50 protein-coding genes and 2 pseudogenes (2 of these 52 cut by a window edge) are annotated in these 57428 nt (G+C 68.0%); 17 read left to right on the plus strand and 35 right to left on the minus strand.

Features of this window, described 5'->3' with window-relative positions:
* The 5 genes from AB0333_RS08415 to AB0333_RS08435 all read right to left on the minus strand — a co-directional run.
* Positions 1–752, minus strand: the 5' portion of a protein-coding gene (locus tag AB0333_RS08415; protein ID WP_366218235.1) for an ABC transporter permease. Its footprint begins 688 nt before the window's first position; 752 of the gene's 1440 nt are visible here — the first part of the coding sequence; its start codon is at positions 750–752; its stop codon lies off the left edge, out of view.
* Positions 749–2284: an ABC transporter ATP-binding protein gene (locus tag AB0333_RS08420; protein WP_366218236.1), complete on the minus strand. Its 1536-nt coding sequence runs from the start codon at positions 2282–2284 to the stop codon at positions 749–751. Before AB0333_RS08420 ends, AB0333_RS08415 begins: the two co-directional genes overlap by 4 nt.
* Before the next feature lie 174 nt (positions 2285–2458).
* Positions 2459–3589, minus strand: a complete 1131-nt coding sequence (locus tag AB0333_RS08425; protein ID WP_115933059.1) for a BMP family ABC transporter substrate-binding protein — start codon at positions 3587–3589, stop codon at positions 2459–2461.
* Between the two features lie 219 nt (positions 3590–3808).
* Positions 3809–5083, minus strand: coding sequence for an amidohydrolase (locus AB0333_RS08430; RefSeq protein WP_366218237.1), 1275 nt, complete (start codon positions 5081–5083; stop codon positions 3809–3811).
* A gap of 30 nt (positions 5084–5113) precedes the next feature.
* Complete coding sequence (locus AB0333_RS08435) at positions 5114–6235, minus strand: sugar phosphate nucleotidyltransferase (protein WP_366218350.1); 1122 nt, start codon at positions 6233–6235, stop codon at positions 5114–5116.
* Positions 6236–6481: 246 nt separating this feature from the next.
* Between AB0333_RS08435 and sdhC the strand changes: the two genes are divergently transcribed.
* The 4 genes from sdhC (at position 6482) to AB0333_RS08455 (ending at position 10023) form a co-directional block, all read left to right on the plus strand.
* Entirely contained in the window at positions 6482–6889 is a 408-nt protein-coding gene (gene sdhC, locus AB0333_RS08440; RefSeq protein ID WP_366218239.1) for a succinate dehydrogenase, cytochrome b556 subunit, read from the plus strand.
* 3 nt (positions 6890–6892) lie between these two features.
* Positions 6893–7378, plus strand: a complete 486-nt coding sequence (locus AB0333_RS08445; protein WP_366218240.1) for a succinate dehydrogenase hydrophobic membrane anchor subunit — start codon at positions 6893–6895, stop codon at positions 7376–7378.
* Between the two features lie 66 nt (positions 7379–7444).
* Positions 7445–9232, plus strand: coding sequence for a succinate dehydrogenase flavoprotein subunit (sdhA, locus tag AB0333_RS08450; protein WP_366218241.1), 1788 nt, complete (start codon positions 7445–7447; stop codon positions 9230–9232).
* A complete protein-coding gene (locus AB0333_RS08455) occupies positions 9232–10023 on the plus strand; it encodes a succinate dehydrogenase iron-sulfur subunit (protein ID WP_115933053.1) in 792 nt (263 codons plus the stop codon). Before sdhA ends, AB0333_RS08455 begins: the two co-directional genes overlap by 1 nt.
* A gap of 82 nt (positions 10024–10105) precedes the next feature.
* Here the strand turns inward: AB0333_RS08455 and AB0333_RS08460 are convergent, their stop codons facing one another.
* From AB0333_RS08460 to AB0333_RS08550, 19 genes are all read right to left on the minus strand, one after another.
* Positions 10106–11182, minus strand: coding sequence for a medium chain dehydrogenase/reductase family protein (locus AB0333_RS08460; protein WP_366218242.1), 1077 nt, complete (start codon positions 11180–11182; stop codon positions 10106–10108).
* A 38-nt stretch (positions 11183–11220) separates the two neighbouring features.
* The gene (locus AB0333_RS08465) at positions 11221–12099 is read right to left on the minus strand and encodes an ABC transporter permease (RefSeq protein WP_366218243.1); all 879 of its coding nucleotides are present in this window, start codon (positions 12097–12099) and stop codon (positions 11221–11223) included.
* Complete coding sequence (locus AB0333_RS08470; protein ID WP_366218244.1) at positions 12096–12959, minus strand: ABC transporter ATP-binding protein; 864 nt, start codon at positions 12957–12959, stop codon at positions 12096–12098. The genes AB0333_RS08465 and AB0333_RS08470 overlap by 4 nt, the downstream gene beginning before the upstream one ends.
* A 14-nt stretch (positions 12960–12973) precedes the next feature.
* Entirely contained in the window at positions 12974–13915 is a 942-nt protein-coding gene (locus tag AB0333_RS08475; RefSeq protein ID WP_366218245.1) for a hypothetical protein, read from the minus strand.
* Positions 13908–14459, minus strand: a complete 552-nt coding sequence (locus AB0333_RS08480; RefSeq protein WP_366218246.1) for a flavoprotein — start codon at positions 14457–14459, stop codon at positions 13908–13910. The genes AB0333_RS08475 and AB0333_RS08480 overlap by 8 nt, the downstream gene beginning before the upstream one ends.
* 134 nt (positions 14460–14593) lie before the next feature.
* Positions 14594–15697, minus strand: a complete 1104-nt coding sequence (locus AB0333_RS08485) for a hypothetical protein (protein ID WP_366218247.1) — start codon at positions 15695–15697, stop codon at positions 14594–14596.
* The gene (locus AB0333_RS08490; RefSeq protein ID WP_366218248.1) at positions 15687–16871 is read right to left on the minus strand and encodes a hypothetical protein; all 1185 of its coding nucleotides are present in this window, start codon (positions 16869–16871) and stop codon (positions 15687–15689) included. Before AB0333_RS08490 ends, AB0333_RS08485 begins: the two co-directional genes overlap by 11 nt.
* The gene (locus tag AB0333_RS08495; RefSeq protein ID WP_366218249.1) at positions 16868–17707 is read right to left on the minus strand and encodes a T3SS effector HopA1 family protein; all 840 of its coding nucleotides are present in this window, start codon (positions 17705–17707) and stop codon (positions 16868–16870) included. The genes AB0333_RS08490 and AB0333_RS08495 overlap by 4 nt, the downstream gene beginning before the upstream one ends.
* Before the next feature lie 122 nt (positions 17708–17829).
* The gene (locus AB0333_RS08500) at positions 17830–18900 is read right to left on the minus strand and encodes a phosphotransferase (protein ID WP_366218250.1); all 1071 of its coding nucleotides are present in this window, start codon (positions 18898–18900) and stop codon (positions 17830–17832) included.
* Positions 18900–19265, minus strand: a complete 366-nt coding sequence (locus tag AB0333_RS08505; protein ID WP_366218251.1) for a hypothetical protein — start codon at positions 19263–19265, stop codon at positions 18900–18902. The genes AB0333_RS08500 and AB0333_RS08505 overlap by 1 nt, the downstream gene beginning before the upstream one ends.
* 451 nt (positions 19266–19716) lie before the next feature.
* Complete coding sequence (locus AB0333_RS08510; RefSeq protein ID WP_366218252.1) at positions 19717–19950, minus strand: hypothetical protein; 234 nt, start codon at positions 19948–19950, stop codon at positions 19717–19719.
* Positions 19951–19995: 45 nt separating this feature from the next.
* A complete protein-coding gene (locus AB0333_RS08515; RefSeq protein WP_366218253.1) occupies positions 19996–20205 on the minus strand; it encodes an LxmA leader domain family RiPP in 210 nt (69 codons plus the stop codon).
* A 100-nt stretch (positions 20206–20305) separates the two neighbouring features.
* Complete coding sequence (locus AB0333_RS08520; protein WP_366218254.1) at positions 20306–20524, minus strand: hypothetical protein; 219 nt, start codon at positions 20522–20524, stop codon at positions 20306–20308.
* Between the two features lie 417 nt (positions 20525–20941).
* The gene (locus tag AB0333_RS08525) at positions 20942–21634 is read right to left on the minus strand and encodes a hypothetical protein (protein WP_366218255.1); all 693 of its coding nucleotides are present in this window, start codon (positions 21632–21634) and stop codon (positions 20942–20944) included.
* Between the two features lie 43 nt (positions 21635–21677).
* A complete protein-coding gene (locus tag AB0333_RS08530) occupies positions 21678–22961 on the minus strand; it encodes an ABC transporter permease (protein ID WP_366218256.1) in 1284 nt (427 codons plus the stop codon).
* Positions 22958–23809 carry an ABC transporter ATP-binding protein gene (locus tag AB0333_RS08535; protein WP_366218257.1) on the minus strand — a complete coding sequence of 284 codons (852 nt, stop codon included), beginning with the start codon at positions 23807–23809 and terminating at the stop codon, positions 22958–22960. Before AB0333_RS08535 ends, AB0333_RS08530 begins: the two co-directional genes overlap by 4 nt.
* 156 nt (positions 23810–23965) lie before the next feature.
* Positions 23966–25045, minus strand: a complete 1080-nt coding sequence (gene trpS, locus AB0333_RS08540; RefSeq protein WP_366218258.1) for a tryptophan--tRNA ligase — start codon at positions 25043–25045, stop codon at positions 23966–23968.
* Positions 25046–25055: 10 nt separating this feature from the next.
* Positions 25056–25904, minus strand: a complete 849-nt coding sequence (locus tag AB0333_RS08545; protein ID WP_366218351.1) for an exodeoxyribonuclease III — start codon at positions 25902–25904, stop codon at positions 25056–25058.
* Positions 25905–26041: 137 nt separating this feature from the next.
* Entirely contained in the window at positions 26042–26677 is a 636-nt protein-coding gene (locus tag AB0333_RS08550) for a hypothetical protein (RefSeq protein ID WP_366218259.1), read from the minus strand.
* 77 nt (positions 26678–26754) lie between these two features.
* On the opposite strand from AB0333_RS08550, the gene AB0333_RS08555 reads away from it, so the two are divergent.
* The 3 genes from AB0333_RS08555 to AB0333_RS08565 are packed head-to-tail and all read left to right on the plus strand — an operon-like array spanning position 26755 to position 30391.
* Complete coding sequence (locus tag AB0333_RS08555; RefSeq protein WP_366218260.1) at positions 26755–28095, plus strand: MFS transporter; 1341 nt, start codon at positions 26755–26757, stop codon at positions 28093–28095.
* Positions 28092–29612: an MFS transporter gene (locus tag AB0333_RS08560; RefSeq protein WP_366218261.1), complete on the plus strand. Its 1521-nt coding sequence runs from the start codon at positions 28092–28094 to the stop codon at positions 29610–29612. Before AB0333_RS08555 ends, AB0333_RS08560 begins: the two co-directional genes overlap by 4 nt.
* Positions 29613–29647: 35 nt before the next feature.
* A complete protein-coding gene (locus AB0333_RS08565) occupies positions 29648–30391 on the plus strand; it encodes a hypothetical protein (RefSeq protein ID WP_366218262.1) in 744 nt (247 codons plus the stop codon).
* A gap of 32 nt (positions 30392–30423) precedes the next feature.
* Here the strand turns inward: AB0333_RS08565 and AB0333_RS08570 are convergent, their stop codons facing one another.
* Positions 30424–31311 carry a bifunctional methylenetetrahydrofolate dehydrogenase/methenyltetrahydrofolate cyclohydrolase gene (locus AB0333_RS08570; RefSeq protein WP_366218263.1) on the minus strand — a complete coding sequence of 296 codons (888 nt, stop codon included), beginning with the start codon at positions 31309–31311 and terminating at the stop codon, positions 30424–30426.
* A gap of 149 nt (positions 31312–31460) precedes the next feature.
* Positions 31461–32723: a serine hydroxymethyltransferase gene (glyA, locus tag AB0333_RS08575; RefSeq protein WP_366218352.1), complete on the minus strand. Its 1263-nt coding sequence runs from the start codon at positions 32721–32723 to the stop codon at positions 31461–31463.
* 337 nt (positions 32724–33060) lie between these two features.
* On the opposite strand from glyA, the gene AB0333_RS08580 reads away from it, so the two are divergent.
* Genes AB0333_RS08580 through AB0333_RS08590 form a run of 3 tightly spaced genes read left to right on the plus strand, consistent with a single transcriptional unit; the run spans position 33061 to position 36510 of the window.
* The gene (locus tag AB0333_RS08580) at positions 33061–34374 is read left to right on the plus strand and encodes an NAD(P)-binding domain-containing protein (protein ID WP_366218264.1); all 1314 of its coding nucleotides are present in this window, start codon (positions 33061–33063) and stop codon (positions 34372–34374) included.
* A gap of 34 nt (positions 34375–34408) precedes the next feature.
* The gene (locus tag AB0333_RS08585) at positions 34409–34960 is read left to right on the plus strand and encodes a Fur family transcriptional regulator (RefSeq protein ID WP_366218265.1); all 552 of its coding nucleotides are present in this window, start codon (positions 34409–34411) and stop codon (positions 34958–34960) included.
* A gap of 47 nt (positions 34961–35007) precedes the next feature.
* Complete coding sequence (locus AB0333_RS08590) at positions 35008–36510, plus strand: catalase (RefSeq protein ID WP_366218266.1); 1503 nt, start codon at positions 35008–35010, stop codon at positions 36508–36510.
* Positions 36511–36589: 79 nt separating this feature from the next.
* On the opposite strand, the gene AB0333_RS08595 is transcribed toward AB0333_RS08590, so the two are convergent.
* Entirely contained in the window at positions 36590–37078 is a 489-nt protein-coding gene (locus AB0333_RS08595; RefSeq protein ID WP_366218267.1) for a hypothetical protein, read from the minus strand.
* 301 nt (positions 37079–37379) lie between these two features.
* On the opposite strand from AB0333_RS08595, the gene purU reads away from it, so the two are divergent.
* On the plus strand, positions 37380–38228 hold the full coding sequence (gene purU, locus AB0333_RS08600; protein ID WP_366218353.1) for a formyltetrahydrofolate deformylase: 849 nt from the start codon (positions 37380–37382) through the stop codon (positions 38226–38228).
* Positions 38229–38265: 37 nt separating this feature from the next.
* On the plus strand, positions 38266–38787 hold the full coding sequence (locus AB0333_RS08605; RefSeq protein WP_366218268.1) for a gamma carbonic anhydrase family protein: 522 nt from the start codon (positions 38266–38268) through the stop codon (positions 38785–38787).
* 6 nt (positions 38788–38793) lie between these two features.
* Here AB0333_RS08605 and AB0333_RS08610 read toward each other — a convergent pair whose 3' ends face one another.
* The 4 genes from AB0333_RS08610 to AB0333_RS08625 all read right to left on the minus strand — a co-directional run bounded on the left by AB0333_RS08610 (position 38794) and on the right by AB0333_RS08625 (position 43516).
* Positions 38794–40170 (minus strand): ATP-binding cassette domain-containing protein, encoded by a 1377-nt coding sequence (locus AB0333_RS08610; RefSeq protein WP_366218270.1) that lies wholly within the window; start codon positions 40168–40170, stop codon positions 38794–38796.
* 105 nt (positions 40171–40275) lie between these two features.
* Positions 40276–41205, minus strand: a complete 930-nt coding sequence (locus AB0333_RS08615; RefSeq protein ID WP_366218271.1) for a carbohydrate ABC transporter permease — start codon at positions 41203–41205, stop codon at positions 40276–40278.
* Positions 41202–42209 carry a sugar ABC transporter permease gene (locus AB0333_RS08620; protein ID WP_366218272.1) on the minus strand — a complete coding sequence of 336 codons (1008 nt, stop codon included), beginning with the start codon at positions 42207–42209 and terminating at the stop codon, positions 41202–41204. Before AB0333_RS08620 ends, AB0333_RS08615 begins: the two co-directional genes overlap by 4 nt.
* Positions 42206–43516 carry an extracellular solute-binding protein gene (locus AB0333_RS08625; RefSeq protein WP_366218273.1) on the minus strand — a complete coding sequence of 437 codons (1311 nt, stop codon included), beginning with the start codon at positions 43514–43516 and terminating at the stop codon, positions 42206–42208. The genes AB0333_RS08620 and AB0333_RS08625 overlap by 4 nt, the downstream gene beginning before the upstream one ends.
* A 186-nt stretch (positions 43517–43702) precedes the next feature.
* Between AB0333_RS08625 and AB0333_RS08630 the strand changes: the two genes are divergently transcribed.
* Both AB0333_RS08630 and AB0333_RS08635 read left to right on the plus strand, forming a co-directional pair.
* On the plus strand, positions 43703–45205 hold the full coding sequence (locus AB0333_RS08630) for a glutamate--cysteine ligase (protein ID WP_366218274.1): 1503 nt from the start codon (positions 43703–43705) through the stop codon (positions 45203–45205).
* Positions 45206–45253: 48 nt separating this feature from the next.
* Positions 45254–46183: pseudogene (locus tag AB0333_RS08635) on the plus strand (DUF2332 domain-containing protein); the annotation flags it as partial.
* Positions 46184–46319: 136 nt separating this feature from the next.
* On the opposite strand, the gene hrpB reads toward AB0333_RS08635, so the two are convergent.
* Positions 46320–49043 (minus strand): ATP-dependent helicase HrpB, encoded by a 2724-nt coding sequence (gene hrpB, locus AB0333_RS08640; RefSeq protein ID WP_366218275.1) that lies wholly within the window; start codon positions 49041–49043, stop codon positions 46320–46322.
* 79 nt (positions 49044–49122) lie between these two features.
* Positions 49123–50079 (minus strand): SDR family oxidoreductase, encoded by a 957-nt coding sequence (locus tag AB0333_RS08645; protein ID WP_366218276.1) that lies wholly within the window; start codon positions 50077–50079, stop codon positions 49123–49125.
* A 122-nt stretch (positions 50080–50201) separates the two neighbouring features.
* Between AB0333_RS08645 and AB0333_RS08650 the strand changes: the two genes are divergently transcribed.
* The 3 genes and pseudogenes from AB0333_RS08650 (at position 50202) to AB0333_RS08660 (ending at position 54848) form a co-directional block, all read left to right on the plus strand.
* The gene (locus AB0333_RS08650; RefSeq protein WP_366218277.1) at positions 50202–51209 is read left to right on the plus strand and encodes a D-isomer specific 2-hydroxyacid dehydrogenase family protein; all 1008 of its coding nucleotides are present in this window, start codon (positions 50202–50204) and stop codon (positions 51207–51209) included.
* Positions 51210–51235: 26 nt separating this feature from the next.
* On the plus strand, positions 51236–53254 hold the full coding sequence (glsA, locus tag AB0333_RS08655) for a glutaminase A (protein ID WP_366218278.1): 2019 nt from the start codon (positions 51236–51238) through the stop codon (positions 53252–53254).
* Between the two features lie 81 nt (positions 53255–53335).
* Positions 53336–54848, plus strand: a pseudogene (locus tag AB0333_RS08660) (APC family permease).
* A 102-nt stretch (positions 54849–54950) separates the two neighbouring features.
* Here AB0333_RS08660 and AB0333_RS08665 read toward each other — a convergent pair.
* Together AB0333_RS08665 and purH are read right to left on the minus strand one after the other, a co-directional pair.
* The gene (locus AB0333_RS08665) at positions 54951–57182 is read right to left on the minus strand and encodes an NADP-dependent isocitrate dehydrogenase (RefSeq protein WP_366218279.1); all 2232 of its coding nucleotides are present in this window, start codon (positions 57180–57182) and stop codon (positions 54951–54953) included.
* Positions 57183–57336: 154 nt separating this feature from the next.
* Positions 57337–57428: the end of a bifunctional phosphoribosylaminoimidazolecarboxamide formyltransferase/IMP cyclohydrolase gene (gene purH, locus AB0333_RS08670; RefSeq protein WP_366218280.1), read on the minus strand. 1612 nt of this gene lie beyond the right edge of the window; the window shows 92 of its 1704 coding nt (coding positions 1613–1704); its start codon lies beyond the right edge, outside the window; the stop codon is at positions 57337–57339.

The following is a 57428-nucleotide window of genomic DNA, read 5'->3' on the forward strand; positions in this document are numbered from 1 at the left end:
AAGCTGTCACCGAACAGCAGCGGGAAGACCGCCGTCGACGGCAGGAAGTCGGAGACCGGGTTGGTAGAGCCCTCCCGCTGGAGGACGGGGGTGTACAGGAAGTACGTGACGAGATGGATGGCCACGTAGTTGAGCATGATGGTCAGGATGACCTCGTGGGCGCCGGTGAGCGCCTTGAGGAAGCCGACCACGGCGCCCCACAGGGCACCGCCGAGGATGCCCATGATCAGCACCAGCAGCAGGTGCAGGCCTGCTGGCAGCTGCAGGTGGACGCCGAACCAGGTGGCGAACATGGCCCCGAAGATCATCTGGCCCTGGCCGCCGATGTTGAACAGTCCGGAGCGGAACGAGATGGCGATGCCGAGCGAGATGATGATCAGCGGCGTGGCCACGGTCAGCGATTCCATCAGCGGGTAGATGCCCTCGCTGAAGGTGTCCCCGCGGTAGTTGAAGATCGCGCCGCGGAACAGGGCGGCGTAGGCGGCGGCCACGGCCGACCAGGCGGCGGCCAGAGTGTCCAGGGGGCGGCTGAAGAAGTATCCGGCCGCCTCGAGGACGTCCTCGTCCGTCAGGATGATCAGCACGGCGCTGATGACCAGGGACAGGATGATCGCCAGGACGGTGACGGTGCCGTTGCCGGACAGGACGTCCCGGAACGAGAACCCGTTCGGGGTACCGCCCTTCCGGTCCGAGCCGCCGGCCCGGGGGCCGGGCGTGGACGCCGGGGTGCTCTCGCTGGTCACGGCGCTCATGCCGTTGCTCCCTTCGGGGTGGTGTCCGGTGCGGTTCCCGGGGTGACGCCGGCCATCATCAGGCCCAGGTCGTCACGCGAGGTGTTCCCCGGCACGATCCCGATGATCCGGCCGTGGTACATCACGGCGATGCGGTCGGCCAGGTCGAGGACCTCGTCGAGTTCGGTGGAGACGATCATGACCGGGGTGCCTGAGTCCCGTTCGCGGATGATGCGGTCGTGCAGGAACTCGATGGAGCCGACGTCGACCCCGCGGGTGGGCTGGGAGGCGATGAAGAGCTTGAGGTCGTCCACCAGTTCCCGGGCCATGACGACCTTCTGCTGGTTGCCGCCGGACAGGGTCCCGACGGGCAGGTCCACACCCTGGGTGCGGACATCGAATTCCGCGACGCGCTGCTCCGCGAGAGACCGGATGGCGGCCGGGCTCAGCTGGAAGCGGTTGCCGATCGGCGCCCGGTCGAAGCGGTTCAGCACGAGGTTCTCGGCCACGGAGAAGGACCCCACCAGACCGTCAGTGGAGCGGTCCTCCGGCACATACCCGACGCCGGCCCGGATGACCTGCTTGGTGGTTCGGCCGAGGATCTCCTCGCCGTCCAGGCGGATGGACCCCTGGGCCTTCTGCAGACCCATGATGGCCTCGGTGAGCTCGGTCTGCCCGTTGCCCTGCACGCCGGCCACGGCCAGGATCTCTCCCTGGCGGATGCCGAAGGAGACGCGGTCCACTAGCCGGACGCCCTCCGGGCTCAAAACGGTCAGATCAGACACCGTGAAGGTCTCCTCGCCCAGCTTCGGGGCGGACTTCGTGGTGTTCAGCTCCACGGCGCGGCCGACCATGAGGGCGGCCAGTTCGGATTGGTCCGCGTCTGGGTCCGCGGTGCCGACCAACCTGCCGCGGCGCAGCACGCTGATCACGGTGGAGATCGCCTTGACCTCGCGCAGCTTGTGGGAGATGAACACCACGGCGGTGCCGTTGTCCCGCAACCGGCGGATGATGTCCAGCAGCTCGTCGGTCTCCTGGGGCGTGAGCACGGCCGTGGGCTCGTCCAGGATCAGCACGCGGGCCTCGCGCACGAGCGCCTTGATGATCTCCACGCGCTGTTGGACGCCCACGGGGAGATCCTCGATGCGGGCGTCGGGGTCCACATGGAAGCCGTACTCATCGGAGATCTCGCGGATCTTCCGGCGGGTGGACTCGAGGTCCAGGATGCCGGCGGCACGCGTGTGCTCATCGCCCAGCGCCACGTTCTCCGCCACCGTGAACACCGGGATCAGCATGAAGTGCTGGTGCACCATGCCGATGCCGGCCCTCATCGCCTCACCGGGACCGCTGAACCGCACCGGACGGCCATCCACCAGGATCTCGCCGGCGGTCGGCTCGTAGAGGCCGAACAGGACGTTCATCAGGGTGGACTTGCCCGCGCCGTTCTCCCCCAGCAGGGAGTGGACCTGGCCGGACTCCACCGTCAGGTCGATCGAGTCATTGGCCGTGAAGGCCCCGAATTTCTTGGTGATGCCGCGTAATTCGAGTTTCACCGTGCTCCAGCCATTCTGGCCCGGGACAGGCCATTGCTTCGGATCGTTGTCATTCCATCTTTGATGCTTCGTTCCCAGGAGTGGATCTCGAAGGACATCATCTCAGGGTGTTCCCGGCGGACATGACGGTGGGGCGGCCCGCAGGCCACCCCACCGCATGGGCCACCGTGGTGATCAGACCTCGGGCGAGTAGTCCGAGTTGACCTCGATGGAGCCGTCGATGATGCCGGCCTTGATCTCCTCGAGTTCGGCCTTCATCTCATCGGAGACCTCGGCGTCGAAGTCATGGAACGGGGCCAGGGCCACGCCGCCGTTCTCCAGCGTGCCCACGTAGGGCTCACCGTCGAACTCGTCCGCCAGGTCGGCCTCGATGACGTCCTGCACGGCCTGGCCCATCAGCTTCACCACGGAGGTGAGGATGATCTCGCCCTGCTCGGTGGTCTCATAGCCGTCGGAGTCCACCCAGATGACCTTGGCCTCCTTGCCGCCGGCATTCGCCTCGGTCACAGCATCGAGGGTGCCCAGGCCCACCGGCCCGGCCACGGGCATGATGATGTCCGCGCCCTCGTTGATGAAGTTGGTGGTATTGGTCTTGCCGGCGGCCTGGTTCTCGAAGTCACCGGTGAAGGAGCCGGTCTTGGCCTCGCGGTTCCAGCCCAGCACCTCGACCTCGGCGTCCTTCTGTTCGTTGTAGTACTCGACGCCGGCGGCGAAGCCGTCCATGAAGATGGTCACGGTCGGGATCTCCGCGCCGCCGTAGGTGGCGACCTTGCCGGTCTCGCTGGTGCCGGCGGCGAGGTAACCGGCCATGAAGGAGCCCTGCGCCGTGTCATAGATCAGGCGCTTGACGTTGTCCGGGAACTCGGGATCGGTAACGTCCACGCCCATGAAGTGGGTCTCGGGGTTGTCGTTGGCGATCGGCTTCATCGTGTCGCCGAGCAGGAACCCGACGCCGATGATCATGTCGCAGTTGGCCTGCAGCATCGACGTGATGTTCGGGGTGAAGTCGGACGGGGAGGTGGACTCCGCCTCGTTGGTGGAAATGCCGAACTCCTCCTCGGCGGCCATCAGGCCGTCGTGGGAGGACTGGTTGAAGGAGCGGTCATCGAAGCCGCCCTGGTCGGAGACGATGCAGCCGGTGTAGTCAGAGTTGTCGGTGCCCACGGCTGGGGCGTCGGACGCCGAGGCGGTCCCGTCGGCGGCCTCCTCGGGTGCGGCGCCACAGCCGGCCAGCAGCAGGCCGGACATGCCGAGCATGGCGACCGGCAAGAGTGCCTTACGAGACAGGGGGGATGCAATGCCCATGGTGATCCTTAGGTGCGAGGGTGTGGGGCTGGAGCGTGGGGATCCGGCCGCGAGCCGGTGATGTCGGCCCAGGTCCGGACGGGTCGAGATCGATCCGTTCCACGGATGTCCGCGCCCTTCAGACGGACAGTTACCCGGGAGTTTACCCAAAGTTGGCAAGAACCGCTTCAGAAGTGCGCTACGTTTCTGCAACGTCTGCACCACCTGCGCCGTTCAGCCCTACTGAACGCCGGACAGGGCCCGCAGTGCCGCGGCCGTGAAAATGCGCATGCCGATGCCGATGGCGCGCTCGTCCGGCGCGAAGTCGCCCATGTGCAGGTCATAGACTGGGCCGCCCGGGGTCCGCGTCCCCAAGCGCAGCATGGCCCCGGGGACCAGCTGGGTCATCCAGGCGAAGTCCTCCCCGCCCATGGACTGCGGGGTCAGCTGGATGGCCCGGGACCCGAGCTCATAGCGGGCCGCGTCCTCGATGAGGTCGGTCTCGGCCTCCGTGTTGACCACCGGCGGCACCCCGCGGATGTGTTCGAGGTGGACCTTCACCCCGAAGGGGTGGGCGATCTGCTGGACCACGTCGTCCAGCAGGTCCCCGGCCGATTCCCACACCTCGGCGTCCAGGCAGCGCATGGTGCCTGCGAGGTAACCGGACCCGGGGATGGCGTTGGGCGCCGCCCCCGCATTGATCTGGCCCCACACCACGGAGACGGCCGAGCGGACGTCGATCCGTCGGTTCAGCACCGCCGGGACCTGGACGGCGATCGTGGACAACGCGTAGACGAGGTCCTCCGTCAGGTGCGGCCGGGAGGTGTGTCCACCGCGGCCGGACAGGCTGATCTTGATGGTGTCGGCCGCCGAGGTGATGGCGCCGATGCGCGTGCCGATCGTGCCGACGTCGAACCGGGGCTCGCAGTGTGCCGCCAGGATCCGCGGGATCCCGTCCAGCGTGCCCTGCCGGATCACGGACAGGGAGCCACCGGGCAATCGCTCCTCGGCGGGCTGGAAGATGATGCGGATGCGGCCGGTCAGGCCCTGGGGACCGCCCAGGGCATCGAGCTCCGGCTGGCCGAGGTCCCCGGCCGTGCGCGTGACCACCCGATGCAGGGCGAGCGCGGTGCCGACCATGACGGAGGTGTGGACGTCATGACCGCACGCATGAGCGACGCCCGGATGGCGGGAGGCATAGTCCAGTCCGGTCTGCTCGGAGAGGGGAAGGGCATCGATGTCCGCACGCAGGCCCAGCACGATCGGCCCCTCGCCGATGTCCACGTAGGCGCCGGTGTCGTCGAGCTTGACCGGCGAGAGCCCGGCCTCGGCCAGGGTCTGCAGGATCCGTTCCGTGGTCCGGTGCTCGTCATAGGACAGTTCCGGATGCGCGTGGAGGTCCCGGCGGAACGCCACGACCGAGGGCTCGAGCCGCTGGACCAGCGGGGTCACCCGCGGTAGTCCGGGATCGTCGAGGACTGGACGGGCGCCGGTGGAACGCTGGCTGTCGTTCATCCCAGTGATGCTACCGGGGCTCTGACGGGCTCAGAGGACGTCGTCGTCGCCGTGGGCCTTGAGGGACTCGACGGCCTGCTTGACGGACTGGGCGTGCTCCGTCGTCGTGACCAACAGGGCGTCCGGGGTGTCCACGACCACGATGTCCTCGACACCGATCAGGGCGATCACCCGCGCCGTATCCGTGACCACCACGCCGGAGGCCTTGGACGAGTACACCCGCGGCGTCTCCCCGATCACGGTGATGCCCGAGGCCCGCTTAGCCGGGTTCAGCCGGGCGATCGCGGCGAAATCGCCCACATCGTCCCAGGTGAACCCACCCGGGATCACGGCAACGTCCCCCGCCGCGGCAGCGGGCTCAGCCACCGCATAATCCACCGCGGTCTTCTTCAGCCCGGGCCAGACCCGGGCCATCGTCTCCGCCTGGGCCGGCGTACCCCAGGCCTTCGCGATCTGAACGACGCCGGCATGCAGCTCCGGCTCATTGATCGCCAGGTGATGCAACATCAAGGACACCGGGGCCACGAACATGCCCGCGTTCCACAGGTACTCTCCCGAGGCGACATACTCCTGGGCCACCGCCTCGGCCGGCTTCTCCACGAACGCGGCCACGTCCTTGGCATGGGGTGCGCCCTTCACGGTCAGGGCCCCGCCCTGCCGGATGTAACCGAACCCGGTGGCCGGGTGCGTCGGCTTGATGCCGATGGTCACGATCTTGCCCGTGGCCGCGGTGGCGACCGCTTCCGCGACAGCCTCCTGGAACTCCTCCACCGGGCCGATCACCTGGTCCGCGGCGAAGGAGCCCATGATGGTCTCCGGATCCCGCTCGAACAGGATGGCCGCGGCCAGCCCGATGGCCGCCGCCGAGTCCTTCGGCTCCGGCTCCAGCACGGTGTCCTCGGAGGCCAGGTCCGGCAACTGCTCCCGCACAGCGCCCTCATGGGCCTTACCGGTCACCACCATCACCCGGTCCCCGGCCAGCGCGGCCAGGCGATCATAGGTCGCCCGGATCAGGGTCTGCCCCGAACCGGTCAGGTCATGCAGGAACTTCGGCGCGGCGGCCCGCGAGAGCGGCCACAACCGCGTCCCCACGCCACCGGCAGGAATCACTCCATAGAAGCGGTCCAGTCCCGGGGTGTCAGAGAGGTCCACGGCGGCAAGGCCATCCAATTCAGGGTCAGTCGTCACACCGGACAGCATAGGTGACCGCCGGGCCGGGGCCCGGGTCCGCCCCACCCCCGTGACCCGTGCCACACCGGGAACCAGGGCCGGTCAACAATAGGGAACATAACGTCAAGAAGTACTAGTCTGTCGTGGAGGAATGCACTCGCACCGGCGTTCCCTTTGTGCCCATCGGACGTGGCACAGGCGCCCTTGCAATCCCTGGGAGGTATAACAGTGTCTACTGCGACATCAGCGCAGGCCCCGGCGAAGTCCGGCCGTGGGACCCTCTATCGCGGCAACGAAGGTCAGTGGTCGTGGGTGATCCACCGGATCACCGGCGTGGCCATCTTCTTCTTCCTGCTGGTCCACGTGCTGGACACCTCACTGGTGAGGGTCTCGCCGGAGGCCTACAACGCGGTACTCGGCACCTACAAGAACCCGCTGATGGCCGTCGGAGAGGTCGGCCTCGTGGCCGCCATCGTCTTCCACGCCTTCAACGGCCTGCGGATCATCCTGGTCGACTTCTGGAAGGGCGGGACCAAGCACCACAAGAAGATGCTGTGGACCGTGGTGGTCCTCTCCGTCGTCACCGTTGGAGCGTTCGCCATCCGCCACCTGATGCTTGCCCTCGGAGGTCACTGAGCCATGAGCGCCACCGTTGAATCCACGATCGCAGCCCCCCGCACAGGGCGTATCGACCCGAAGTACACCCGGGACAAGACCAAGAGCGGCAACTTCGAGATGCTCGCCTGGCTGTTCATGCGCCTGTCCGGCGTGGTCCTGGTCGTCCTGATCTTCGTCCATCTCTTCTCCAACCTCATGGTCGGGGACGGCATCAATGGCCTGGACTTCGGCTTCGTCGCCGGCAAGTGGGCAGATCCGTTCTGGCAGTTCTGGGACTTGGCCCTGTTGTGGCTGGCCATGCTGCACGGCACCAACGGCGTCCGGACCATCATCAACGACTACGCCGAGCGTGACGGCGTGCGGTTCTGGCTGAAGATGGTCCTCTACGCGGCAACCACCGTCATCATCGTGCTCGGCACCCTGGTGATCTTCACCTTCGAACCGTGCCTCGTCGGCGCCGACGGAATGCTGCTGGAGTCCTCTCCCGCGTTCTGCGAGAACCTCTGACGCCCTGACGCACACCCACTGAACCACTGAATTTTCTCGAGTACTCGAGCAGAAGGAACTCAACGAATGCAGGTACACAAGTACGACGTCGTGATTGTCGGTGCCGGCGGCGCCGGCATGCGGGCGGCGATCGAATCCGGTCAGCGCGCCCGCACAGCGGTGCTGACCAAGCTTTACCCCACCCGTTCGCACACGGGTGCGGCCCAGGGCGGCATGTGTGCCGCCCTGGCCAACGTCGAAGAGGACAACTGGGAGTGGCACACCTTTGACACCGTCAAGGGCGGCGACTACCTGGTGGACCAGGACGCCGCCGAGGTCATGGCCAAGGAGGCCATCGACGCGGTGCTCGACCTGGAGAAGATGGGCCTGCCCTTCAACCGCACCCCGGAGGGCCGGATCGACCAGCGTCGCTTCGGCGGCCACACGCGCGACCACGGCAAGGCCCCGGTCCGCCGCGCCTGCTATGCGGCCGACCGCACCGGCCACATGATCCTCCAGACGCTCTACCAGAACTGCGTCAAGCACGACGTCGAGTTCTACAACGAGTTCTACGTCCTGGACGTGCTGATGGTGGACGAGCCGGGCACCCGCCCGGACGGGACGCCCTTCACGCAGAAGCGCGTGGCCGGCGTCGTGTCCTACGAACTGGCCACCGGCGAACTGCACGTCTTCCAGGCCAAGTCCGTGGTCTTCGCCACCGGCGGCGCGGGCAAGGTCTTCAAGACCACCTCCAATGCACACACCCTGACCGGTGACGGCATGGCCATCGCCTACCGCAACGGCCTGCCGCTGGAGGACATGGAGTTCATCCAGTTCCACCCGACCGGCCTGGCCGGCCTGGGCATCCTGCTTTCCGAGGCGGCGCGCGGCGAAGGCGGCATCCTCCGCAACTCGGACGGTGAGCGCTTCATGGAGCGCTACGCCCCGACCATCAAGGACCTCGCGCCGCGTGACATCGTGGCCCGGTCCATGGCCGAGGAGGTCCGCCAGGGCCGCGGCTGCGGCCCGAACAAGGACTACGTCCTGCTCGACCTGACGCACCTGGAACCGGCTCACATCGACGCCAAGCTGCCGGACATCACCGAGTTCGCGCGCACCTACCTCGGTGTGGAGCCCTACACCGAGCCGGTGCCGGTCTTCCCGACCTGCCACTACGTGATGGGCGGCATCCCGACCAACATCAAGGCCGAGGTGCTCCAGGACAACGACACCGTGGTCCCGGGCCTGTACGCCGCCGGCGAGGTCGCTTGTGTCTCTGTGCACGGCTCCAACCGCCTCGGCACCAACTCGCTGCTGGACATCAACGTCTTTGGCCGCCGTGCGGGCATCTACGCCGCGGAGTACGCCGCCACCGCGGACTTCGTCGACCTGCCGGAGAACGGCGAGGCACCGACGGTCGAGCACATCGAGAACCTCCGCTCCGCCACCGGCACCGAGCGTGTGGCCGAGCTGCGGGCCCGCCTGCAGGATGTCATGGACGCGGACATGCAGGTCTTCCGCACGGACGAGTCGATCCGCCGGGCCTTGGCCGAGATTGAGTCCCTGCGCGAACGCTACGAGAACCTCTCCGTGCAGGACAAGGGCAAGCGGTTCAACCTGGACCTCTTGGAGGGCCTGGAGCTGGGCTACCTGCTCGACATGGCCGAGGCCATGACCGTGGCTGCCCTGCACCGCAAGGAATCCCGCGGCGGCCACTACCGCGAGGACTACCCCGACCGTGACGACGAGAACTGGATGGCGCATTCCATGCTCTACCGCGACCCCGACTCCGAGATGGAGGGCGTCAAGGGCATCCGTTCCGAGACCAAGCCGGTTGTTGTCACCCGTTACCAGCCGATGGAGCGTAAGTACTGATGAGCACCACGATCAACGAACCCGCAGAAGGACCCTCGAAGGTCGATCTCGGCGCCCAGGGCGGCGGAACCGGTGAGATCCCGAGCTTCGACGTCACCCTCAAGGTCCGCCGCTTCCTGCCCGAGACGTCCGAGGACTCCTACTGGGACGAATGGACCGTCACCATGTACGGCACCGATCGTGTGCTGGACGCCCTGCACAAGGTCAAGTGGGACATCGACGGCACCCTGTCCTTCCGCCGGTCCTGCGCGCACGGCGTGTGCGGCTCCGATGCCATGCGCATCAACGGCCGCAACCGCCTGGCCTGCAAGACCCTGCTGAAGGACCTCGACCTGTCCAAGCCCATCCTGGTGGAGCCCATCAAGGGCCTGCCGGTGGAGAAGGACCTGATCGTGGACATGGACCCGTTCTTCCAGTCCTACCGCGAGATCATGCCGTTCCTGGTCAACAAGGGCCCGGAGCCCACCAAGGAGCGCCTGCAGTCCGCCGAGGAGCGCGAGCGGTTCGATGACACCACCAAGTGCATCCTCTGCGCCGCCTGCACCTCGTCCTGCCCGGTGTTCTGGACCGATGGCCAGTACTTCGGCCCGGCCGCGATCGTCAACGCCCACCGCTTCATCTTCGACTCGCGCGACGATGCCGGTGACATGCGTCTGGAGATCCTCAATGACAAGGAAGGTGTGTGGCGCTGCCGCACCACCTTCAACTGCACCGAGGCCTGCCCGCGCGGCATCCAGGTGACCAAGGCCATCGCCGAGGTCAAGCAGGCCGTGCTGGCCGGGGCCTTCTGATACAGCCGGCTGAGGGGTGAGAGCCCCTCCCCCGCCGTGCGGCGGTCCGGAATGCTCCGGGCCGCCGCACGTCGTCAAGAGGTTAAGAGGAAAATCGGAGGATGACCTTGCCAAGTTTGGAACGTTCGTTGAACGTCCGCTCCAGGAAGTCCACCACACGATCGGGTGTGAAGACCGAGTCGACAGGGACAAGGCTTCCCGGCCCAACCGCGATAGCCTCCCTCAGGTCCTCGGTGGTCCCGATGCAGTTTCCGACTATTGACACGTTCCCGGTGATGACTTGGCTGATCACCTCATGGAAGTTGGGCGCATGGACCGTGCCCTCCTGGAACAGCGGATGCTGCTCGATGAATCCACAGGTGACATAGCGTCCCCACGGTCGAATGGTGGCGATGGCCCGAGTGACGTGCATGTCGATGAAGGGATCGAAGACCACATCGAAATGCCTCGTGAAGGTCGGCAGCTCGTCCACATCGAGGTAGACCGACTCCCTCCCCGAAGGGCCCAGGCTGTGGATCTCCTCCGCCGTCCATGGTCGAGAGGAGGCCACGTACACCTCAGCCCCGCTGTCCTGCAGAGCACAGAGGATTCCTAGGCTGGTGCTCGATCGACCGCTGAGCACGAGAACCCGCGAATCGGCCGTCACCCGACCCTGGCGGACCATGGCCGTCGCCGTCTGAGCCGAGAGGGAGTAGCCGGCTGCGTCCACGTCCGACATCCAGGTGGGCACCGGCATCAGCTTTCCGGCCGGCAGGACCAGCCATCCCGCGGACGCACCATTGGTGACGATGCCCGGAGACAGCCACTCCTCCGATGCGGAGGGAAACGCTGCATCCGGCATGACCAGAACCCCCACGGCCAGGGAGTCCACGTCTCGTCCGACAGCCATCACCTCAGCGGCGAACTCGGACCCGAAATGTGCCCAAGGTGGCCCGCTGCTCTGTGTAGCCCGGTACGCCGCATCCACGATCAGTGCCTTGTCCCTGAAGTTCGCCGAGATGGCCCGCACTCGGAGTAGGACATGGTTGCGGTGCCTGAAGGACACCGGGTCGAACTCCGGAGGTTGCACGGCCCGGATTCCGAGACTGATGTCCTGGAGCCCGATCCGCATGGTCAAAGGTGCCTCCGGTCCCGTTCCCACGAATATCTCATGTGTCATGCGTACATCCGTTCCTCACTGCCACCGCTGGTCGCACGTCATCCGCTGACAGGCTCGTTCACCTGCTGCCTGACTTTGCGATCCCCCCAAGGCTCCAGCCGTCGTCCGGACTGGCGCCGCGACAGGGCACGGAGCGCTCGGGGCGAGAAGAAGACCCCGACCAAGAACCAGATGACGAGAACCGCGATACCGATCATCCACTGCTCGGGTGACGGCGTCCCGAACATCTGCAGGACAGCGTCGTCGGTCACCATGATGCCGCGGGCGATGTAGCCGAGCCAGAGAAGGGGGAAGACCGCCGCGACGACCGTCAGCCAGCTGGGCATAAACGAGGCCGGGAAGAAGATGTGCGATATCGCCACCAGGGCATACGTCGCGGCGGAGATGTACAGGACGCCGGTCAGCTTCTTCGAGAATCCCCCGGCCACGATGCCCAGTGGCGATGTGACGGCCACGGCGAGCACCGAGAAGGGAATGAGGAGCAGGAGGCCCGCATGGAGCTCGAAGACCCGGCCGCTCGTCCCTATGAACACGGTCGCGATGACGATCAGGGCACTGACCAGGCTCTTCGTGGTCAGGACGGTCAACCGCGCCAGGATGTGGGCCGCGAATCCCCCGGGAAGCGTCTTCGCTCGCAGCAGGGTCCCATCCTCCTGCTCGGCGATGATCGTGGACGACAAGGTGAGGATCCCGGTGATCGCCACCGCAACCGCCAGATAGGAGGCGATGATCCACCCGAAGAGCTCAGGACCGCCCAGCCAGTCCTCCAGGCCCAGCCACAGCAGGACTGACACCAGCACGACCGGCAGGAGCAACCCGACGAGTCCCATTGGACGGATCTCCCGGGCGAACTCGATCCGGCACTGTGTCCTGGTGAGTTTGATGATGGAAGTGATGTTCGACGACAGCGTTGTCACTTGTGGTCCTCCGCTCGTGGCCTGTCCAGTATCGCCAGGTAGACATCCTCCAAGGACGGCTCCTCCACGCGAATATTCTTGACTCCCGGCTTCTGTGCCAGTTCGACGAGCAGCGAATTGCCTCGGTCGTCGAACTCCTGCTCATGGGCTCCGTCTCCGTCGGTCCACTTGACCACGGGCCTGCTTCCCACAGCATTGCGGAGTTCATCCGTCGAAGCATCCGCCGCAATGGTTCCCTGTCGCAAGACGATCACCCGGTCACAGTTCCGCTGTGCCTCCGCCAGATCATGGGTGGCCCAGAGCAGGGTGGACTCGCCGCGCACGGAATGCATCAGGTCATGGAAGTCTCTTCTGACCTCGGGGTCGAAGCCAGTGGTGGGCTCATCAAGGATCAACACCTCCGGATTGGGCAACAGGGCAAGGCATACATCCAGCCGACGTCGCTCGCCACCCGAGAGGAACGAGATCTTCCGATCGAGAAGGTGCTCCAGGCCCAAGTCGGCGATCAGCCGCTCGACCCGATCAGGCTCCAGGTCCTTCAAATTCCTGTGCGCGGACTCGACGAGGGCGATCAGCTCCCGAGGCTTCCACGACTGGTGGTCTCTCCAGTTCTGCAGGACGACCCCCATACGTGAGGGGAAGTCGAATGAGGCATTGAACGGGTCCTCGCCCAGAACCTGCACATTCCCAGAGCTGGGCCGCCTGAGTCCCTGGACAACCTCGAGAAGTGAACTCTTGCCAGCTCCGTTCGGGCCCAGGAAGGCAATACTCTCACCCAGTTCTGCAGAGAAGCTGCAGTCGTCCAGGACCCGACGAGTGCCGAACTGAAGGGAGACATTCCTCACATCAATAGATAACATACTCAACTCCGGCATCAGGTAGAAACGTAGTCGTCGATAAGCCACAACAGCACACCCACCTGTGCTTCCCCGATGGGGAGGTTCGGGTAGGTGGACACGAAGTCGCAGTAGTGCAGAAGGACGCGCAAGAGCCGAGCCGCAGTGACCCGCCGCGCATCCGTGGTGCCTGAGAAGGCGTCGGTGTAGGCGGCATAGAAGCTGGGCCAGAGGCTCCCGACCACCTCCGCGTTCTGGCCGGTGCCCTGAAACTCGATCTCGAGTTCCGTCAGTTCACCGGCGAGCCACCCCAGATCCAGCTCCGGGATTCCACGGCCCACCTCAGGACCCGCGAGCAGGGTCTTGCCGGAAGGGGCGAGCGGAACGACGGATCCCAGCGCCAACCCGCCGTGGATCGGTCGAGGATCGGTGTCCCACGTCGCATCCGAGTAGCAGGATCGCGCCACGTCCATCCGGGCGGACCCCAGCGCCGTGAAGAGCCGCCGCACCACATCAGTGGTCTCGTCGAAGAGATATCCGCGCAGTCTGGCCATGCCCATGGTCGGCTCGTCCGGGAGCTCGGATGCGGTGCTCACCGGCGAGTCGTGGAGCTCGGCCACAGTCTGGCCGAGCTCTGTCATCACCTGGCCCAGGAACCACCTCAGTGGATCCCGTTGCGTCTCCCGGGTCCGGGGTAACGCTTGGATCAGCTGGATGAGCGTCTGCGGCCCAGTGTCCACGAACGCGAGGGTACGGGGGTAGCCCGTCTCCACGGGCACCAGGACCAACCGGCCCAGATCCCCCGCTCCCCCCGACTCCGCCCTGTGCCCGGACGGCCCGGACGACCAGGACGACCAGGAGGACGGTTGCTGCCTGTACTCCCTCGTCAGCCGATGCTCACCGTCCTGCTCGGACATCTCCTGGCACCACACCGCAGTCTCATGACGCCACAGGACCTTCGGCGCGTGACGGTCAGACATGGTCCACGCCCAGGTCCTTCATTAGGCCGACGAAGATCTGGTCGAAGGGCGTGGGAGGGTGTCCTTCGACCGTGGGGGCCAGTACTGAGCGTCCACCACGGAGGGGCGGTACGAGAATCACATTGCTCCTTTCAGAGAGCACAGACGTGTAGTGCTGCCAGACAGTGGAATCGAGGAGTCGCGGGGGGAGGGCCGCGCCGAGGACAACGGGGGCACGGGTGCCCTGAAGTGCCAGCAGCGTCGGACTGTTGCACTCGAATCCCGCGAAGCGCCCGAGGAAGTCCGCCGTCGCGGGATGGACAACGAAGGCGTCGGTTCCCTCACCCAGATTCACATGGTCAACCTGGTGAGGGGGATCCGCGTCCCACGCGTCGATGAGGACTGGCTCGTCACAGAACACCTCCAGCGCCTTCATCCCGAAGAATTGCATGGCCGTCCTGGTCACCACGACCTGGAGGGAGACTCCCGGAAAGGCCGTCCTGATCCAGGACGCCCATGCGGGGGTGTACATCGCGGCCAGTGCGCCGGTGACGAGCCACGTCACGGAGATTCTTCCGCGGGGTTCTTCCCCGTTGATGTCAGCTACGGCTCAGCCCTCCCTGTTCGCTGGTCGCCAGCCTCCCGTGGCCCGACCAGTCGTTCGTCCCTGTTCCTGACGCGTCGTTCCGGTCCCGCGACCTACCCACTGAACCACTTGGGCTCGCCGAACTGGGAGACGACGATCGTGCGTTGCCGCCGGCTGTCCAGAAGACACTCGATCTCTCGGCCGATGTCCTCGCCGTCCACGCGACCCAGTTCCTCTCTCGTGGCGTCGCCGATACCCCAGGGATCGAACCCGTTCACACGGGCCAAGGTGGACTGGACCGCCGCGGCCGGATCGCTCAAGACGGAGTCGGTCCCCCGCAGCATGATCCTGGCAACTGAGCGCATGCGTCCCGCCAGCTGATGCTGCCCGGCGTCACGGACCAGGAAGTCGTGCGCCGCAGAGAGCAGCTCCTGTTCGAACCCAGGGCCTGTGTCCAGGTCCATGAGCCACCACTGGACGCCCTCGGACTCCGCCAACCTGGAGAACGGCGAATAGCTCACCCGAAGGTCCTCGGCGAAGTGCTTCACGATGACGGAGTCGGGCGTACCACCGAGCAGGGCGTTCGACATCGACCGAGCCAGCGCATGGTGGCGATCCCGGGGAGGATCCAACGGTGATGCCACCCGGAGTATGGTACCGGAGTGACCGGGTACGTTCACCCACTTCCGCACTGCAGCCGCCGCCTCAGGGGGATGGACGGTGTCACTGCCCCGTCCATCCGCTGCACCGTCGCTGCCATGGACTGCCGTTATCCCCGTGGGACTGAACAGCTCCGTTACGCTCCGGAGCAGGTCCTCGTCTGAGTCACCTCCCGTACCGATAACTGCATGTCCGTACGCCGAGGCGAAGTCCACGGACTGCGCATCGGCGGCTCTGGATTCCAGTGCAAGAGTCGTCAGCAGGCTCTCGAGGTCCACGCCGACCTCCGGCAGGGAGGCCACCTCCAGCACACCACCATGAAGTACGCCATCAAGGTCGGCTCGGGCCTGCTCCACCCGTTCGGGCTGGTCAAGCCTCCACTCAATCTGGATTCCCCGTGGTGTCGGGTTCACCACCGTCGAGCCGTCAGCGGTGCGGACCCGTTGGGCGGCCCACTCACTGATGCGCCGACGGTTGATGTAGTTGACAAGTGGAGTCTCGAGGAAGACCCCGAGGTGCGTTCCGGTCCCGCTCGTGTTGATCTGCTCAAGATTCATAGGCTCGTTTCTCCATGACGAAGGGGGCAGGCCTCCAGCCGGCGCTGCCCTCTATCAGGTCCTGCATGTCGGGAAGGCGCACACGTGACACCGCGTCTCGGAGGGCACCGTGGCCCGTGCCGAAGAGGTTCTCCCGGGCTGAGAAGGAGATTCCCTCATTCGACGAGATCATCTCGTCGATGGTGTCGATCGCCCTCGTTCGCATCGCTGCGAGATTCTCCTCCCCGTCCGGTCCGAACCAGTGGTCGGCCGCGGAACGGCCGGAAGAGTGATTCGACAGAAGTACCCATCCGTCGGGCCCCCGAAGCGGCCCATAGAGGCCGAACCTCCGACCGGACATGACCCCATCGTCTGCTGACATCACCAGGTACGCGGCCCGCAGGTCATCACTGGACATGTCTGCCCACGGCCACGCCGCGGAGACCCATCCGTCCGCCGCGGTGCCGGCATCGTCGAGGTGTCGGCGCGTGTGCGGCCTGTTCTCCAGATCTGGCCAGTCAGTCCACGGCCTGAGGCCGATGGTGTCCGGATCGGCTGGGTCCGGCTCCTCTCGACCGCCGACGGAGTTGCGCATGATCGCACTGATCCGATCGATGTCTCCCGTCCTGCGCACCGCGATACCCACCGGAGCCTCCCGGAAGGCCCGCTGCCAGTGTGCGCAGTGAGAGGGCCCCTCGGGTCCGGTCAGCACCCAGGAGAGGGCATACGAGTTGGGCGCCCCGGGCCGATCGGTGTACACCGCGTGCGGAACGTACGCCGGCGTCCTCTGGATCCTGCGGACACCACCTCGCGTGCTCACCTCGTGGTCAATGGATCGCGCCTCCCGGGCGATCTCTCCCACCGACACCATGGACGCATCGTCCCGGAGGAGGGAGTACAGATGTCCCACGAGGTCCTCGGACCGTGAATCCCCCGTGTCCAGCAGATCGATGCTGATCTCCGTGTGGAATGTATAGGTTCGCGCAGACACGGTCACGTCCAGCTCCGCGAGGCGCCTGTCCTGCCTACACTCCTCGATGGCACGCTTCAGGCGGGCTACCACCAGATGCTCGAAGAGATGGGCGAGGCCCTCCTGTCCCCTGCTCTCGTGGATTGATCCCAGACCGATCGCCACTCCGGTGGTGATGTACTCTTCGGCTCCGGACTCCCGGTCGCCCGCCGTCGGGGCGGTCATCCGCGCACCAGTTCCGACAGGTCGAGGGAATCGCCGTTGCGCCAGACGTTTCCCGGGTCGATGTTCGCGGTCTCCAGGTGCGCAGAGACCTTCTGCTCGAAATCCTCCCCATCCCACCAGTTCGTCAACATCGACTTGGCGATGTTCTCCGTGCGATGCTCGCCGAAACTGATGGACCGCCGCCCCACCCCCTCAGGGTCATACGGCTCCCACGCGATCGCCATGCCAGGGCCGACGCGCCGGCAGAGCACCGACGTCTCCAGTTCCTCCGACCGGCCAGTGGCCAGAACCCGCACGAGATCGGGAAGATGCCCCAGTGACTCTTCATGGAAGTAGACGACGATGGCGTCCCGCCGGGGGTACTGGTTCCTCCGGGACAGGATCTTGGTTCGAAAGCAGGCGCCCGTCTCCTGCTGCCACGCCATCATGGTCTTCCACGTCTCCACCGCGCTCTCCACCGACCGTTCGCTCAGGTAGAGACGGAGAACACGGACTGCCCCACCGGCCACCGAACTCGTCGAGTTGAAGAAGACGAATCCCGCTGAGAGCCGCGTCTCAATGGCCGTCATGCGAATCGTGGCGACGTGGCCGTTGTCCGCCTCGACGCGATCATCGGGAACGAAGACCCGCAGCCCCTGCGAATGTACGACGAGTCCAGACAGGTTCTCCGGACGCATCACGACGGGGCAGTCCACGAAACGCCACTTCATGGGAGTGGCCGCACTGATGAGCATCTCGGACTCCGTGTCGAACGAGTAGTCGAAGTCGGACCCTTCGATCATCCCGTCCTGTCCGGAGTGAAGCGTGGTGTAGAGGCGGATGGCCAGACTTCCCATCCACGACCTGAGCGTGGTCCCGTCCAGCGCACGACCGTCGAATTCAGGGGGCTGGTCTCGAGCCTCCCAGGCCATCCTCTCCGCAATGTCCAGTACCTCACGACCCACTGCTGATCTTCCTTTCATTCAAGGCCAATGCTGGACGAGAAGTCATCCGGATTCAGGAGGAGGTTCCTGCCGATCCCCATGATGGCCCGTTCGAAGGCACCGAGTCGCCCGAAGTACGTGGCCACTGCCATGGATCGCTCGTACATGGCCCAGCCGACGTACTGTGCCGTACGTACGCGCATGCCCTCATCGAGGTCGTCGCACCCTGACGCGGTGCTGTACGAGCTCCAGATGACCCGCATCGACTCGCTAGCCTCGGTGACAAGTTCTGCTCCCGACCGCATGAGGTTCTCATCCGTGAGGTTTCCCTCCTCGTCCGAGGCCCTCTGGGTCAGCTTCCGCAGCCTGTTGAAGAGCACTTCACCCAGCAGTGAGCCGACATCCCGTGCGGGGTCTCCCATGCGTAGGTCCTCCCAGTCGATGATCTGAACGGACTCACCATCATGGAAGATCTGGTCGGTCCGCAAATCGCCGTGGATCGGCCTGGGCACGTAGACGGCACCCACAAGGTCGGCGAGTGCTTCGGCGAGCGTCTCGTCCTGCTGCAGAATCCCCCACAACTGCAGTACGCCGATCGTGGATTGCTCGACGACGTCCAACGGAACCGCCGAGTTCGCCCCGGGAGGCAGTCCCGGGATCGCGTCGGTGAGTTCCTCCGGATGGTCCACCTGAGCGGAATGGAGGTCTCCGAGACCTGCTCCCAGGGCCTGGCAGTACGTCGCACTCAGTTCATCGGCCCGGAGGAGTTCGACAATGTGTGTGGCGTCCCGGGGCATTGCCTCATAGATGAGGGTGGCTGACGGCTCATGGGAGAACATCAGGCTCGGTGTCCGCATGGCGCCGGAGGTGACGATGCCCGCCTTGTTGAAGGCGCGGCTGTTGCGCCACCGTTCCCCTGCAGCCAGTCCCGTGAATCTCTTGACAAAGCATCTGGCAGTGGGAGTCTCAAAGATCCCGCTGACATTTCTGCCCATCTTCGGGGTGATGACCGTGGTTCTCACGCCGTCGAACAGCCCCGAGGCCTCGCGCGCCTCCTCCGTGAGCGACTGGAGGTTCGCGGTGAAGACTTCCTCTGATGTCGTCATCACTCTGCCCTCAGGACCGCGGCGAGCCCGGGTGACCAGGACTCGAGGGGGCTACCACGCCAGTCTGAGCGCAGGATCTCGACGGTGAAGCCACTCGCTGCCGCCATGAGCTCCAATTCACTCGGGTAGACGAACCGCAGCTTCTCGTCATAGACGCCGATGATGTCACTCGAGTCAACGATTGTATTGATTGTGTTGAGACTCTGGTGGACCCAGTCGACGTCGATGACGGAATGCAGGACGATGCTCGGCGTCAGCCGCCGGGCCGTGGAGAATTGCTCAGCTCCGTGCCGGTAGCGCAGGGGATTCAGCATCTCGATGAACAGGACCCCGTCTTCCTTGACCAGAGTCCGTGCGGCACTCATCAGCCTGACCTGATCCTTTGCCCCTCTGGCTATGCCCAGTCCGTTGCACATGAGAAGCACCGCATCGAATGCCCCGACGGATTCACCTGTGGCCGGGGAGTACATGTCCCCCAGGCTGGCGCGCACCCTACCCCCCCACATCTCGAGAGGCCAGGAGCGAGAGCATCTTCTCAGAGGAGTCCACACCGCTGACCTCGTACCCACGCTCAGACAGGGGGATGGACAGCCTGCCACTGCCGACGGCCAACTCATAAACGCTCTGGACGTTGTGGATTTCCAACGCGGCGGACAGCTCATCGACAGCATGATTTGTTATTGGATATAGATAATCATAAATCTTATGAATAATCTGTTCGTACTGATTTATCAAGTTTTCCTTCGATCAATCAGAGGGCATCAGACCGGGGAGGCAATCGATCCTCAAGCCTGATGCCCTCTGATCCGCGACTTGTCAGTTACCGGCGACAGCCTTCGCCAGGTAGGCCAGCGTTACGAGATCGAACGCAGGCTCACGCTTCTGCATCGCTCGAACCAGTTGAGTACCCTGCCGCGCCGGATCAAGAGAAGCGTCTCGGGCAACAACAAGAGCCCACTCCTTCCCCCTGGCAACGGGGTCGTCACTGTCCCTGAAATAGCTGCCGAGCTCATCGATCGGGCTCTTCGTCGGGCCGAATAGTGGGGTCACGATTTCCTCCTCTGTCTACTGTCATTCAGTGGGCCAGCGGCTGCATCAGCAGCCGGCGGCCAGAGTGGTGGTGACACCACCGGCGCCAGCGCCCAGGCTGTACATGGCGCAGTAGGCGGAGGACGCTGTCGCGAAGGCGACGAGGCCCGGAGTCGGTGACACTGCGGCCGCATCCGTGTTCTCGAAGGCATTCAGCTCCGCGGCGTTGCTGTAGTTTCGGTAGCCCTCGACGAGGTTCAGAGTGTTCTGCTGCATGATCTTTCCCTTTCAGTTAACGTGCTTGACCGGTTGTACTCAGCAACCGGCTCAACGTGCTCAACGAGTTGGGTACGTCCGGTACTTCTCCTGGAGTGCGTCAGCAGCCATTGGCGATGGTGCTGACTGCGCTGCCCGTCACGATGGAGGTGGCGGTGCCACAGGCAATCGACGACTGCCCGATGAAGCTCAGGACAGCCACGCTGACTCCGGGGGTCACTGCCGGCGCAGCGGTCTGAACCTCCAAGGACATGAGGTCAGCAGAATTGACGTAGGTCGAGTATCCCGAAACCAGGGACTCGACGGCATTCAGGGCCATGATGATTCTCTTTTCCCGTTATTGGAGTTCTTCTTGGTCCGAGGTCCAGAGGACCGACCATGCAGCCAGGAATGGTCATCGACTGCCGTTGAACATCGACTGCCGTCCCGACGTACGCGGCTTCCCCCAAAGCCTCGTGTCATAACGCTAGGGATCCTGAACAGGACCCGTCGAGCCGCATGGAGGAGTCTGATATTGAATTTTCGGCAAACTCTGATTGTCACCCAAGTGTCGGTTGACATGGGCGGTTCCTCGTTGCTACCGCGATGGAGCAGCCACGTTCGAGGATGGGTTCGCTGTGTGCCGAAGCCCCAGACCACGACGGCGGCCCGGTCACCTTCCGCTGGAAGGTGACCGGGCCGCCGTCGTACTGGACGGTGTGTCCGTGTGCGCCGCGCCCGCCCCGGGGCGCGGTGCTCAGCGACCCGCGCGGGCGCGGAGGTACGCGTTGCTGTCCTTGGAGAACGCGGTGACGAGCCACCAGATGTTCACGAGCAAGAACACCACGGTGATCACCAGGGTGACGATGCCCAGGCCCGGGGCTGCCGACATCATGGTCCCGATGCTGGTCAGGCCGTAGAGCGTGAACAGGGTGCCCAGGGCGGCGAAGACGGTGCCAAGGATACGGGCCCAGTTCTTGCCCTTGCGCAGGCCGAAGTACACGAGTAGGTAGACGACGACGGCGATGACCAGGGCAGCCACGGCCATGACCATGGCGATGACCATCCCCATCTCCATACCCTGCTCGAGCTGTTCCCGTGACATGCCCATGGTCTCCACCTGGGCGTCCAGCTGCTCCTCGAGAATGGCCTCATTCCCGAAGGTGAGGAAACTGACGATGGAGGAGATCACGTAGATCGCCAGGGAGGCCAGCGTCAGCATCTTCAACCGGCCCCAGCTCTTGGGTTCGGCCACGGGCTGGCCGACCTCGCCGGGATTGTAGGTGCCGGTGCCGTACTTGGAACCCTGCTGGTCGGGAGCAGCGTAGGGCTGCTGGGCCGGGGTCCCATAGGGCAGCGGGCCCGGTGCGGCCGGCGGCTGCTGGCCGGGTTGCTGGCCAGGCTGCTGGGAGGCTGGGCTGCCCTGAGGCTGTTGCGGGTTGTCGGTCATGTGATTCCCTCTCCTTGTGGTGGTCTGTGCTGGGATCAGTCGATTACTCGTACCGCAGGGCCTCGATCGGGTCCTTCTTCGCGGCACGGGCGGCCGGCATGGTGCCGGCCAGGAAGGCGATCACCAGGATCAACGCGACGATCAGGAAGATGGACAGCGGGTCCACGGCGAACAGGCTCAGTCCGGCCACGCCGCTCAGCGGGCCGTTGACCAGCGCGGCATTCCCGATCACACCGACGAGCACGCCGAGCCCCACGCCGATCACGGAGCCCATCACGCCGAGCATGACGGCCTCGGTGGAGAAGAGCCCGAAGACCTTCCCGCGGCCCATGCCCAGGGCCTTCATCAGGCCGATCTCCCGCGTCCGCTCCTGGACGGACATCAGGAGTGTGTTGACGATGCCGAAGCTGGCGGCCAGCAGGGCGATCAGCGCGAAGCCGTTGAGGACCCAGGTCACCGTGTCGATGATCCCGGTCAGGACGCCCAGTTGGTCTTCCAGGGTCAGCCCCATCAGGCCCTCGTCGCTCAGGGACTGCTTGATGGCCGTCTCGTTGGCCTCGAGGTTCTCCACGGTGGCCACGGCCTGCACGTAGTTCTTCGGCTGCTCCACGTCCAGCCCGGAGGTCTGCACGTCGTTCAGCTCCTGGTTCAGGGCGCTGGAGGGCATGGGGCTGCCGCCGACTCCGGAGATGGCCTGTTGGGAGACGCCGACGATCTCCGCCTCGACCGTCTGCTCCTGCTGGGCCAGGTCCTTGAGCCCGATCGTGACGGTCTCGCCGAGGACCTCGTTCGGGTCCTCGGTACCGAAGGCCGAGAGCCAGGTCTCCGGAACCGTCAGCTCCATGGCCTGCGGGTCCGGCGTGGTCCCGGCCTCCATCTCCATGCCGGCGGCGTCCGAGGGGAAGCCCAGGGACTGCAGCACGAACTGGTCCCCGTCCGCGGTCTCCAGGTAGTCGGCGGTGACGAAGACGATGGGCTCCACGTCGGTGACACCGTCGATGCCCTCGATCGTGGCGATGTCGTCCTCGGTCAGCATCTGCATGCCGAACTCACCGGTGGCCCCGGCCTCCTCGGGATCGTACTCCTGGGGTTCGCCGTTGGTCGGCATCTGCTGGGACGCGTCCATCCCCGGCATGACGTAGATCTGGTTGGTCTGGCCGAATCCGGCGACCATGGAGTCGACGTACTTGTTGATGCCGGCGCCCAGGCCCGAGGTGAGGGTCAGGGTGAAGGCACCGATGACGATCGCGATGACCGTCAGGAAGGTTCTGGTCTTGGACCGCATGGTGTTGCCCAGCGCGGTCCGGACGACGTCTACGTTCCTCATGCCTGTCCCTCCCCGTTCCCGGTGCCGGTCTCAGCGTCCTGACCGGAGGCCAGCTGCCCGTCCACCGTCGCGGGCGCGGCGTGCTTGCCATGTCCGCCCACCTGGCGGGAGCCCTCACGGGAGGCCTGCCCGACGCCGGCCCCGGCGGCCTTGGCCGCCTCGCCCCGGTCGTCGGCGACGATGAGGCCGTCCTGCATCAGCAGGCGGCGATCACAGCGCGAGGCCAGGTCGTCGTCGTGCGTGACGACGACCAGGGTGATGCCCTGGTCGCGGTGCAGTCCGAAGAGGATGTCCTCCACGACCTCGCCGGTGGCGGTGTCCAGGTTGCCGGTCGGCTCATCGGCGAACAGCACGGTCGGCTGGTTGATGAGGGCGCGGGCGATGCAGACGCGCTGCTTCTGTCCGCCCGAGAGGTCGTTGGCCTTGTTCTTGGCCTTGTCCGCCATCTCCAGCTGTTCCAGGACCTCCATGCCGCGGCGCTTGCGCTCGGAGGCGGAGACGCCGGCGATCTTCAACGGCAGGATGACGTTCTCCAGCACCGTCTGGTTGGCATTGAGGAAGAACTGCTGGAACACGAAGCCGAAGGTGTCATTGCGCAGGGCGGAGACCTGGGCGGGCTTCAGCTGGCTGACGGGGCGGCCGCCCATGGCCACCACGCCGGAGGTCGGCTCATCGAGCAGCGCCAGCAGGTGCATCAGGGTGGACTTGCCGGAGCCCGATTTGCCGACGATCGCCACCGATTCGCCTTCGTGGATTTCGAAGGTCAGGCCTTTGAGGGCGTCGAAGCGGGATTCTCCTCGCCCATAGACCTTGACCAGGTTCTCTGTCTCGAGAACGGGTGCTGACATGGGGGACCTTTCGTGATGACTGCCGTCGGGGTGGGTTTCCACGCCAGTATGTCAGGTCCTTCCCGCCCGGGCGGTGCCGCAACGGGCGATCGACCGAACTGATGACACGTGTCACGGGTGCCCATGACACGTCTCAGCGCTCGACCGGCACACGTCTCAGCGGCTGGGCGGCTGGAAGCCCACCCTCGCGTACACGTCGGCCAACACCGGCCCCGCCACCTCGCGGGCCTTGAGGGCTCCCTGGGACAGCAGTCGATCCAGCTCGGCCGGATCGTCCAGCAGCTCCAGGGCGCGGGTCCGGATCGGGGCCAGCCGCTCGACGACGACCTCGGCCAGGTCCACCTTGAGGTGCCCGTACATCTTGCCGACATACGCCTCCTCCAGCTCCGGGATCGTCCGCTCGCTGAACGCGGCGAAGATCGAGAGCAGGTTGGAGACCCCGGGCTTGGCCGCACGGTCGAAGCGGACCTCGGTGCCGTCGTCGGTCACAGCGGACTTGATCCGCTTGGCGATGACCTTGGGATCGTCGAGGAGGTTGATCAGCCCGTTCGGGGACTCGGCCGACTTGGACATCTTGGACGTCGGGTTCTGCAGATCGTAGATGCGGGCCCCGTTCTCCGGGTAGAAGCCGGTGGGCACCACGAAGGTCTCGCCGAAACGGGTGTTGAACCGCTGGGCGAGGTCCCGGGTCAGCTCCACGTGCTGACGCTGGTCATCACCCACGGGGACGCCGTGCGGCTGGTACAGCAGGATGTCCGCGGCCATCAGCATGGGATAGGCCAGGAGCCCGACGCCGGCCGCCTCCGTGCCCTGCCGCGCCGCCTTGTCCTTGAATTGCGTCATCCGCTGGGCCTCGCCCATCCCGGTCATGCACATCAGGACCCACGCGAGCTGGGCGTGCTCGGGCACCTGGGACTGTACGAACAGGGTGGAGCGCTCCGGGTCGATGCCCCCGGCGATGAACTGGGCGGCCGCCACGCGGGTGCGCTTCACCATGGCCTCCGGGTCCTGGGGCACCGTGATGGCGTGCAGGTCCGGGATGAAGAAGTAGGCGTCGAAGTCGTCCTGGACTGCCACCCAGTTGACCAGCGCCCCGAGGTAGTTGCCCAGGTGCAGCGAGTCCGCGGAGGGCTGCATGCCGGACAGCACGCGGTGACGGGTGCCGGCGCCAGCCAGGTGGGCCGTCTTCGCGGTGTCCTGGGCGAGGACATCCGCCGGGGTGGGAATGGTGGTCATCGCGTGATCCTCAGAACTGGTAGTCGACCACGAGGGGCGCGTGGTCGGAGAAGCGGGTGTCGTAGCTCGGGGCACGGTCCACCACGGCGGCCGTGGCCTTGGCGGCCAGTTCCGGGGTGGCGGCCTGGTAGTCGATCCGCCATCCCGTGTCGTTGTCGAAGGCCTGGCCGCGCTGGGACCACCACGTGTACGGTCCGTCCACGTCTCCCGCCAGCACACGGTGCACGTCCACGTAACCGATCTCCTCACCGAAGAACCGGTCGAAGTAGGCGCGCTCCTCCGGCAGGAAGCCGGCCTTCTTGGTGTTGCCCTTCCAGTTCTTGATGTCCCGCGTGGTGTGACCCACGTTGAGATCGCCGGTGACCACGGCATAGTCCTTGGTGGCCCTCAGCTCGGGAAGGTGCCGGATCATCTCGTCGAGGAATCGGTACTTGTCCACCTGTTTGGGGGTGTCAACGACCCCGGAGTGGACGTAGGCGGAGACCACGGTGAGGGTCTTGCCGTCCGGTGCGGTTAGGTCCGTCTCGATCCACCGGCCGGAGTCGTCGAAGTACGAGTCGCCGATGCCCACCCTCGTCTGAAGCGGCTGAAGGGTCGTGGCGATGGCCACGCCGGCCCGGCCCTTGGCGGCGGCCTCGGTCTCCACCACGTGCCAGTCCTGACCGGTGATCTCCTCGAGGAGGTTCTCCACGATCTCCTTCGGCGCGCGGACCTCCTGCAGGGTCAGGATGTCGATGCCGCGGCCGGCGAACCAGGCGCCCATGCCCTTGCGGTGGGCGGCGCGGATGCCGTTGACGTTCACGGTGGCCAGGCGAAGGGCGCCGTCCGCCTTGGGGGCGTTCGCGTTCGCGTGGACCACGGGTGCGGGCTGGCTCTCGGCCTGGCTGTCGGGCTGGGGTGCGGTATCGGCAGAAGTCACGCGTTCCAGCCTATCGCCGATCCGTCCCGCAGTGGATTCTGCGGCAGGCAGGACGAGGTGGACGGGTCAGGAGGAGATCAGTTGATGACTTCCCCGGTGATCGGCCCCTCGGGCCCCCCGGCCGTGGCCCTCCCGGGCTCGCCTGCGCGGTCCGAGGCCGGAGCGGAATCCTTGATCATCTCCCGGGCGTTGGCGGAGGTGATGTGGATCGTCTCGAGGGCGCGCGCGATCATGTCCGTGTCCGAGTCGGCACCCTTGGACAGCTCCTCGGTGACCACACGGGTCTGGACCTGGACGATCTTGAAGGAGTGGTCCAGCTTGGTGTCCCGCATCGGGTCGGATGACGCGCCCTCGGCAACTCCCGCCCGGCCCGAGGTGCGGGAGGACGCGGAGGCGGGTGCGGGTGGGATGTCCTTCTCGCCGACGCGCGGGGCGAGGGAGGCGGAGAGGTCCTTCATCCGGCGGTCCACCGAGCGCGCACCACGCCGCACGCCGAAGACCACCAGGGCGGCCAGCGCGAGCCAGCCGGCGGAGATGACCACCAGCAGCCATCCGATCACGTCATTCTGATTGGCGGCGAAGAGCAGCGCCACGAGCAGCACGACCACCATGACGGCGAACGTGATGCCACTGCCCTTCGCTCCCCAGCTCCTGCCCTTGGCGGCACCGGGACGGCCGGACGGACGGTCGGTTCCACTCTCCACTGCATCCATGGGATCGATTATCCCGCATGTGACGGCGCGTGGTGTCCCGGCGGGGTTCTGATCGCCACCGGCTTACTCTGGATCACATGTCCCAGTCGCCGCGCCGCATGACCCACGGGGGTCCTGTCTCGATTCCGGGCCGGCACGCCGTCTCCGGCGGACTCTGGAATCGGGGCTTCGTCTTGGCCTGCCTGGCGAACATCATGATGTTCTTCAACGTGCATTTCCTGCTGTCCACCGTGGCGGCCTACACGGTGGCCCGGTTCGCGGTGGGCGACTCCGTGGGCGGCGCCGTGGCCTCCGTCTTCATCGTGGGCACCCTCATCTCCCGGCTGCTGGCAGGCCCCCTGATCGAACGCTTCGGGTCCCGCCCCCTGCTGCTGGTGGGATTCATCGCCTTCATCGTCGCTCCCCTGCTCTACTGGGCCTCCGGTGCGGTCTGGGCGCTGTTGCTCGTGCGCGCCGTGCACGGGCTGGCCTTCGGCGTCTCCTCCTCCGTCATCGCCGCGGCCGCCGTGAACCGGGTTCCCGGAACGCGGATGTCCGAGGGCACCAGCCACTACTCGTCCTCCACGCTGATCGGGGTGGCCGCCGGACCGATGGTGGGCCTGGCCCTGGCCGGGACGGGCTTCGGCACCGTGGCGGTCATCGCCTCGGCCGTCTCCCTGGCCGGCCTCGTCATCGCCCTGTTTATGGATGTCCGTCCCCGGCAGGCCGAGCCGGCCCCTGACGTTTCGGAGGTTCCCGAGGCTCCCGAGGTCCCGTCCGTGGTGGAGACCGACGGTGCCGCCGCGGTGGTGGCCGAGGAGGCAGCCGAGTCAACGTCCCCACCGCCCGAGGCCGCCCGCCCGTGGTGGGCCCGCTACGTGGAACCCGGCGCTGCCCCCACCGCCGCCATCGGGGCCCTGTACTCGCTGGGTTACGCGGGCATCGTGACCTTCCTGGCCACCCTGGTCGCCGAACGTGACTTCGGCACCGTGGCCAGCCTGTTCTTCGCCGTCTACGCCATCACCGTCCTGGCCTCCCGGCTCGTCACGGGGCGGCTGATGGACCGCCGGGGCGCCAACGTCGTGATGATCCCCGCGTTCCTGCTCTTCGCGGCCGGCTTGGCAACCATCGCCGTGGCCGGCACCGTGGCGGGGCTCATGGCCGCGGCGGTCCTGGTGGGTCTCGGCTACGGTCAGCTGCAGTCCGCCGGTCAGGTCATCTGCGTGACCCAGGTGCCCCGCGAGCGGGCCGGCATGGGCGCCTCCACCTACTTCCTCGGGATCGACGCCGGCATGGGCCTGGGCCCGCTGCTCGCCGGGGCGTTGGTCCAGTGGTGGGGCACCACCGGCCTGTACTGGGTCTTGGCCGGATTCCTGGTGGTGCTGGTCCCGGTCTACTGGCTGGTCCAGGGGCGTCACCTTCAACGGGGGCGGTCATGACGGCACATGGCCCCGCGCCGCGGCCGGCCCGGCCCGCCGGCGGGAACAAGATCCTCGTGGTACTCCTGGTGCCGCTGTTCATGTCCCTCATGAGCGTCAGCGTGGTCAACGTGGCCCTGCCGGCGATCGAGGGCGGCCTGAACGCCAGCTCCGCCGACCTCCAGTGGGTGCTGGCCGGCTACGCTCTGTCCTTCGGCGTGGTCCTCGTGGCGGCGGGCCGCGCCGGCGACCTCTGGGGGCGCAAGCCGATCTTCATTGCCGGCATCCTGCTGTTCACCCTGGGATCGTTGGCCTCCGGCCTGGCCGTGGACCCCCTCATGCTGAACCTGTCCCGCGTGCTGACGGGCCTGGGGTCCGGACTGCTCAATCCCCAGATCATCGGCATCATCCAGAACGTCTTCCACGGCCGGGCCCGCGGGCGTGCCTACGGACTGTTCGGCACCGTGGTGGGACTGGGCGTGGCCATCGGGCCGACCCTGGGTGGGGTGATCCTCGGCGCCCTCGGCCCCGAGTGGGGGTGGCGCACCACCTTCCTGATCAACGTCCCCTTCGGCGTGCTCTCCGCCGTCCTGGCCGCCGCCTGGCTCCGCCCACCGCCACGGAACCGCGCCGAGGAGGCCCGGCGCAGCCTGGGAGCCCTGGACCCGGTCGGCGCCGTGCTCCTGGCTGCCGCCGTCGTCTGCCTGATGGTCCCTTTCATCCTGCCCGGCACGTGGCTCTTGCTGACCGCGGCGGCGGTGCTGCTCGCGGCCTGGTGGCTGTGGGAGCAGCGGATGAAGGCACGGTTCCCGGACACCGGACGCGCGCCCATGGTGGACCCGGCCCTGTTCCGCATCCCCTCGTTCAGTTACAGCACGGTGGCCACGGCCTTCCTGCTGGGGGCGATGCCCGGGTTGTGGGCCGTCCAGGCGATCGTGACACAGCAGGGGCTCGGGTACTCCGCCCTGGCCGCCGGGATGACCTCGCTGCCCACGGCGCTGGCGGTCATGGTCCTCTCACCGTGGATCGGCAGCCACGTCCACCGCCGCGGGCCCCTGTTCGTGGTGGCCGGCGCCGTGCTGGCCCTGGGGGCGGTGGCGCTGGGCATGGTCGCCTTCCACCAGATCGCCCTCGGGGCCTGGCCCTTCTGGACGCTGGCGCTCTGCCTGTTCCCCTTCGGGCCGGCTCAGGCGCTGCTGATGACCAGCTCCCAGGTCCTGACCATGCACGAGGTGCCGCCCCACGCCGCCGGGGCCGCCGGCGGCGTCTCCCAGACGGCCCAGCGCGTGCTGACCGCCACCGGGCTGGCCGCCGTCACTGGTGCGTTCTATGCCTCATTGGCCGCGTCCGGCACCGGCGCCGCCGCAGGCGGTGCGGATGCCTCGGCCGCGGGGGCGGCCGCCGTGGCCATCTCCTATGGAGAGGCCGCGGACACGGCCCTGCTGGTGGTCATGGGGCTCCTGACCGTGACCCTGGTCGCCGGCGTGCTCGACTACATCCGCCGGTACCGCGGCGGCACCCTGATCCTGGAGGACTAGGTGCATTCGGTGACGAGGTGGGTGACACTCATCCCATGACGCGCCATGGCTCGCACCGCCCCGTCCGGCTGCTCCTGGTCCTGGTTCTGCTGGGGGCCCTGGCAGCGGTGCTGGTGGTCTGGGGGCCCAGCTGGTCCAGTCGCCTCACCCTGGAGGGAATTCCCGCGCTGGGGCCGGAGTGTGTGGTGCAGACGGCCGGCGGTGAGGTCGGGCTCGATCGTGGCGAAGCGCAGCGGGCCACGACGGCGGTCGCGATCCGGGACCGCGGGCAGGAGGCGGACACCTCCGGTATAGATGAGGCGGTACTGCAGCGGCTGGCCGAGGGGCCGCCCGGGGATGCCGGCCCGAGCCTGAGCTGCCGTGGCTCCGCTGCCGGCGACCTGCTGGAGCAGCAGGTGACGCCCACCGGCCTGACGCCCCGGGCGGAGCGGCTCCGCGAGGCGATGGCCGACGTGTTCGGTGACCAAGACCTCGGAGGGTTCGCCCCGGGCGGAGTGAACAGGGCTGGGGAGTCGACCCACAACGACGGCCGCGCCATCGATGTCTTCTTCCGTCCCGTGACCGAGGAGAACCGACGCCAGGGGTGGCTCCTGGCGCATTGGCTCGTCGCCCATGCCGAAGACCTGGACGTCCAGTACGTCATCTTCGACGACCGGGTCTGGAGTGCGCGCAGTTCACGAGGGCTGTGGTGGGACTACGACGCGCCGGCCCCCGGCAACGAGATCCTGCGCCATCTCGACCATGTGCACGTCGACGTCCTCCGCGGGAATCCTGGCTGAAGCAGGACACCGGACAACAGGGCCGTCGGCCCTCAGCCCCGGGCGGCGACGGCGCGCTCGGCCGCCTCCACCACGTTGGCCAGGAGCTCCACCCGGGTCATCGGCCCGACGCCGCCGGGGTTGGGGGCCATCCAGGACGCCTTCTCGGCCACGGCCGGATCCACGTCACCGGTGATCCGGGCCTTGCCGTCCTCGCCTGTGACGCGGGAGACGCCGACGTCCAGCACGACCACACCCTCCTTGACGTCCTCGGGCTTGACCATGTGGGCCACGCCCGCGGCGGCGATGATGACGTCTGCCCGGGCCAGCTCCGCCTTCAGGTCCTTCGTCCCGGTGTGGGCCAGGACCACGGTGGCGTTGACGTCCCGGCGGGTCAGCACCAGACCGGCCGGGCGGCCGATGGTCACACCGCGGCCGATGACCAGCACCAGCTTGCCGGCCAGCTCGATCCCGTAGTGCTTCAACAACTCCACGCAGCCCTTCGGCGTGCACGGCAGCGGGGAGGTCAGCTCGCCGCCCACGGAGGCGACCAGCCGGCCCAGGTTCATCGGATGCAGGCCGTCGGCGTCCTTGTCCGGGTCGATGGCCTCCAGGATCCGGTCCGTGTCGATGTGCTTCGGCAGCGGCAACTGCACGATGTACCCGGTGCACTCGTCATTGGCGTTCAGCTCCTGGACCACCGCGAGGAGCTCCTCCTCCGTGGTGGAGTCGGGCAGGTCACGCCGGATGGAGGTGATCCCCACCTCGGCGCAGTCACGGTGCTTGCCGGCCACATAGGACTGCGAACCGGGATCCTCCCCCACCAGGACGGTCCCCAGCCCGGGCACCACACCCTGGTCACGGAGGACCTTGACGCGTTCGGTGAGGTTCTTCTTGATGGCGGCGGCAGTGGCACGGCCATCGAGCTTCTGTGCGGTCACGGCGGTTCACGCTTCCTTGCGGGGGTCGACCAGAATGAATACCTATCACCATAGTGATTGGAGTGGCGCCTGTCACCAGGCTTGTCACCAGGACGGCGCCACTCCACACACTGCGGTTGGCTACGGCTCCCGCTGGGGAGCCGCGGCGATCACCAGCCCTCGAGGCCGTCGTACAGCGGGAAGTCCTCGGCCAGCTTCTGCACGCGGGCGCGCAGGGCCGGCACATCCGGGGACGGCGTGAGGGTCTGGGCGATGATGTCCGCGACCTCGGTGAACTCCGTGGCGCCGAAGCCGCGGGTGGCCAGTGCCGGCGTGCCGATGCGCAGCCCGGAGGTGGTCATCGGCGGACGCGGATCGAACGGGACCGAGTTGCGGTTTACGGTGATGCCGACCTCGTGCAGCAGGTCCTCGGCCTGGCGGCCGTCCAGTTCGGCGTGGCGCAGGTCCACCAGGATCAGGTGCACATCGGTGCCCCCCGTCAGGATGGAAATCCCGTGCTGGGTGACGTCACCGGCGGTCAGGCGCTCGGCGAGGATCTGGGCGCCCTCGATGGTGCGGCGCTGGCGCTCGGCGAACTCCTCGGAAGCCGCGATCTTGAAGGCCACGGCCTTGCCGGCGATCGCGTGCATCAGCGGTCCGCCCTGCTGGCCCGGGAAAACGGCGGAATCGATCTTCTTCTTGTACTCCTCCTTGGAGAGGATGAATCCCGAGCGCGGACCGGCCAGCGTCTTGTGCGCGGTGGACGTCACGACGTCGGCGTGCGGCACCGGGTTCGGGTGCAGCCCCGCGGCCACCAGGCCGGCAAAGTGGGCCATGTCCACCCAGAGCTTGGCCCCGACCTCATCGGCGATGGAGCGGAAGGCCGCGAAGTCGAGCTGGCGGGGGTACGCGGACCAGCCGGCCACGATCATGGTGGGCCGGGCCTCCAGCGCCTTCTCGCGCACCTTGTCCATGTCGATCCGGTAGGTGTCCGGGTCCACCTCGTAGGCGGCGATGTCATAGGTCTTGCCGGAGAAGTTGAGCTTCATGCCGTGGGTCAGGTGGCCGCCGTGCGCCAGGGACAGGCCCATGAGCGTGTCACCGGGCTGCATCAGGGCGGTCATCAGGGCCACATTGGCCTGCGCGCCGGCGTGCGGCTGCACGTTGACGTGCTCCGCGCCGAATAGGGACTTGGCCCGCTCGATCGCGAGGTTCTCCGCCACGTCCACATACTCGCAACCGCCGTAGTAGCGGCGGCCGGGGTAGCCCTCGGCGTACTTGTTGGTCAGGACCGACCCCTGGGTCTCGAGGATCGCCCGCGGGACGAAGTTCTCGGAGGCGATCATCTCCAAGGTGTCCCGCTGGCGGCCGAGCTCCTGACCCAAGACGGCGGCGATCTCGGGATCGACCTCGGACAGGGGCTGGGTGTTCAGCCCGGCCCCGAGGGTGGTGGCGGACTGGGAGGGCGCGGTGTTCGGCTCTGTCACGGGGGGCTCCTGCTGGCGTAGTCACGTTCGTTGGCCGCCGCCGGACCCAGGCGGGCGGTCCGGAGGCCTGCACGGCCCGGCGGCCTCTGACGACCGCCGGTGTCCGTGTTCGCCGCTTCCCGGTGGTGGTCCACCTTCGCCAGTCGCGGCCTGCGCCCCCATCGTAGCGCGGGCGCCTGCCCGTGTCGGTTCCATGGCGGGGCCGGCAGCGAGCGCCCGGCCGGATCACGGCCCCGGAACGCTCCGTCGGAATACGCGCAGCGGCCGGGGCGCTGCACTTCAGGTGAGCACACCTGAGAGTTCCTCCGCGCCCGAGCTGCTGGCCGTCGTCGTGATCGGGGCCGGGCAGGCGGGGCTGAGCGCCGCCGGACAACTCCTGCGCAAGGGCCTGGTGCCCTGGGAGGACTTCGTGGTCCTCGACGCCAACGACGGGCCTGGCGGGGCCTGGCGCCACCGCTGGGACTCCCTGACCTTCGACGCCGCGCACGGGATCCACGATCTGCCCGGCCTGCCGCTGGGGACCCCGGATCCGGCCGAGCCGGCCAGCCGGGTGGTGTCGCGCTACTACGGCGACTACGAGCGGGGCAACGGCCTGCCGGTGGTCCGCCCCGCCGCGGTCGAGTCAGTGGTGCACCATGTGGAGCGGGACGCCCCCACCCCGGAGGCGGCCCCTGGTGCGACTCCCCGTGAACACGGCACCTTCACCGTCACCACCGCGGCGGGGCGCACGTGGCGGGCCCGCACGGTCATCAACGCCACCGGCACCTGGGACAGCCCCTACGTCCCGTACTACCCGGGGATCGCCGAGTTCACCGGCCGGCAGCTGCACACGCGGGGGTTCACGGCGGCCGAGGACTTCACGGGCCAACGGGTCCTCGTGGTCGGCGGCGGCACCTCCGCCCTGCAGTTCCTCCTCCAACTGGACCAGGCCGGCGCCCACACCGTGTGGAGCACCCGCCGCGCGCCGGACTGGACGGACCGTTTCTTCGACTCCTCGTGGGGCGTGAACGTGGAGGCCTCCGTCTCGGCCCGCACCACCATGGGCCTGCCACCGCTGTCCGTGGTGGCCGCCACGGGCCTGCCCGTCACGGACCAGTACCTCGCCGGCCTCGCCTCCGGCGTGCTCATCAGCCGGGGCCCGCTGCGCCGGATCACCGGCACCGGGGTGGTCCTGGACGGCCCGGGGCCCGACGGCGGCCCGGTCCCCTCCCAGGGGCCGGTCGCCGATGCGCTGCTCGCGCCGGACGGCGCCGCGGCGGGCGGACTGGACCGGGTGCCCGTGCTGCCGGGACGGGCCTGCACCGCCCTCTCGGCCGAGGACCCGCTGACCACGTGGGAGACCCCGGTGGACGCCATCCTCTGGGCGACCGGGTTCCGCGCCTCCCTGGATCACCTGTCCCCCGTGCACATCCGCGAGCGCGGCGGCGGCGTGGTGATGGCGGCGGACGGGGTGTCCGTGGCGAAGAGCCCCGGACTCTTCCTGGTGGGCTATGGCGCCTCCGCCTCGACGATCGGGGCCACCCGGGCCGGGCGACGGGCCGCCGTGGAGGCAGTGCGGACCATCACGGCGGCGGAGGCCCCGGCAGCCCGCGAGTAGTTATGAGTAACTCAGAATATGCAATACTGGGGGCATGACCCAGAGCACCCCCGCCGAGACCCCGGACCAGGAAGGGCGAGCCCTCACCGGAGCCGCCCCGCTGGCCTGGGCCGCCCGCATGCGGTCGGCGGGGCTGCGGGTCACCAAGCAGCGGCTCGCCGTCCTGGATGCCCTGCACGACTCCCCGCACGCCACGGCGGACGCGGTCCTGGAGCACGTGCGCCAGAGCCTGCCGGGGATCACGGTGCAGTCCATCTACACCGTGCTGCACTCCCTGACCGGCGCCGGACTGCTCCGCCAGCTGGACCTGGCCAACTCCCCGGCCCGGTATGAGACCCGCGTGGCGGACAACCACCACCACGCCGTCTGCACGGAGTGCGGGCGCATCGAGGACGTGGCCTGCGCCGTTGGCCATGCCCCGTGCCTGCACCCCTCCGAGACGCACGGCATGACCATCCGGATCGCCGACGTCGTCTATCAGGGACTGTGCGCGGACTGCGCGTCCACCCAGCCGGCGCAGGTCGCACGGCCCACCGGGACCCTTCCTGAGGTCCCCACCCAGCCCCGGGAAGCCCGCCAGGGCTGACCGGTATCCCAACCATCCACCACATCCAACCGACCAAGGAGAACGTGATGACGGAAACCACCCCGCACGGCACCGGTTCCACCACTCAGGCCGGCATCCCCGCCGTCAGCGACCGCAACTCGCTGACCGTGGGCGCTGACGGCCCCATCGTCCTGCACGACCACCACCTGGTGGAGACCCTCGCGCACTTCAACCGGATGAACGTCCCCGAGCGCCGTCCGCACGCCAAGGGCGCCGGCGCCTTCGGCACCCTGGAGATCACCGAGGACGTCTCGAAGTGGACCAAGGCCGACTTCCTGCAGCCCGGCAAGAAGACCGACATGCTGGCCCGCTTCTCCACCGTGGCCGGCGAGCTGGGCTCCCCGGACACCTGGCGCGACGTGCGCGGCTTCTCGCTGAAGTTCTACACCGAAGAGGGCAACTTCGACATGGTGGGCAACAACACCCCCGTGTTCTTCGTCCGCGACCCCATGAAGTTCCCGCACTTCATCCGCTCCCAGAAGCGCATGCCGGACTCCGGCCTGCGTGACGGCACCATGCAGTGGGACTTCTGGACCCAGAACCCCGAGTCGGCCCACCAGGTCACCTACCTGATGGGTGAGCGGGGACTGCCCAAGTCCTGGCGCACCATGAACGGGTACTCCTCCCACACCTACTCCCTGGTCAACGCGGCCGGTGAGCGCTTCTGGGTCAAGTGGGCCTTCGAGTCCCAGCAGGGCGTGGAGAACCTCTCGAACGCCGAGGCCGAGCGCCTGGCCGGCGCGGACGCCGAGTACCACCGCCGCGACCTGCGCGACGCGATCGCCGAGGGCGACTTCCCGAAGTGGGACCTGTACTTCCAGATCATGCCGTACGAGGAGGCCAAGACCTACCGGTACAACCCCTTCGACCTGACCAAGACGTGGTCCCAGAAGGACTACCCGCGGCACAAGGTCGGCACCATGACCCTGAACCGCAACCCGGAGAACTTCTTCGCGGAGATCGAGCAGTCCGCGTTCTCCCCGGCCAACATGGTCCCGGGCACGGGCAACTCCCCGGACAAGATGCTGCTGGGCCGCAACTTCGCCTATGCGGACGCCCAGCGCTACCGCATCGGCACCAACTTCCAGCAGCTGCCCGTCAACAAGCCGATCAATCCGGTGCACACCTACAACTTCGAGGGCAACATGTGGTACGAGCACACCGGTGCCCGCTCCATGTACGCCCCGAACTCCTTCGGTGACTCCTGGTCGGACGAGACCGGCCCGGTGGACAACGGCTGGGAGGCCGACGGCGCACTGACCCGCGAGGCCTACACCCTGCGCAGCGATGACGGCGACTTCGTGCAGCCGGGCATCCTCGTCCGCGAGGTGTTCTCCGACGCCCAGCGTGACCAGTTCGTGGAGACCGTCTCCGGCGCCCTCGACGGGGTCCAGGAGCCGGTGCTGTCCAACGCCTTCCAGTACTGGAAGAACGTGGACGCCACCATCGGCCAGCGCATCGAGGACGCCGTCAAGGCCAATGTCGACGGCGCCGACGTCCCGGGCATGGGCGTCGACCGCGGCAACTGAGGTCCATGAGCCCTCCGGCCGGCGCCTGAGTCCCGACGCCGGCCGTGGGCCGCACGCTCACCAGGGCCCCGCTCCGATGTCAGGAGCGGGGCCCTCGCGCGTCGTCGTCGCCGGCGGTATCCGCGGCATGCCTGCCGGGCCCGGCGTCGCTGACCGGCCCGGCGTCTCCGGCCGGCCCCGCGTCGCTGACCGGGTCGGCACCGTCGACCCGGCGTCCGTCCCCGTCGGTCCGCACCTCCGGGTCCAGCCGGTCCGCCTCCCGCAGTCGCGCGTCCAGCGCACCCCGTGACGAGTCAGCGGTCCGCTCACGCTCCTCGGCCTCAACCCGCAGTTGCCGCGCCTGTTCCTCCGCCGCCTCGGCATCGTGACGGACGGCGGCGGCCCGCTCCTCCTCGGCCAGGGTGCGTCCCTGTTGCCGGTCCGCCTCACCGCGGAGGTCTTCAGCAGCCCGGTGGGCCGCCTCCTGCCGCCGGTCCCGACTCCTCTTCGCCCACACGATGACCACGACGATGATGATGATGGCCACCACCACGCCGATGACCCACCACAGCAGCTGCTGGTTGTCCATGACCTGTCCTTTGCTCTCGCTGACGGTGCCCTCGCCGAGCGGCCCTGGAGCCGTCCGGCTGGTGCCGCCCACTGTGCCATAGGGTGACTTGGGGGCCGAGGCCTGGGCCCCGCCGTCCACGACCACCCCCCCAGGGCCCGCTGAGGATCCGCTCGGGGAACCACGCGTCACTGACAACGATTTCCTGCCGGGTGATACAAATCACTATGGAGATAGGTATGCTTTCCCCATGAACGCTTCTACCCCTGCCACCGCGTCCCCCGCCAGCCTGGCCGGTTCGGCCGAGATCACCGGCCATCCCATGGTGCTGTCCCTGTCCTGCCAGAACAGCCGCGGCATCGTGCACGCCGTCTCCGGCGCCCTGCTCTCGGTCCAGGGAGACATCACCGACTCCAAGCAGTTCGACTCCCCGGACACCGGCACCTTCTTCATGCGCGTGGAATTCACCACCCCCGAGAGCCGCGATGCGGTCGAGGCAGCCCTGGAACCGGTCCGCGAGGAGTTCTCCATGGACCTCGGCCTCTGGGAGGCCTCCCGCAAGACCCGCACCTTGGTGATGTGCTCCAAGGATGGCCGCACCCTCAACGACCTGCTCTTCCAGCAGCGCGCCGGCACCCTCTCCGTGGAGATCCCGGTCATCGTCTCCAACCATCTCGAGCTCCAGCCCATGGCGTTCTTCTATGGCATCCCTTTCATCCACATCCCCGTGGCCAAGGACGCTGACGGCAACTCCAACAAGGCCGAGGCTGAGGCCAAGCTCCTGGACCTGGTCGCCGAGTATGACATCGAGCTCGTGGTCCTGGCCCGCTACATGCAGATCCTCTCCAACGACCTCTGCCGCAAGCTCGAGGGCAAGGCCATCAACATCCACCACTCCTTCCTGCCGTCGTTCAAGGGCGCCCGCCCCTATCACCAGGCCCACGACCGCGGCGTCAAGCTCATCGGGGCCACCGCCCACTACGTGACCGCCGACCTGGACGAGGGCCCGATCATCGAACAGCAAGTCCAACGCGTCACCCACGCCCAGTCCGCCCGCGAATTCGTCATCCGCGGCCGCGAGGTCGAAGGCTCCACCCTCTCCCGCGCCGTCAAATGGCACGCCGAGCACCGAGTCCTCCTCGACGGCAAACGCACCGTCGTCTTCGACTGACGGTGATCAGGTACGCCCTGGCACGTACGCTGTTGCCATGGCACACCTGATCACCGTTTCCGGTTCGACGCCGGTCGCCCACGAGTCCTGCTTCCTCGCCCCCACCGCCACCCTGTCCGGTGACGTGGCCCTCGCAGCCGAGTCCTCCGCCTTCTACGGCGTGTCGGCGCGCGGGGACAGCGCCCCCATCCGGGTGGGCGAGCGCACGAACCTGCAGGACAACGTGGTCCTCCACGCGGATGCGGGCTTCCCCTGCACCCTCGGCCAGGACATCTCGGTGGGCCACGCCGCCGTGGTCCACGGCGCCACCGTGGAGGACGGCTGCCTGATCGGCATGTCCGCCACGGTCATGAACGGAGCCGTGATCGGGGCCCAGTCCCTCGTGGCCGCCGGCGCCCTGGTCCTCGAGGGCACCGTGGTCCCGCCGCGATCACTGGTGGCCGGTGTCCCCGCCAAGGTCCGCCGCGAACTCACCGAGGACGAGCTCGCCTCCCTCGGCAGGAACTCGTCCACCTACGTTCGCTTGGCCGCGGCGCACCGCGACGCGACCTCCGAGTAGTACCTTCTAGCCGTCCTTCGCGGCGGCCAGCTCGATCTCCCGCTCGCGTTCCGCGGTGGCCATCCGTGTCAATTCGGCGCCCGCCTCCGCGTCCCGGGTCAGGTTCTCGCCGGTCTCCGGGTCGAAGATGTGGATGCGGGACGTGTCCACCCAGAGGTCGGTGGGCTGACCGGGGCGCACCCGGGACTCCGCGGACAGCGTGGTGACCACCTGCGGGCGCAGCTCATCGGCATCCATTTCCGCCGCGAGGTCGGACAGCAGGCGCCGGACCTTCTCGTCCGGTTCGAACTCGATGTAGCCGTACTGCTCGTGCCCCAGCCATTCCAGGTGGGACAGTTCCGCCGTGAAGACCGCACCCTTGCCCTTCTTGGCCTCGTCCACGAGTTGCGCGTCCTCGAAGAACTCGGGCCGCAGCCCGATCATGAGCAGGTCATGACCCTTCGCCACGGCGGCCTTCTCCGCGGAGATGGGGATGTCACCGATCGGCGAGGAGAGGACAGCGCCGCCGGTGGAGCTTGTGGAGCCCGCGGAACCCGCTGAGCCCTCCTTGAGGGTGGCGGGCAGGAAGTTCATGGACGGGGAGCCGATGAAGCCGGCCACGAACAGGTTCACGGGCTGTTCGTAGAGTTCGCGGGGGCTGGCCACCTGCTGGAGCTCGCCCTTCTTCAGCACCGCCACCCGGTCCCCCAGGGTCATCGCCTCGGTCTGGTCGTGCGTGACGTACACACTGGTGACGCCGAGCCGGCGCTGCAGCTGGGCGATCTCCGCGCGCATCTGCCCGCGCAGCTTGGCGTCCAGGTTGGACAGCGGCTCGTCGAACAGGAACGCGTCCGCCTGGCGGACGATCGCCCGCCCCATCGCCACGCGTTGCCGCTGACCGCCGGAGAGGTTCGCGGGCTTGCGCTCCAGGTGCTCGGTCAGTTCGAGCATCTCGGCCGCCTTGCGCACCCGGTCGTCCACCGATCCCCCGCCGGCCCCGCCGAGGCTTCTCCCGCGGGATCCGCCGTTGGATCCGCCGTTCGCTCCCCCGGTGGAGTCACCGTTGGAGCCATTCAAGCCACCGGACTTCTTGGCCAGACGCAGCGGGAAGGCGATGTTCTCGTACACCGTCAGATGCGGGTAGAGGGCGTAGTTCTGGAACACCATGGCCAGGTTCCGGTCCCTCGGCGCGGCCTCGTTCATCCGCGTTCCGTCGATCTGCAGCTCGCCGGACGTGATGTCCTCCAGCCCCACGATCATCCGCAGCAGGGTGGACTTGCCACAGCCCGAGGGGCCCACCAGGATGACGAACTCACCGTCGGCGATGTCCAGGGACACATTGTTCACGGCCGGGAAGCCGTCGTCGTACTTCTTGACGATGTTGTTCAGGGTGATGGAGGCCATCGGTGCTCCCTTTCTCTGCTTGCTTCGCTTGCCTTGCGTTCCGTCATGATGGGTGGCTGGTGCTCACTGGCGCCGGTTGCCCGCGGCAGGTGTTGGCCCCGCTGATCAGCCCTTCACCGCGCCCGAGGTCAGTCCGGCGACGATCTGCTTCTGGAAGAGCATGACCAGCAGCACCACCGGGATGGTCACGATGATCGCCGCGGCGGAGATCGCGCCGGTGGGCGATTCGAACTGGGAGGCGCCGGTGAAGAACGCCAAGGCGGCCGGCACGGGTCTGGCCGCCTCGGTGGAGGTCAGTGAGATGCCGTAGACGAAGTCGTTCCAGGCGATGAAGAAGGCGATGATGGCGGTGGTGAAGACCCCGGGCAGGGCGAGCGGGACGATCGCCTTGCGGAACGCCTGCAGCGGGGTGGCGCCGTCCACCTGCGCGGCCTGTTCGAGCTCCCACGGGATCTGCTGGAAGAACGCGGTAAGCGTCCAGATGGAGATCGGCAGTGTCAGGGACAGGTACGGGATGATCAGACCGGGCCACGTGTCATACAGGCCCAGCGTCCGCCACATGTTGAACAGCGGCGTGACCAGGGAGATCACCGGGAACATGGAGACCATCAGGGAGACGGTCAGCACGACCTTCTTGCCCGGGAAGTCCAGGCGGGCGATCGCGTAGGCGCACAGGGTGGCCAGCACCACGGCGATGGCCGTGGCGATCACGGTGATGCCGATGGAGTTCCACAGGGCGCTGAGGAACAGCTGGCGGGAGTCCCCCACCAGGATCTCCTCATAGTTGATCGTGGAGGGCTCGGTCGGCAGGAACTGCCCGTTGGACAGATCCCCCGGGGTCTTGAAGCTCGTGGCGAGGATGGACGCCACGGGGAACAGGCACCACACGGCCACGACGACGGTGAGCACCCACCAGCCGATGGCCGTGTTCCGCTTGGCTCGGCGCGCCGTCTTCTGGCCCTCCAGCTCCTCCGCAGTCGGGTCCGGCTCGCGGGCGGCACGGCCGGCCGGGGCTCGGGTTGCTTCGACGCTCATTTGCGGCCTCCCTTGGATCCGGCAAGGTCAACGTTGAAGACCTTGATGGCGACGAAGGCGATCAGGGCCACGCACAGGAACAGCACCACGGAGATGGCGGAGCCGAGCCCGATCTCCAGGCGGCCGATCGAGGTGCGGTAGGCAAGCAGGGAGAGCACCTCAGTGCCGTACGCGCCGTTGGTCATGATGAAGATCGAGTCGAACACCCGGAACGCGTCCAGGGCCCGGAACAGCACGGCCACCATGATGGCCGCCTTCATGTTCGGCAGCACGACCCGGCTGAGCCGCTGCCACCAGTTGGCCCCGTCCACGGCGGCCGCCTCGGAGAGGTCCTCCGGGACCTGGGCCAGTCCGGCGAGCAGGAGCAGGGAGATGAAAGGCGTGGTCTTCCAGATCTCCGAGAACATGATCACCACGAGCGAGGTGCCGCCCTGGGCGAACCAGTTGAGCTCGTCGTTGAACCCGGGCAGCCAGCTGAGCCAGTTGTTCACGTACCCGGAATCGATGCTGAACATGTAGTACCAGGCGTAGGCCGAGACCACGGTGATGATGCCGTAGGGCACCAGGATCACGGTCCGGACCAGGCCGCGGGTGGACTTGATGGCCTTGTGCATGATCATCGCGAGGATGAAGCCGAGGATGAGTTCCACGAAGACGGTGACCACGGTGATCAGGGCCGTGACCCCCAGTGCGCTCCAGAACACACCGTCCGTGAGGATCGTGGCGTAGTTCCTCAGGCCGATGAACTCCCGGTCCCCCGGCGCTGTCAGGCGGTAACTGAACAGCGAGTCCCAGACGGCCTGCGCCACGGGGTAGAAGATGACGGCCACCATGATGACGAAGGCCGGCCCGGCGAGCCACCAGCCCAGGCGGGCCTCGGCCTTCGCGCGTTCGGAGGTCGGCGCCTTGCGGCGGCCGCGGGAGCCACTCGGCGGCGCGGAGCCTCGGTGCGGATCCCCGGGCTCCGGGTCGACCGCGGGGACATTCGTGGGAACGGCACTCACAGCAGGGACTCCCCTCGCAAGACTTCCATGATGAACTGGCCGGTCTCGGCCGGGGTGGTCTCCGGGTCAACGGCGCCCGGCGGGGTGAACCGCTGTTGGAGGGCCGTGGACACCTCGTTGTAGTACGGCGTCTGCGGACGGGGCGCCGCCAGTTCCAGGGATTCGCGGATCGTCGGAGCCATCGGGAACGCCTCCTCCACGGCCGGATCGTCGAACGCGCTCGCACTGGAGGGCGGGTTGCCGTTGGTGATGAAGTACTCCGTCTGGTGCTCCGGGGTGACGATGCACTCGATCGCCTCCCACGCCTGCTCCGGGTGCTCGGATGCGGCCCCCACCCCGAGGTTGATGCCGCCCAGCGGCGGTGCCGGCTCCTGGCCCTCGACCATCTGCGGGTACAGGGCCCAGCCAATGTCCTCGGGCAGGTCCTCCGGGAGTGCTCCGTCCTCCACGGCGGCGTTGGTGGCGGGCCAGACGAACGGCCAGTTCACCATGAAGGAGCCGTTGTCCCCCTGGAAGAGCAGCATGGCCTCGTTCTCCTGCTGGGTGGCCAGGCCGGGGCCGCCGAGACCCTCCTGACCGATGGCGGAGACGACCTGCGCTGCCGCGTGGCCGGCCTCCGTGTCGAGTCCGGTCTGGACGTCCGCAGCGGAGGCCTCGGGGTTCTCGAGGATGTGCCCGCCGGCGGACTCGACCAGCGCGTTGAGCCACACGGTCATGGACTCGGCCCGTGCCCCCTGGACTCCGAGTTCCTTGTCCTGGTCCCGGGCGACCTCGATCAGCTGATCCCAGGTGACCGGTTCCTCCATGTTCAGACCGGCCTCCTCGGCCACGGACTCGCGGTACCAGAGCAGCTGGGTGTTGGCCCAGAACGGCACGGTGACGAGGTTGTCCTTCCACGTCGCACCGGCCAGTGCCCCGTCCAGGGTGTCCTCGGTGGTCGAGGAGGCCACGTCCTCGGGGACCGGCGCGAGGAATCCGGGCTCGGCCAGTTCGGGGATGAAGGGCGGGTCCAGGGACATGATGTCCATCGAGGTGTCCCCGGCGGCCAGCCGCCGGGTGAGCTGCTCACGCTGGGAGGCGGCATCGGTGGGGAGGATGGATGTCTCGATCCGGTAGGCCCCGTCGGCCGCTTCGGTGCACTGCTGCGCGATGGTGGCCTGGCCGCCGTCGTCCGGGTTGGTGTACCAGGTGAGGACCGGGGTGTCCTCCGCCGGCCCACACCCCGTGAGCACCAGGGCTGCCGTGGCCACCACTGCGGCGCTCGCCAGCCGGCGGGTGTGCCTGCCACTCGGTCGGGATTGCCTCATCAGTCGCGTACCTCCGGTCCGGTTCCGTCCCACGGTGCTGCGGCCAGGGCCGATGATCCGTGTGCCACCGTGACCTGCGCCCCGGGCCGAGAACTCGCCTCGGACCTGTGAAGCAGGTCACTGTGACGTGAGCATATGCCTGTGACGGGTGTTTCCCAAGGGTTCCGGTGCCTTACGCTTCATCCCATGGGCACCGAGGTCGAATCGAGCACCTATTCCCGGTCCGAGCGGACGCGCTACCGCGAGCGGCTGGAAGGGTCACTGCAGGAACTGAAGGACTACCTGGCCGGCAGCGACTTCTCCGGGGCGGGACGGATCGGCCTGGAGCTGGAGCTGAACCTGGTGGACGAGCAGTCCCAGCCGGCGCCGCTGAACCGCGAGGTCCTCGACGCCATCGACGATTCGGCATTCCAGACGGAACTGGGCCGGTACAACATCGAGCTCAACCACCCGTCCCTGACCATCCGGGAGCGCGGACTGCGCGATCTCGAGGAGTCCCTGAAGGCGGAGCTGGACCGGGCGGACAAGCGGGCCATCCGGGCCGGGGCGCAGCTGTATGCGATCGGGATCCTGCCCACACTGGACGGGGAGGACTTGGCCGGAGAGGACTGGATCAGCGAGGGCAACCGCTACTCGGCCCTGAACGCGGCGATCCTCGAGGCCCGCGGTGAGGACATCCTCATCGACATCGACGGTCCCGAGCACCTGTCCTACTACGCCCGGGACATCGCCCCAGAGTCCACGTGCACCTCCATGCAGCTGCACCTTGAGGTGACCCGAGAGCAGTTCGGCCCGGTGTGGAATGCCGCGCAGGCGATCGCCGGGCCACAGGTGGCCCTGGCCGCGAACTCCCCGCTGTTCCTGGGCAGCCTGTTGTGGGCCGAGTCCCGGATTCCTGTGTTCCAGCAGGCCGCGGACACCCGCGGGCCGGAGTTGGCCCGTCAGGGGGTGCGGCCCCGCGTCTGGTTCGGCGAGCGCTGGATCGACGGCATCGAGGACCTGTTCGAGGAGAACATCGCCTTCTTCCCGGCGCTGCTGCCGGAGATGTCCGGCGCTACGGGCACCACGGCGGCCGGGGCGCCGAAACTGGCCGAGCTGCTGCTGCACAACGGCACGGTCTACCGCTGGAACCGGCCCATCTATGATCCGGGCAAGGACGAGAAGCAGGGCGACGGCGGCACCTCGCCGGCGCTTCCGGCCAACCTCCGGGTGGAGAACCGGTTGCTTCCGGCCGGCCCCACGGTGGTGGACATGGTGGCCAACGCCGCCTTCTTCTTCGGCCTGGTCAAGTACCTGGTGTCCACGGAGGAGAACCCGTGGCAGCGGATGTCTTTCGGGGTGGCCAGGACCAACTTCTACGAATGCGCCCGGCACGGGCTGAACGCCTCGGTGTACTGGCCCGGTTACGGGGATGTCCCCGTCACGGAGCTGCTGGACCGGCACCTGCTGCCGGCCGCCCGGCACGGGCTGGAGCTGCTCGAGGTGGAGGACGACGTGGCGGATCACTACCTGGCAGTGCTCACCGGCCGCACCCGGACCGGCCAGAACGGGGCGGCGTGGATGACGCGGGCCCTGGGCCGGTACGAGGAATCCGGCCTGGCCCGGGGCAAGGCGCTGGCGAGCATGGTGGCGGAGTACGGGACGCACATGCGCGGCGGAGACCCTGTGCACACGTGGCCGCTGCCGTGATGGACCCCGCCATCCACCGCGGGGAGCTTCCCGTCAGAGGTCTACCGCCGCTTCGCCCGATTCGAGGCTCACGGCAGCTCCGAGGTCTACGAGGACTGGGCCGGGGACATCGCCGAGGATCCCGAAGTGCTCGACCCGGTGGCAAGACTGCCCCGTCCCAAGCGCCAGCCCAACCTTGTGTTCGCCGCCGCTCGGATCCAGGGCGCCGAGGGCACCTACGCCTCGTTCCGGTCCACCCTCATGGGCCGCTGGGACGCCATCCGGGAGACCATCCTGGCGCGATCCACCCAGACGAACGAGGCGGCCCGATGCGCCGTGTTGTTGCCGTTCCTCGCCGAGCTGCCCCAGCCCCTGGCCCTGGTTGAGGTGGGAGCCGCGGCCGGTCTCTGCCTCTTGCCGGACCGCTACTCCTACCGGTACAGCGACGGCACCCGCCTCGACCCCGCCGACGGGCCATCCGAGGTGGCCATCGACTGCCGTCTCGGACCGGGAATCGAGCCACCGCAGGCTCTTCCGGAGGTCGTGTGGCGGGCGGGGATCGATGTCTCCCCCGTGGACGTCGCGAATCCGGACGACTGCACCTGGCTGGAGACCCTCATCTGGCCCGGACACGATGGTCGCCGGGATCGGCTCCGATCCGCGCTGGCCGTCGCCCGCCGTGAGCCACCCCGGATCATTGCCGGCGACCTCAACGAGGCGCTGCCAGCCCTGGCCGCCGAGGCACCCGCCGACGCCACGCTGGTCGTCTTCCACACGGCCGTGCTCGCCTACCTCGACGAGTCCGCCCGTGGCAGTTTCGCCGATCTCGTCAGCGGCCTGCCGGGGCACTGGATCAGTAATGAGGGACCCAGGGTCCTCCCACAACTCCATCCGCTGCCCACGTCCATTGCGCCTGGCGAATTCATCATCGCCGTCGACGGCACTCCCCGAGCCACGGCCGATCCGCACGGACGCTCGGTCACCGGGCTGGAGCTCTGAGGAGGAGCTGGCAGCCAAATAGGCGAACGCCGGTAGGCAGCTCGGTGCGGCATCACGTCAGTGGGGGAATCTGTTGCCCACCCGCGGCGCGGGAAAGCGTCACATCCCCCACTGACGAACACGCCTGCTGATGCGGTCACCGACGGCTCTCCTGCTGGGTCTTGTCGTCGGCCTTCTTTGTCCGCGCCGTCGCCGGCGCGGTCCAGGGGTCCTCGGGCCACGGGTGCTTCGGGTAGCGGCCCCGCATCTCGGCCCGCACCTGGGCGTAAGGGCCGGACCAGAACGAGGCCAGATCCCCGGTGACGGCCAGCGGCCGGCCCGCCGGGGACAGCAGGTGGAAGACGACCGGCACCCGGCCATCCACCAACCGCGGGGTCTCGGCCAGCCCGAAGCACTCCTGGAGCTTGACCGCCACCACCGGGGTGCCGGCGTGGTCTTCTGCCTCGCCGCCGGCCTCCACGGCCGGGTAGTCGATCCGAGCGGTGCGGCCGCTGGGGACGGGCAGGCGCTCGGGCACCAGCTCGTCCAACCGCACCGCCTCCGGCCACGGCAGCAACCGCCGCAGGGCCGAGGCCAGATCCAACGACCCCGCCTTGGCCCCACCGGCCAGCTTCTCCACCTCGGGGGCGAGCCAGTCCTCCCAGCCCGCCGCGAGTGCCGCCGAGGACAGGTCCGGCCACGGCTCCCCCCGCGTCCGGTGGAGCAGGTGCAGGCGGCGGCGCAGCGCGTCGGCCCCGGGGCTGGTCTCGGCGGTCAGGCCGATGGCCTCGGGGCCGCGCTCGGCCAGCAGACGCACGACGGCGGCGCGGCCAGACGCCCGGTCGGGCGCCACCGGAGTCTCGGAGAGGACGATCGCCCCCACCGCCTTCACGGCCCGGCCGACCACCCGGCCGTCCTGCCACGCGGCGGTCCGCTCGTCCCGATAAAGAGGTCCGGCGAGCTGTTCGGCCAGGGCGGCGTCCACGGGGGCCGCGGCCCGGATCACTGCTCCGGTGCCGGCTGCGGCCCTCCCCTCGGCGCGTGAGACCTCGGCGACCGCCAGCCAGCCCGCCCCGGCCAGCTGGCTGCCCGGCGGCAGCGCGGCCCGCGTCCCAGCGGCCAGCAGGTAGATCCCACCGGCGGCGTCCGGGACCCGCCGCGCCAGGCGTTCGGGCCACGCCAGCCCGACGACGACTCCCACGGCCGAGTCCTGCGGCACCGGGGTGTTCCCCGGGTGCACCGGGCTCGCCGGACCAGCGCGGCCGGCCAGCCGCTCGAAGCGCTCGGTCTCGCGACGCCACCGGCCGGCCTCGGCGTCGCCGCGCCCCGCCGCACGCAGCCGGTGCAGGGACACCGTCAGGTCGGCGCCCTCGGGCCGCACATCGGACGAGACCAGGGCGACCACCCCTGCGGCGGCGCGGGCACCCACCAGCCGGCCGCCGTCAAGCAGGGCGCGGGCCAACCGCGGCTCGGCGGGAATCGCGGCGAGGCGGCGGCCGTGGTCGGTGGCGCGCCCGGCGGGATCGATGGCGTCCAGCGCCGTCAGCGTCTCCAGTGCCTCGGCCAGGGAGGCCTCCGGCAGCGGCTCCGGCAGCACCAGTCCCTCACCGGCGGGCGCACCCCAGCAGGCCAGCACGAGTGCGGCCCCGGTGAGATCGGCGACGGCGGCCGCGGGCGTCGGCTGCGCGGGTGCGGTCCCATAGGTGCTGCGGTCGTAGCAGCGGACCACGGTGCCGGGGCCGAGGCGTCCGGCACGGCCGGCCCGCTGGTCGGCGGAGGACTGCGCGGCGGCCACCGTCACCAACCCGGTCATGCCGCGGGCGCTGTCCCGGCGGGGTTCGCGGGCCAACCCGGCATCCACCACGAGCCGTACCCCCGACACCGTCAGCGACGACTCGGCCAGCGAGGTGGACACGATGATGCGGGGCCGGTCAGGTGCGGAGGGTTCGCGCCCGCCGACGGCCCGGTCCTGTTCGGCGGCCGGCAGCTGACCGTGCAGGGGCAGGATCTCGGTGCCGGGGACCAGGTCCTGTAACCGGGACACCATCTCCGCGACCTCGCGGGCCCCGGGGACGAAGACGAGGGCGTCCGTTCCCGGCTCGGCCGCGTGGACCTCTGCATGGGCCTCCGCGGCGCAGCGGGCGACGTGGTCGAGGAAGTCCCGGCTCACCCCGCGCAGGTCCTGACGGCGCCCGGAATGCGGTCGGTAGCGGATGTCCACGGGGAACAGGGCGGCGGGGCAGTCGACCACGGGGGCGGGGCCGGACCGGCCGGTGCCCTCCCCCAGCCGGGCGGCGAACTGCGCCGCATCCAAAGTCGCGGACATCGCCACGAGCAGCAGCTCGGGGCGCAGCTGGGCCACCTCGCCGAGCATGCCGAAGAGCAGGTCCGTCTCGAGATCGCGTTCATGGACCTCGTCCAGGATCACGGCACCGACTCCGGCCAACTCGGGATCGCTCAGCAGCCGGTTGACCAGCACGCCGGGGGTCACGAACTCCACCAGCGTCTCCGCGCCGGTCTGGCGTTCCCCGCGAACGACGTAGCCGGCCCGGGTCCCGACGCCGGTCCCATCCAGTGCCGCGAGGCGGCGGGTGGCGGCGCGGGCCGCCACCCTTCGCGGCTGGGTGACGATGACCTTCCGTGGGGCCGGGCCCGCCTGCCCGGCTTGACCCGTCTGACCGGTCTGTTCGTTCTGCTCGGCCAACAGGTTCGCCGCGGCCGGCGGCACGAGCGTCGTCTTGCCGGTGCCCGGCGGTGCCTGCACCACGGCGAGGCGCTCCGAGGCCAGAGTCCGGCGCAGGTCCGGCAGGGAGTCGCTGAAGACCAGGCCTGCACCCAGGCGATCGAGGTCGAAGGGGTCGGACCGGGTGCGGGAACTCATCCTCCCATTGTGGACCGCTCGCCAGGGGTCGGTTGGACGTGGATCGGCCGGACGGAGCCACCGTGGACTACAGCGTGGATCAGGGCGTGGGCGTGCCGCCGTTGGCGTTGAGAGTGTCACCGGTGACGTAGCTGGACTCCCCGGAGGCCAGGAACACGAACGCCGGGGCCATCTCCACCGGCTGACCGGCACGGCCCAACGGGGTGTTGTGCCCGAACTTCGGCAGCTTCTCCTTGGGCTGTCCATCAGAGACCTGCAGGACGGTCCAGACCGGGCCCGGTGCCACGGCGTTGACGCGGATGCCCCGTTCCGCCACCTGCTGGGCCAAGCCCTTGGTGAAGTTGTTGATCGCCGCCTTCGTGGACGCATAGTCGAGCAGGTTCGGCGATGGCTCATACGCCTGGATGGACGTGGTGTTGACGATGGTGGAACCGGGGCCCATGTGTTTCAGGGCGGCCCGGGACAGCGTGAACATGGACATAATATTGATCTGGAAGGACTCGTGCACCTGTTCATCGCTCAGGTCCTCCAGAGAGTCGGAGATCACCTGCTTGCCGGCATTGTTCACCAGGATGTCCAGCCCGCCGAGCTTCTCGACGGCGGCGTCCACGACTCCCTCCCGGTACGGCCGGTCCATCAGGTCCCCGGGCAGCGCGACCGCGGTCCGACCCGCCTCCTCGATGGCCTCGACCACACGCCGGGCGTCCTCCTCCTCAGCCGGCAGGTAGGCGATCGCCACGTCCGCACCCTCCCGGGCGAAGGCGATGGCGACGGCGGCGCCGATCCCGGAGTCGCCTCCGGTCACCAGCGCCCTTCGGCCAACCAGCCGCCCCTGGCCCCGGTACGAGTCCAGACCGATGTCCGGCACCGGTTCGGTCTTCACATCCAGCCCCGGCTCCGGCTGGTCCTGTTCCGGCGGGGAGACCTTCGGGTGCCGGGTCGTGGGGTCATCGGCGGCGAGCTGGCCGGCCCCCGCGCCCCCACCGCTGGCGTTGAGGCCGGTCTGGTTCTCTGAGTGGTTCGCAGATCCGTTCATGTCCCCGACCCTAAGGATCTGCCCACTCGGCATCAAGCCATCACCCGCGCACCATCCGTATGCCGCGCGCGAACTCCTCGGCAGTTGCCCGGCCAGACCGCCGGTTGTGACAGCATGGCGGCATGACCGAGTCAGCTCCCGTGAACCCCGCCGCCACCGGACCAGACAGGGTCCTGTTCTACCCACTGGCCGATGCCCGTCGAGACGGCCCCTACCGCGAGGCGCATGCCGGGCCGGCTCAGGCCGCGGCCGACGTCGGCGGCTCGGTGGTGCCGAGCGACGCCGACGCACCCTACGGGGACGGGTCCGCAACCGCCCTGGTGATGGTGTACCCGGTGCCGGTCGAGGACGTCGAGGCCATCCTGGCCGCCAACCCCTCGCTCGGATGGGTTCAGCTGCCGTTCGCCGGCATCGAACGGTACGTGCCACTGATCCGGGAGCGGACGGACATCCAGTGGACCTCCGCGAAGGGCGTCTACGCGCCGCCCGTGGCCGAGCACGCCCTCGCGCTCACGCTCGCTCTGCTGCGGAACCTGCCCGAGCGGGTCCGCGCCACCGGGTGGGGCCCGGGCGGCGGCACCACCCTGAACGGGCTGAACTGCGTGGTGGTCGGCGGGGGCGGGATCGCCCGCGAGTACCTGCGCCTGCTCAAGGCCTGGGACACCACCGTCACCATGGTCCGGAGGACGGAGGACGAGGTGCCCGGGGCGGACCGGACCGTCACGCAGGGCCGGTTGGACGAGGTTCTGCCGGGCGCCGACGTCGTGATGATCGCCGCTGCCGCCACGGACGAGACCCGCGGCATGATCGGCGCCCAGCAATTGGAGCTCATGGACCCCACCGCCATCCTGATCAACATCGCCCGCGGAACCCTCGTGGACACCGAGGCCCTGGTGGCGGCGCTGGCCGCCGGGTCCATCCGCGGTGCGGGACTGGACGTCACGGACCCGGAGCCGCTCCCGGACGGGCACCCGCTGTGGGCCGAGCCGCGCTGCCTGATCACCCCGCACACGGCGGACACCCCGCAGATGTGCATCCCGTTGATCAACGCCCGCAGCGAGCGAAACCTCGCCGCCCGAGCCGAGGGCTCCGCGCTGGAGGGACGGGTGGACGCAGAGGCAGGGTACTGACCGTCAGGCCCCTTAGGCTGGGGGTCATGAGATCCCCCGTGCAGGACTACCTTGACCGGTTGGTCGACCAGATCCGCCCCGTAGACGAGGGCACCACCTACCAGGCCGTGCCCTCGGCCGCCGCCATGGACCGGAACCTGTTCGGCCTGGCCCTGACCACCGTCGAGGGCCACTGTTACGCCTCCGGGGACGCCGAGCACCCGTTCTCCCTCCAATCGATCTCCAAGGCCTTCACCTACGGCATGGCCCTGGAGGACCTCGGCCCGGACAAGGTGCACGAGAAGATCGACGTGGAGCCCTCCGGTGACCCGTTCAACGAGATCTCCCTGCAGGCGGGCACCGGCCGCCCGGACAACCCCATGATCAACGCCGGGGCGATCACCACCACCTCGCTCATCAAGGGACGTGGCGGGCGCGACCGCATCGGACGGATCGTCAACACCTTCTCGGACGCCGCCGGCCGGGACCTGAAAGTCTCGGAGCCCGTCTTCAAGGCCGAGGACAAGACCGGCCACCGCAACCGGGCCCTGGCCTGGCTGCTGCGCTCGTTCGGGATCCTCGAATCCGACCCCGAACCCTCCTTGCAGGACTACTTCCGCCAGTGCTCCATCCTGGTCACCGCCAAGGATTTGTCCATGATGGCCGCGACCCTGGCGAACCAGGGCGTGAACCCGGCCACCGGCGAACGCGTCTTCTCCCCGCAGGTGGTCCGCTGGGTGCTCTCCGTCATGTCCACGTGCGGGATGTATGACGACGCCGGCACCTGGGCCATCGAGGTTGGCCTGCCGGCCAAGTCCGGGGTCGGTGGCGGGCTGCTCGTGGTGGTCCCCGGGCAGATGGGCGTCGGGGTCTTCTCCCCGCCCCTGGACGAGCATGGGATGTCCGTGCGCGGCGGCGTGGCCATCAAGCAGATCGCCACCGATTTCGGCCTGCACTACGGTGACGTCCCGCCCCTGGGCCGCTCCACCATCCGGGCCCGGTACGACCTGTCCGAGGCGCCCTCCAGTGTCCCCCGCAGCGTCGAGGCCCTCCAGGCCCTCGAGGAGCACGGACCGGAATGCCGCATCATCGAGATCGGCGGTGACATCGGCTTCGCCGAGGCCGAGACCCTGGCCCGCGCCGCCGTCGGCCTGCCCACCTCCGTCCGCACCCTCGTGGTGGACGTGCGCAAGGTGGACGACTTCGGCAAGGCCGCGGCCCGGATGCTCACCCATGTGGTGCGCAACTTCCTGGAGGACCGCCGCGACCTGATCCTCGTGGATGACGACACCGCGCTCACCCAGTCCCTGCTGGACTACGCGGCGGACACGGAGGACGGAGCCCTGCCGGATCCGATGCCGGAGACCACCACCTGGTCCACGCCTGCCGGGTCCACGGCCGGCGGAGCCGGAACCTCCGGCGGGAACGCCGGCGGAGGTGGAGCCGACAGCTTCACCTCTGACGCTGCCGTCTCTGACCTGGCCCCCGCCGACCTGGACGCGGACGGCACGGCGGAGGCCGTCGTCGAGCCCGAATTCCGGTTGTTCCTCTCCCGGTCCCTCGCGCTGGAGTGGATCGAACAGCGGATGCTGGCCCGCCATGCCCCCGACCTGGTGCCTACCGGCGACCAGGAGCCGACGCGGTCCCCGCTGCTGGAGATGCTCAACGAGGAGGATGCCCTCACCCTGTCCGCGTTCATGGAGACCCGCAGTTACCGGGCCGGGCAGGTCATCCGCCGGGCGGGGCAGCCGTTCGGCGGGATCTACTTCATCACTGCGGGGCAGGTCGAGCTCACCAGCCAGGGCTCCGGCGGACGTCGCTACCGGCAGGCCTATCTCTCCCCCGGCATGATCTTCGGCGAGATCGCGCTCGGCCAGGCCGGCCGGCAGCTCACCACGGTGCGCGCCATGGGTCCGGTGACCACCCGGGTGCTCACGGCACAGGTGATCTCCGCCCTCGAGGAGTCCGATCCGCAGCTGGCCATCAAGCTGTGGTCCGCCCTGGCGCGGGACGCCTACACCTCGGTGGAGCAGATGAGCCGGGAGTCCGGTGCCCGCTTCGAGTGACCAATGAATCATTGACCCTCGCATCCCGGGCGGGCCACACTGCGAACACCCGTGTGACCTGTGCAGATGTCGGAGGCAGTCATGAGCACCACCACGCCGGACGTCCCCAGCGCCCCTCCTGAGGAGGGCGAGGGCGAACTCAAACGGGTCCTCGGGCCCAAGCTGTTGCTGCTGTTCATCGTCGGCGACGTGCTGGGGGCCGGGATCTACGCGGTCACCGGTGAGATGGCCGGCATGGTCGGCGGCATCCTGTGGCTGCCGTTCCTGCTGGCATTCGCCGTGGCCACGATGACCGCCTTCTCCTATCTGGAGTTGGTCACCCACTATCCGCAGGCTGCCGGGGCAGCGCTCTATACGCACAAGGCCTTCGGCATCCACTTCGTCACGTTCCTGGTGGCCTTCGCCGTGGTGTGTTCCGGCATCACCAGTGCGTCCACCTCGGCCAACGTGCTGGCGCAGAACTTCTTCGGCGGGCTGGAGGTCAACGGCTGGATGGGCGAGGCCGGCCCCGGCGCGGTGATGGGCGTGGCCCTGGGCTTCATGGTGCTGCTGGCGTTGATCAACCTGCGGGGTGGGCGAGAGCATCAAGTTCAACGTCGTCCTGACGCTGGTGGAGATGACGGCCCTGTGCATCGTGATCGGGGTGGGTTTCTTCGCGATGGCCCAGGGCGGCTCAGACCTGAGCCAGATCTTCGTGTTCCAGGACAACAATGACAAGGGGCTCTTCCTCGCCGTCACCGCAGCCACCTCCATCGCGTTCTTCGCCATGGTGGGCTTCGAGGACTCGGTGAACATGGTCGAGGAGACCAAGGATCCCATCAGCATCTTCCCCCGGACCATGCTGACCGGCCTGGGCATCGCGGTGCTCTTCTACATGCTGGTGGCCTTCTCCGCCGTGGCCGTGCTGTCCCCCACCGAACTGTCCACGATCGGCGAGGCCGAGGGCGAGGCACTGCTCGAAGTGGTGAAGCAGGGCTCCCCGGGTTTCCCCGTGGACCGGATCTTCCCCTTCCTGGCAGTGTTCGCCGTGGCCAACACCGCCCTCATCAACATGTTGATGGCCAGCCGGCTGGTCTACGGCATGGCCAAGCAGAACGTGTTGCCGCGGCCGCTGGGTCAGGTACTGCGGACCCGCCGCACCCCCTGGGTCGCGATCATCTTCACCACCGTCCTGGCCCTGTTCCTCATCTGGTACGTCACCAGCGACCCCGAGAGCAACATCGTCACCAACCTCTCCAGCACCACCGCCCTGTTGCTGCTCTGCGTCTTCACCGTGGTGAACGTGGCCTGCATCGTGCTGCGGCGCCGGAGGGGCGCGGACCCGGAATCGGGCTCGCACTCGAAGAGAGCCTTCAACTCTCCCGCCGTGCTGCCCTACCTCGCGGGACTCTTCTCCCTGTTCCTGGCGGGTCCCTGGGTGGATCGGGATCCCATCGTCTATCAGATCGCCGGTGGACTGATGGTCCTCGGGATCGCCCTGTGGGTGCTCACGTACTTCCTCAACAAAGCCAGTCACCGGAAGCGGGGCGCACCGGTCGGGGACGTCCTGATCGGCCGGGACGAGGACCTGCCGCCGCGGCCGCCGGGCAGATGACGGCCCAGTCACCAGCCCTCTGAATCTGTAGGTCGAGAACGCCCCGTCTCCCCGGATCTTCTCCGGGGAAACGGGGCGTTCTCGACCGCCAGTTGCGAAGGGTCAGCGAGCCAGCTTGGCCACGATCGCGTTGAGGGTGGCGGACGGGCGCATGGCCTCGAACACCTTCTCCTTGGACGGGTAGTAGTAGCCGGCGATCTCCACCGGGGCACCCTGGACCGCGTTGAGCTCGTCCATGATCTTCTGCTCGTTCTCGGTCAGGTCAGTGGCGATCTCCGTGAACTTGGAGGCCAGCTCCGCGTCCTCGGTCTGCTTCGCCAGCTCCTGGGCCCAGTACATGGCCAGGTAGAAGTGCGAACCGCGGTTGTCGATCTCTCCGACCTTGCGCGAGGGATTGCGGCCCTCTTCCAGGAAGGTGCCGGTGGCGCGGTCCAGAGTGTCGGCCAGCACCTGGGCACGGGCATTGCCGTGGGAGACGGCCTCGTGCTCGAAGGACACGGCCAGGGCCAGGAACTCGCCGAGCGAGTCCCAGCGCAGGTGGTTCTCCTCGACGAACTGCTGCACGTGCTTCGGGGCGGAACCACCGGCGCCGGTCTCGAACAGGCCGCCACCGTTGATCAGCGGGACGATCGAGAGCATCTTGGCCGAGGTGCCCAACTCGAGGATCGGGAACAGGTCGGTCAGGTAGTCACGCAGCACGTTGCCGGAGACCGAGATGGTGTCCTCACCGCGGCGGATGCGCTCCAGGGTGAAGGCGGTGGCCTGCTCCGGGGCCATGATCTCGAGCTGCAGTCCCTCGGTGTCGTGGTCCTGCAGGTACTCGTTGACCTTGGCGATCAGGTTGGCGTCGTGCGCGCGGTTCTCATCCAGCCAGAACACGGCCGGGGTCTGGGAGGCCCGGGCACGCGTGACGGCCAGCTTGACCCAGTCGCGGACCGGGACGTCCTTGGTCTGGCAGGCACGCCAGATGTCCCCGGCCTGGACGGCATGCTCGATCAGCACGGCGCCGGAGCCGTCGACGATCTGGACGGTGCCGGCGGTCTCGAGGACGAAGGTCTTGTCATGCGAGCCGTACTCCTCGGCCTTCTGCGCCATGAGGCCGACGTTCGGGACGGTGCCCATGGTGGTCGGGTCGAAGGCGCCATGCGCACGGCAGTCGTCGATGACGACCTGATACACGCCGGCGTAGGACGGGTCCGGGAGCACCGCGAGGGTGTCCTGCTCCTGGTTGTCCTTGTTCCACATGTGGCCGGAAGTGCGGATCATGGCCGGCATGGAGGCATCCACGATCACGTCCGAGGGGACGTGCAGGTTGGTGATGCCCTTGTCCGAGTTGACCATGGCCAGGTCCGGGCCGTTGGCGTAGCCGGCCTCGATCTCGGCCTGGACGCCCTCGGCGACCTTCGGGTCCAGGGAGTCCAGCCCGGAGAGGATCGACGCCAGCCCGTTGTTGGCGGACAGTCCGGCAGCGGCCAGCTCGGCACCGTACTTCTCGAACAGCGACGGAAAGTACATTTTGACCACGTGGCCGAAGATGATCGGGTCGGAGACCTTCATCATGGTGGCCTTGAGGTGGGTGGAGAACAGCACGCCCTCGTCCTTGGCACGCGCGACCTGGGCGGCGAGGAACTCGTCCAGGGCTGCGGCGGACATGAAGGTGCCGTCGATGATCTCGCCGGCGAGCACCGGGAAGTCGTCCTTGAGCACCGTCGGCTGACCGGCCTCGCCGGAGCCCTCCACGAACTGAATCCGGATGGTGCTGTCCTCGCCGATGACCACGGACTTCTCGTTGTGGAAGAAGGCGTCGGCGGCCATGGTGGCCACGTTGGTCTTCGAGTCGGCCGACCAGGCACCCATCGAGTGGGGGTGCTTCTGGGCGAAGTTCTTCACGGCCTTCGGGGCACGGCGGTCCGAGTTGCCCTCGCGCAGGACCGGGTTCACGGCGGAGCCCTTGACCTTGTCGTAGCGGGCCCGGGCGTCCTTCTCCTCGGCCGTCTTCGGCTCGTCCGGGTAGGCGGGCAACGCGTAGCCGCCGGCCTGCAGCTCGGCGATCGCGGCCTTCAGCTGCGGCACGGAGGCGGAGATGTTTGGCAGCTTGATGACGTTGGCGTCATCGGTCTTGACCAGCTCGCCCAGTTCGGCGAGGGCGTCGTTGACCTTCTGGTCCTCGGGCAGCACATCATTGAAGACGGCCAGGATGCGTGCGGCCAGGGAGATGTCCCGGGTCTCCATGCCCACACCCGCGGTCGAGGCGAAGGCCTCGACGAGCGGCAGGAGTGAGCCGGTGGCCAGCATGGGAGCCTCGTCGGTATAGGTGTAGATGATCTTCGACATGAAGCGTGGTTCTCCTCGCAGGGCGCGCCGGTGGGCACGGCCCGAGTCGTCGTGATGGGTGAATCGGCCCCCAATCTACCGGAATGGCGGGCGCGGCCACCTCACGTGACCGGCCCGCCACCGCCGCCGGGGATTCCATCTGAGCCGTGGAACCTCAGCCGTGGAAGAAGTGCCGTGCCCCCGTGAAGTACATGGTGACGCCGGCGGCCTCGGCCGCGGCGATGACGTCCTCATCCCGGACGGAGC

The sequence above is a fragment of the Citricoccus sp. NPDC079358 genome (assembly GCF_040702545.1).
Classification (GTDB): Bacteria; Actinomycetota; Actinomycetes; order Actinomycetales; family Micrococcaceae; genus Citricoccus.

What these genes read in the sequence shown, in the direction of transcription:
- AB0333_RS08565 (WP_366218262.1), top strand. Translation starts at nt 29,648, where the DNA reads ATGACGCGCCATGGCTCGCACCGCCCCGTCCGGCTGCTCCTGGTCCTG.
- AB0333_RS08485 (WP_366218247.1), bottom strand. Translation starts at nt 15,697, where the DNA reads ATGAATCTTGAGCAGATCAACACGAGCGGGACCGGAACGCACCTCGGG.
- sdhA (WP_366218241.1), top strand. Translation starts at nt 7,445, where the DNA reads ATGCAGGTACACAAGTACGACGTCGTGATTGTCGGTGCCGGCGGCGCC.
- hrpB (WP_366218275.1), bottom strand. Translation starts at nt 49,043, where the DNA reads ATGAGTTCCCGCACCCGGTCCGACCCCTTCGACCTCGATCGCCTGGGT.
- AB0333_RS08445 (WP_366218240.1), top strand. Translation starts at nt 6,893, where the DNA reads ATGAGCGCCACCGTTGAATCCACGATCGCAGCCCCCCGCACAGGGCGT.
- AB0333_RS08495 (WP_366218249.1), bottom strand. Translation starts at nt 17,707, where the DNA reads ATGGGAAGTCTGGCCATCCGCCTCTACACCACGCTTCACTCCGGACAG.
- AB0333_RS08535 (WP_366218257.1), bottom strand. Translation starts at nt 23,809, where the DNA reads ATGTCAGCACCCGTTCTCGAGACAGAGAACCTGGTCAAGGTCTATGGG.
- AB0333_RS08515 (WP_366218253.1), bottom strand. Translation starts at nt 20,205, where the DNA reads ATGCAGCAGAACACTCTGAACCTCGTCGAGGGCTACCGAAACTACAGC.
- AB0333_RS08455 (WP_115933053.1), top strand. Translation starts at nt 9,232, where the DNA reads ATGAGCACCACGATCAACGAACCCGCAGAAGGACCCTCGAAGGTCGAT.
- AB0333_RS08665 (WP_366218279.1), bottom strand. Translation starts at nt 57,182, where the DNA reads ATGTCGAAGATCATCTACACCTATACCGACGAGGCTCCCATGCTGGCC.
- trpS (WP_366218258.1), bottom strand. Translation starts at nt 25,045, where the DNA reads ATGACCACCATTCCCACCCCGGCGGATGTCCTCGCCCAGGACACCGCG.
- AB0333_RS08630 (WP_366218274.1), top strand. Translation starts at nt 43,703, where the DNA reads ATGGGCACCGAGGTCGAATCGAGCACCTATTCCCGGTCCGAGCGGACG.
- AB0333_RS08645 (WP_366218276.1), bottom strand. Translation starts at nt 50,079, where the DNA reads ATGAACGGATCTGCGAACCACTCAGAGAACCAGACCGGCCTCAACGCC.
- AB0333_RS08605 (WP_366218268.1), top strand. Translation starts at nt 38,266, where the DNA reads ATGGCACACCTGATCACCGTTTCCGGTTCGACGCCGGTCGCCCACGAG.
- AB0333_RS08475 (WP_366218245.1), bottom strand. Translation starts at nt 13,915, where the DNA reads ATGTCTGACCGTCACGCGCCGAAGGTCCTGTGGCGTCATGAGACTGCG.
- AB0333_RS08615 (WP_366218271.1), bottom strand. Translation starts at nt 41,205, where the DNA reads ATGAGCGTCGAAGCAACCCGAGCCCCGGCCGGCCGTGCCGCCCGCGAG.
- AB0333_RS08490 (WP_366218248.1), bottom strand. Translation starts at nt 16,871, where the DNA reads ATGACCGCCCCGACGGCGGGCGACCGGGAGTCCGGAGCCGAAGAGTAC.
- AB0333_RS08625 (WP_366218273.1), bottom strand. Translation starts at nt 43,516, where the DNA reads ATGAGGCAATCCCGACCGAGTGGCAGGCACACCCGCCGGCTGGCGAGC.
- glsA (WP_366218278.1), top strand. Translation starts at nt 51,236, where the DNA reads ATGAGATCCCCCGTGCAGGACTACCTTGACCGGTTGGTCGACCAGATC.
- AB0333_RS08430 (WP_366218237.1), bottom strand. Translation starts at nt 5,083, where the DNA reads ATGAACGACAGCCAGCGTTCCACCGGCGCCCGTCCAGTCCTCGACGAT.
- AB0333_RS08550 (WP_366218259.1), bottom strand. Translation starts at nt 26,677, where the DNA reads ATGGATGCAGTGGAGAGTGGAACCGACCGTCCGTCCGGCCGTCCCGGT.
- AB0333_RS08425 (WP_115933059.1), bottom strand. Translation starts at nt 3,589, where the DNA reads ATGGGCATTGCATCCCCCCTGTCTCGTAAGGCACTCTTGCCGGTCGCC.
- AB0333_RS08505 (WP_366218251.1), bottom strand. Translation starts at nt 19,265, where the DNA reads ATGAGTGCCGCACGGACTCTGGTCAAGGAAGACGGGGTCCTGTTCATC.
- AB0333_RS08525 (WP_366218255.1), bottom strand. Translation starts at nt 21,634, where the DNA reads ATGACCGACAACCCGCAACAGCCTCAGGGCAGCCCAGCCTCCCAGCAG.
- AB0333_RS08500 (WP_366218250.1), bottom strand. Translation starts at nt 18,900, where the DNA reads ATGACGACATCAGAGGAAGTCTTCACCGCGAACCTCCAGTCGCTCACG.
- AB0333_RS08595 (WP_366218267.1), bottom strand. Translation starts at nt 37,078, where the DNA reads ATGGACAACCAGCAGCTGCTGTGGTGGGTCATCGGCGTGGTGGTGGCC.
- AB0333_RS08520 (WP_366218254.1), bottom strand. Translation starts at nt 20,524, where the DNA reads ATGGCCCTGAATGCCGTCGAGTCCCTGGTTTCGGGATACTCGACCTAC.
- purU (WP_366218353.1), top strand. Translation starts at nt 37,380, where the DNA reads ATGGTGCTGTCCCTGTCCTGCCAGAACAGCCGCGGCATCGTGCACGCC.
- AB0333_RS08610 (WP_366218270.1), bottom strand. Translation starts at nt 40,170, where the DNA reads ATGGCCTCCATCACCCTGAACAACATCGTCAAGAAGTACGACGACGGC.
- AB0333_RS08650 (WP_366218277.1), top strand. Translation starts at nt 50,202, where the DNA reads ATGACCGAGTCAGCTCCCGTGAACCCCGCCGCCACCGGACCAGACAGG.
- AB0333_RS08460 (WP_366218242.1), bottom strand. Translation starts at nt 11,182, where the DNA reads ATGACACATGAGATATTCGTGGGAACGGGACCGGAGGCACCTTTGACC.
- AB0333_RS08470 (WP_366218244.1), bottom strand. Translation starts at nt 12,959, where the DNA reads ATGTTATCTATTGATGTGAGGAATGTCTCCCTTCAGTTCGGCACTCGT.
- AB0333_RS08560 (WP_366218261.1), top strand. Translation starts at nt 28,092, where the DNA reads ATGACGGCACATGGCCCCGCGCCGCGGCCGGCCCGGCCCGCCGGCGGG.
- AB0333_RS08555 (WP_366218260.1), top strand. Translation starts at nt 26,755, where the DNA reads ATGTCCCAGTCGCCGCGCCGCATGACCCACGGGGGTCCTGTCTCGATT.
- AB0333_RS08530 (WP_366218256.1), bottom strand. Translation starts at nt 22,961, where the DNA reads ATGAGGAACGTAGACGTCGTCCGGACCGCGCTGGGCAACACCATGCGG.
- AB0333_RS08585 (WP_366218265.1), top strand. Translation starts at nt 34,409, where the DNA reads ATGACCCAGAGCACCCCCGCCGAGACCCCGGACCAGGAAGGGCGAGCC.
- AB0333_RS08590 (WP_366218266.1), top strand. Translation starts at nt 35,008, where the DNA reads ATGACGGAAACCACCCCGCACGGCACCGGTTCCACCACTCAGGCCGGC.